Source organism: Micromonospora sp. II (assembly GCF_001709195.1).
Classification (GTDB): domain Bacteria; phylum Actinomycetota; class Actinomycetes; order Mycobacteriales; family Micromonosporaceae; genus Micromonospora; species Micromonospora chalcea.
Map to the genome: position 1 here is coordinate 1 of NZ_LYXF01000020.1, position 53,768 is coordinate 53,768.

63 protein-coding genes and 3 tRNA genes (1 of these 66 running past the window's edge) are annotated in these 53,768 nt (G+C 73.4%); 29 read left to right on the forward strand and 37 right to left on the reverse strand.

The window, feature by feature from the left end; translation table 11 throughout:
• From purM to amcA, 3 genes are all read left to right on the forward strand, one after another.
• On the forward strand, positions 1-1,093 hold a 1,093-nt coding region (purM, locus tag A8711_RS10990), incomplete at its 5' end, for a phosphoribosylformylglycinamidine cyclo-ligase (protein ID WP_255365609.1).
• Between the two features lie 127 nt (positions 1,094-1,220).
• The gene (gene amcB / locus A8711_RS10995; protein ID WP_176722793.1) at positions 1,221-2,312 is read left to right on the forward strand and encodes a cyclophane-forming radical SAM peptide maturase AmcB; all 1,092 of its coding nucleotides are present in this window, start codon (positions 1,221-1,223) and stop codon (positions 2,310-2,312) included.
• Positions 2,293-2,505, forward strand: coding sequence for a multiple cyclophane-containing RiPP AmcA (gene amcA / locus A8711_RS11000; protein ID WP_030500600.1), 213 nt, complete (start codon positions 2,293-2,295; stop codon positions 2,503-2,505). The genes amcB and amcA overlap by 20 nt, the downstream gene beginning before the upstream one ends.
• A gap of 146 nt (positions 2,506-2,651) precedes the next feature.
• On the opposite strand, the gene A8711_RS11005 is transcribed toward amcA, so the two are convergent.
• Both A8711_RS11005 and A8711_RS11010 read right to left on the reverse strand, forming a co-directional pair.
• Positions 2,652-2,867, reverse strand: coding sequence for a DUF3073 domain-containing protein (locus A8711_RS11005; protein WP_013283429.1), 216 nt, complete (start codon positions 2,865-2,867; stop codon positions 2,652-2,654).
• Between the two features lie 292 nt (positions 2,868-3,159).
• Positions 3,160-4,242 carry a Glu/Leu/Phe/Val dehydrogenase gene (locus A8711_RS11010; protein ID WP_069088136.1) on the reverse strand — a complete coding sequence of 361 codons (1,083 nt, stop codon included), beginning with the start codon at positions 4,240-4,242 and terminating at the stop codon, positions 3,160-3,162.
• Between the two features lie 174 nt (positions 4,243-4,416).
• On the opposite strand from A8711_RS11010, the gene A8711_RS11015 reads away from it, so the two are divergent.
• The gene (locus A8711_RS11015; RefSeq protein WP_030500602.1) at positions 4,417-5,256 is read left to right on the forward strand and encodes a hypothetical protein; all 840 of its coding nucleotides are present in this window, start codon (positions 4,417-4,419) and stop codon (positions 5,254-5,256) included.
• A gap of 256 nt (positions 5,257-5,512) precedes the next feature.
• A complete protein-coding gene (locus tag A8711_RS11020) occupies positions 5,513-5,722 on the forward strand; it encodes a BldC family transcriptional regulator (protein WP_007073996.1) in 210 nt (69 codons plus the stop codon).
• Positions 5,723-5,793: 71 nt separating this feature from the next.
• Here A8711_RS11020 and A8711_RS11025 read toward each other — a convergent pair whose 3' ends face one another.
• Positions 5,794-6,192 (reverse strand): PPOX class F420-dependent oxidoreductase, encoded by a 399-nt coding sequence (locus A8711_RS11025; protein WP_043327535.1) that lies wholly within the window; start codon positions 6,190-6,192, stop codon positions 5,794-5,796.
• Positions 6,193-6,247: 55 nt separating this feature from the next.
• On the opposite strand from A8711_RS11025, the gene A8711_RS11030 reads away from it, so the two are divergent.
• A complete protein-coding gene (locus tag A8711_RS11030; RefSeq protein WP_069088137.1) occupies positions 6,248-7,027 on the forward strand; it encodes a bifunctional 2-polyprenyl-6-hydroxyphenol methylase/3-demethylubiquinol 3-O-methyltransferase UbiG in 780 nt (259 codons plus the stop codon).
• Positions 7,028-7,080: 53 nt separating this feature from the next.
• Here A8711_RS11030 and A8711_RS11035 read toward each other — a convergent pair whose 3' ends face one another.
• The gene (locus A8711_RS11035) at positions 7,081-7,368 is read right to left on the reverse strand and encodes a hypothetical protein (protein WP_043327533.1); all 288 of its coding nucleotides are present in this window, start codon (positions 7,366-7,368) and stop codon (positions 7,081-7,083) included.
• A 162-nt stretch (positions 7,369-7,530) separates the two neighbouring features.
• Between A8711_RS11035 and A8711_RS11040 the strand changes: the two genes are divergently transcribed.
• Both A8711_RS11040 and A8711_RS11045 read left to right on the forward strand, forming a co-directional pair.
• A complete protein-coding gene (locus A8711_RS11040; RefSeq protein ID WP_064448340.1) occupies positions 7,531-8,388 on the forward strand; it encodes a 3-hydroxyacyl-CoA dehydrogenase family protein in 858 nt (285 codons plus the stop codon).
• A complete protein-coding gene (locus tag A8711_RS11045) occupies positions 8,385-9,128 on the forward strand; it encodes an enoyl-CoA hydratase/isomerase family protein (RefSeq protein ID WP_069088138.1) in 744 nt (247 codons plus the stop codon). Before A8711_RS11040 ends, A8711_RS11045 begins: the two co-directional genes overlap by 4 nt.
• 60 nt (positions 9,129-9,188) lie before the next feature.
• Here the strand turns inward: A8711_RS11045 and A8711_RS11050 are convergent, their stop codons facing one another.
• The gene (locus A8711_RS11050) at positions 9,189-10,526 is read right to left on the reverse strand and encodes an ABC transporter substrate-binding protein (RefSeq protein ID WP_069088143.1); all 1,338 of its coding nucleotides are present in this window, start codon (positions 10,524-10,526) and stop codon (positions 9,189-9,191) included.
• Positions 10,527-10,692: 166 nt separating this feature from the next.
• Between A8711_RS11050 and A8711_RS11055 the strand changes: the two genes are divergently transcribed.
• Both A8711_RS11055 and A8711_RS11060 read left to right on the forward strand, forming a co-directional pair.
• Positions 10,693-11,082, forward strand: coding sequence for a hypothetical protein (locus A8711_RS11055; RefSeq protein WP_043327529.1), 390 nt, complete (start codon positions 10,693-10,695; stop codon positions 11,080-11,082).
• A 44-nt stretch (positions 11,083-11,126) separates the two neighbouring features.
• Positions 11,127-11,831: a DUF2786 domain-containing protein gene (locus A8711_RS11060; protein WP_043327528.1), complete on the forward strand. Its 705-nt coding sequence runs from the start codon at positions 11,127-11,129 to the stop codon at positions 11,829-11,831.
• Between the two features lie 20 nt (positions 11,832-11,851).
• On the opposite strand, the gene A8711_RS11065 is transcribed toward A8711_RS11060, so the two are convergent.
• Positions 11,852-12,364 carry an SRPBCC family protein gene (locus tag A8711_RS11065; protein WP_043327527.1) on the reverse strand — a complete coding sequence of 171 codons (513 nt, stop codon included), beginning with the start codon at positions 12,362-12,364 and terminating at the stop codon, positions 11,852-11,854.
• A 297-nt stretch (positions 12,365-12,661) separates the two neighbouring features.
• Here A8711_RS11065 and A8711_RS11070 point away from each other — a divergent pair, with 297 nt between their 5' ends.
• On the forward strand, positions 12,662-13,099 hold the full coding sequence (locus A8711_RS11070) for an ArsI/CadI family heavy metal resistance metalloenzyme (protein ID WP_043327526.1): 438 nt from the start codon (positions 12,662-12,664) through the stop codon (positions 13,097-13,099).
• A 50-nt stretch (positions 13,100-13,149) separates the two neighbouring features.
• On the opposite strand, the gene A8711_RS11075 is transcribed toward A8711_RS11070, so the two are convergent.
• From A8711_RS11075 to A8711_RS32610, 3 genes are all read right to left on the reverse strand, one after another.
• Positions 13,150-13,734, reverse strand: a complete 585-nt coding sequence (locus A8711_RS11075) for a GNAT family N-acetyltransferase (protein WP_069088144.1) — start codon at positions 13,732-13,734, stop codon at positions 13,150-13,152.
• A 51-nt stretch (positions 13,735-13,785) separates the two neighbouring features.
• Positions 13,786-14,772 (reverse strand): hypothetical protein, encoded by a 987-nt coding sequence (locus tag A8711_RS11080; RefSeq protein WP_231915633.1) that lies wholly within the window; start codon positions 14,770-14,772, stop codon positions 13,786-13,788.
• A gap of 147 nt (positions 14,773-14,919) precedes the next feature.
• Positions 14,920-16,155 carry an NAD(P)-binding domain-containing protein gene (locus A8711_RS32610; protein ID WP_199744124.1) on the reverse strand — a complete coding sequence of 412 codons (1,236 nt, stop codon included), beginning with the start codon at positions 16,153-16,155 and terminating at the stop codon, positions 14,920-14,922.
• An 80-nt stretch (positions 16,156-16,235) separates the two neighbouring features.
• Between A8711_RS32610 and A8711_RS11090 the strand changes: the two genes are divergently transcribed.
• The gene (locus tag A8711_RS11090; RefSeq protein ID WP_069088145.1) at positions 16,236-17,132 is read left to right on the forward strand and encodes a LysR family transcriptional regulator; all 897 of its coding nucleotides are present in this window, start codon (positions 16,236-16,238) and stop codon (positions 17,130-17,132) included.
• A gap of 63 nt (positions 17,133-17,195) precedes the next feature.
• Here A8711_RS11090 and A8711_RS11095 read toward each other — a convergent pair.
• The 8 genes from A8711_RS11095 to A8711_RS11130 all read right to left on the reverse strand — a co-directional run bounded on the left by A8711_RS11095 (position 17,196) and on the right by A8711_RS11130 (position 22,722).
• Positions 17,196-17,269, reverse strand: a tRNA-Phe gene (locus A8711_RS11095).
• 76 nt (positions 17,270-17,345) lie between these two features.
• Positions 17,346-17,419 (reverse strand) — tRNA-Asp (locus A8711_RS11100).
• 33 nt (positions 17,420-17,452) lie between these two features.
• Positions 17,453-17,525, reverse strand: a tRNA-Glu gene (locus A8711_RS11105).
• Positions 17,526-17,668: 143 nt separating this feature from the next.
• A complete protein-coding gene (locus tag A8711_RS11110) occupies positions 17,669-18,454 on the reverse strand; it encodes a polysaccharide deacetylase family protein (protein ID WP_069088146.1) in 786 nt (261 codons plus the stop codon).
• Between the two features lie 75 nt (positions 18,455-18,529).
• Entirely contained in the window at positions 18,530-19,477 is a 948-nt protein-coding gene (locus A8711_RS11115) for a MerR family transcriptional regulator (RefSeq protein WP_064448346.1), read from the reverse strand.
• Positions 19,467-20,060 carry an isopentenyl-diphosphate Delta-isomerase gene (gene idi, locus A8711_RS11120; protein WP_043327521.1) on the reverse strand — a complete coding sequence of 198 codons (594 nt, stop codon included), beginning with the start codon at positions 20,058-20,060 and terminating at the stop codon, positions 19,467-19,469. Before idi ends, A8711_RS11115 begins: the two co-directional genes overlap by 11 nt.
• Positions 20,057-21,538 (reverse strand): phytoene desaturase family protein, encoded by a 1,482-nt coding sequence (gene crtI / locus A8711_RS11125; RefSeq protein ID WP_176722794.1) that lies wholly within the window; start codon positions 21,536-21,538, stop codon positions 20,057-20,059. Before crtI ends, idi begins: the two co-directional genes overlap by 4 nt.
• 29 nt (positions 21,539-21,567) lie before the next feature.
• On the reverse strand, positions 21,568-22,722 hold the full coding sequence (locus tag A8711_RS11130; RefSeq protein ID WP_069088148.1) for a polyprenyl synthetase family protein: 1,155 nt from the start codon (positions 22,720-22,722) through the stop codon (positions 21,568-21,570).
• 64 nt (positions 22,723-22,786) lie between these two features.
• Here A8711_RS11130 and A8711_RS11135 point away from each other — a divergent pair, with 64 nt between their 5' ends.
• Positions 22,787-23,713, forward strand: a complete 927-nt coding sequence (locus A8711_RS11135) for a phytoene/squalene synthase family protein (RefSeq protein ID WP_069088149.1) — start codon at positions 22,787-22,789, stop codon at positions 23,711-23,713.
• A complete protein-coding gene (locus tag A8711_RS11140) occupies positions 23,710-25,032 on the forward strand; it encodes a deoxyribodipyrimidine photo-lyase (RefSeq protein WP_069088150.1) in 1,323 nt (440 codons plus the stop codon). Before A8711_RS11135 ends, A8711_RS11140 begins: the two co-directional genes overlap by 4 nt.
• 355 nt (positions 25,033-25,387) lie before the next feature.
• On the opposite strand, the gene A8711_RS11145 is transcribed toward A8711_RS11140, so the two are convergent.
• Positions 25,388-26,488, reverse strand: coding sequence for a serine hydrolase (locus A8711_RS11145; protein ID WP_069088151.1), 1,101 nt, complete (start codon positions 26,486-26,488; stop codon positions 25,388-25,390).
• A gap of 92 nt (positions 26,489-26,580) precedes the next feature.
• Between A8711_RS11145 and A8711_RS11150 the strand changes: the two genes are divergently transcribed.
• The gene (locus A8711_RS11150; RefSeq protein ID WP_069088152.1) at positions 26,581-28,065 is read left to right on the forward strand and encodes an NAD(P)/FAD-dependent oxidoreductase; all 1,485 of its coding nucleotides are present in this window, start codon (positions 26,581-26,583) and stop codon (positions 28,063-28,065) included.
• Between the two features lie 4 nt (positions 28,066-28,069).
• Here the strand turns inward: A8711_RS11150 and A8711_RS11155 are convergent, their stop codons facing one another.
• The 3 genes from A8711_RS11155 to A8711_RS11165 are packed head-to-tail and all read right to left on the reverse strand — an operon-like array spanning position 28,070 to position 29,506.
• The gene (locus A8711_RS11155; protein ID WP_069088153.1) at positions 28,070-28,834 is read right to left on the reverse strand and encodes a crotonase/enoyl-CoA hydratase family protein; all 765 of its coding nucleotides are present in this window, start codon (positions 28,832-28,834) and stop codon (positions 28,070-28,072) included.
• A gap of 40 nt (positions 28,835-28,874) precedes the next feature.
• Positions 28,875-29,300, reverse strand: coding sequence for a PIN domain nuclease (locus A8711_RS11160; RefSeq protein WP_043327514.1), 426 nt, complete (start codon positions 29,298-29,300; stop codon positions 28,875-28,877).
• Positions 29,297-29,506, reverse strand: a complete 210-nt coding sequence (locus A8711_RS11165) for a type II toxin-antitoxin system VapB family antitoxin (protein WP_030500628.1) — start codon at positions 29,504-29,506, stop codon at positions 29,297-29,299. The genes A8711_RS11160 and A8711_RS11165 overlap by 4 nt, the downstream gene beginning before the upstream one ends.
• Before the next feature lie 110 nt (positions 29,507-29,616).
• On the opposite strand from A8711_RS11165, the gene A8711_RS11170 reads away from it, so the two are divergent.
• The gene (locus A8711_RS11170) at positions 29,617-30,468 is read left to right on the forward strand and encodes a Rieske 2Fe-2S domain-containing protein (protein ID WP_030500629.1); all 852 of its coding nucleotides are present in this window, start codon (positions 29,617-29,619) and stop codon (positions 30,466-30,468) included.
• 1 nt (position 30,469) lies between these two features.
• Here A8711_RS11170 and A8711_RS11175 read toward each other — a convergent pair whose 3' ends face one another.
• The 12 genes from A8711_RS11175 to A8711_RS11230 are packed head-to-tail and all read right to left on the reverse strand — an operon-like array spanning position 30,470 to position 39,401.
• On the reverse strand, positions 30,470-31,480 hold the full coding sequence (locus tag A8711_RS11175) for a LysM peptidoglycan-binding domain-containing protein (RefSeq protein ID WP_064448357.1): 1,011 nt from the start codon (positions 31,478-31,480) through the stop codon (positions 30,470-30,472).
• A gap of 15 nt (positions 31,481-31,495) precedes the next feature.
• Entirely contained in the window at positions 31,496-31,927 is a 432-nt protein-coding gene (locus A8711_RS11180) for a hypothetical protein (RefSeq protein ID WP_043327511.1), read from the reverse strand.
• A complete protein-coding gene (locus A8711_RS11185; RefSeq protein WP_069088154.1) occupies positions 31,924-32,397 on the reverse strand; it encodes a TadE/TadG family type IV pilus assembly protein in 474 nt (157 codons plus the stop codon). The genes A8711_RS11180 and A8711_RS11185 overlap by 4 nt, the downstream gene beginning before the upstream one ends.
• Positions 32,394-32,876 (reverse strand): TadE/TadG family type IV pilus assembly protein, encoded by a 483-nt coding sequence (locus A8711_RS11190; RefSeq protein WP_069088178.1) that lies wholly within the window; start codon positions 32,874-32,876, stop codon positions 32,394-32,396. The genes A8711_RS11185 and A8711_RS11190 overlap by 4 nt, the downstream gene beginning before the upstream one ends.
• Complete coding sequence (locus A8711_RS11195; protein WP_013283462.1) at positions 32,876-33,085, reverse strand: hypothetical protein; 210 nt, start codon at positions 33,083-33,085, stop codon at positions 32,876-32,878. The genes A8711_RS11190 and A8711_RS11195 overlap by 1 nt, the downstream gene beginning before the upstream one ends.
• Positions 33,086-33,108: 23 nt before the next feature.
• On the reverse strand, positions 33,109-33,954 hold the full coding sequence (locus A8711_RS11200; protein ID WP_124779077.1) for a type II secretion system F family protein: 846 nt from the start codon (positions 33,952-33,954) through the stop codon (positions 33,109-33,111).
• Between the two features lie 14 nt (positions 33,955-33,968).
• Positions 33,969-34,922: a type II secretion system F family protein gene (locus tag A8711_RS11205; protein ID WP_369830108.1), complete on the reverse strand. Its 954-nt coding sequence runs from the start codon at positions 34,920-34,922 to the stop codon at positions 33,969-33,971.
• Positions 34,865-36,403 carry a CpaF family protein gene (locus tag A8711_RS11210; protein WP_069088155.1) on the reverse strand — a complete coding sequence of 513 codons (1,539 nt, stop codon included), beginning with the start codon at positions 36,401-36,403 and terminating at the stop codon, positions 34,865-34,867. The genes A8711_RS11205 and A8711_RS11210 overlap by 58 nt, the downstream gene beginning before the upstream one ends.
• Positions 36,393-37,226, reverse strand: coding sequence for a hypothetical protein (locus A8711_RS11215; protein ID WP_043327507.1), 834 nt, complete (start codon positions 37,224-37,226; stop codon positions 36,393-36,395). The genes A8711_RS11210 and A8711_RS11215 overlap by 11 nt, the downstream gene beginning before the upstream one ends.
• Positions 37,226-37,891: an SAF domain-containing protein gene (locus A8711_RS11220; protein ID WP_043327506.1), complete on the reverse strand. Its 666-nt coding sequence runs from the start codon at positions 37,889-37,891 to the stop codon at positions 37,226-37,228. The genes A8711_RS11215 and A8711_RS11220 overlap by 1 nt, the downstream gene beginning before the upstream one ends.
• Positions 37,888-38,841, reverse strand: a complete 954-nt coding sequence (locus A8711_RS11225; protein WP_043327505.1) for a hypothetical protein — start codon at positions 38,839-38,841, stop codon at positions 37,888-37,890. Before A8711_RS11225 ends, A8711_RS11220 begins: the two co-directional genes overlap by 4 nt.
• A complete protein-coding gene (locus A8711_RS11230) occupies positions 38,835-39,401 on the reverse strand; it encodes a hypothetical protein (RefSeq protein WP_043327504.1) in 567 nt (188 codons plus the stop codon). Before A8711_RS11230 ends, A8711_RS11225 begins: the two co-directional genes overlap by 7 nt.
• A gap of 558 nt (positions 39,402-39,959) precedes the next feature.
• Here A8711_RS11230 and A8711_RS11235 point away from each other — a divergent pair.
• Positions 39,960-40,736, forward strand: a complete 777-nt coding sequence (locus A8711_RS11235; protein ID WP_064448362.1) for a prepilin peptidase — start codon at positions 39,960-39,962, stop codon at positions 40,734-40,736.
• Between the two features lie 108 nt (positions 40,737-40,844).
• On the forward strand, positions 40,845-43,220 hold the full coding sequence (locus A8711_RS11240; protein WP_069088156.1) for a glycoside hydrolase family 65 protein: 2,376 nt from the start codon (positions 40,845-40,847) through the stop codon (positions 43,218-43,220).
• Here the strand turns inward: A8711_RS11240 and A8711_RS11245 are convergent.
• Positions 43,193-43,675 (reverse strand): hypothetical protein, encoded by a 483-nt coding sequence (locus A8711_RS11245; protein ID WP_043330744.1) that lies wholly within the window; start codon positions 43,673-43,675, stop codon positions 43,193-43,195. The genes A8711_RS11240 and A8711_RS11245 overlap by 28 nt on opposite strands.
• Before the next feature lie 115 nt (positions 43,676-43,790).
• Here A8711_RS11245 and A8711_RS11250 point away from each other — a divergent pair, with 115 nt between their 5' ends.
• The gene (locus A8711_RS11250; protein ID WP_064448364.1) at positions 43,791-44,564 is read left to right on the forward strand and encodes an SAM-dependent methyltransferase; all 774 of its coding nucleotides are present in this window, start codon (positions 43,791-43,793) and stop codon (positions 44,562-44,564) included.
• Positions 44,565-44,572: 8 nt separating this feature from the next.
• Here A8711_RS11250 and A8711_RS11255 read toward each other — a convergent pair whose 3' ends face one another.
• Both A8711_RS11255 and A8711_RS11260 read right to left on the reverse strand, forming a co-directional pair.
• The gene (locus A8711_RS11255) at positions 44,573-44,896 is read right to left on the reverse strand and encodes a hypothetical protein (protein WP_231915634.1); all 324 of its coding nucleotides are present in this window, start codon (positions 44,894-44,896) and stop codon (positions 44,573-44,575) included.
• Positions 44,893-45,774 carry an RNA polymerase sigma-70 factor gene (locus tag A8711_RS11260; protein ID WP_043327497.1) on the reverse strand — a complete coding sequence of 294 codons (882 nt, stop codon included), beginning with the start codon at positions 45,772-45,774 and terminating at the stop codon, positions 44,893-44,895. Before A8711_RS11260 ends, A8711_RS11255 begins: the two co-directional genes overlap by 4 nt.
• Positions 45,775-45,941: 167 nt before the next feature.
• On the opposite strand from A8711_RS11260, the gene A8711_RS11265 reads away from it, so the two are divergent.
• Positions 45,942-46,427, forward strand: coding sequence for a carboxymuconolactone decarboxylase family protein (locus A8711_RS11265; protein ID WP_043327495.1), 486 nt, complete (start codon positions 45,942-45,944; stop codon positions 46,425-46,427).
• 95 nt (positions 46,428-46,522) lie between these two features.
• Entirely contained in the window at positions 46,523-46,987 is a 465-nt protein-coding gene (locus A8711_RS11270; RefSeq protein WP_064448468.1) for a DIP1984 family protein, read from the forward strand.
• A gap of 231 nt (positions 46,988-47,218) precedes the next feature.
• Here the strand turns inward: A8711_RS11270 and A8711_RS11275 are convergent, their stop codons facing one another.
• Entirely contained in the window at positions 47,219-48,310 is a 1,092-nt protein-coding gene (locus A8711_RS11275) for an epoxide hydrolase family protein (protein ID WP_069088157.1), read from the reverse strand.
• Between the two features lie 92 nt (positions 48,311-48,402).
• Here A8711_RS11275 and A8711_RS11280 point away from each other — a divergent pair, with 92 nt between their 5' ends.
• From A8711_RS11280 to A8711_RS11315, 8 genes are all read left to right on the forward strand, one after another.
• Positions 48,403-48,864, forward strand: coding sequence for a MarR family winged helix-turn-helix transcriptional regulator (locus A8711_RS11280; protein ID WP_043327491.1), 462 nt, complete (start codon positions 48,403-48,405; stop codon positions 48,862-48,864).
• A gap of 70 nt (positions 48,865-48,934) precedes the next feature.
• On the forward strand, positions 48,935-49,537 hold the full coding sequence (locus A8711_RS11285; RefSeq protein WP_233607784.1) for a helix-turn-helix domain-containing protein: 603 nt from the start codon (positions 48,935-48,937) through the stop codon (positions 49,535-49,537).
• Positions 49,537-49,908, forward strand: coding sequence for a hypothetical protein (locus A8711_RS11290; protein WP_069088158.1), 372 nt, complete (start codon positions 49,537-49,539; stop codon positions 49,906-49,908). The genes A8711_RS11285 and A8711_RS11290 overlap by 1 nt, the downstream gene beginning before the upstream one ends.
• On the forward strand, positions 49,905-50,810 hold the full coding sequence (locus A8711_RS11295) for an ABC transporter ATP-binding protein (protein ID WP_069088159.1): 906 nt from the start codon (positions 49,905-49,907) through the stop codon (positions 50,808-50,810). Before A8711_RS11290 ends, A8711_RS11295 begins: the two co-directional genes overlap by 4 nt.
• Positions 50,807-51,601: an ABC transporter permease gene (locus A8711_RS11300; protein WP_069088160.1), complete on the forward strand. Its 795-nt coding sequence runs from the start codon at positions 50,807-50,809 to the stop codon at positions 51,599-51,601. Before A8711_RS11295 ends, A8711_RS11300 begins: the two co-directional genes overlap by 4 nt.
• 110 nt (positions 51,602-51,711) lie before the next feature.
• Positions 51,712-52,701 carry an endonuclease domain-containing protein gene (locus A8711_RS11305; RefSeq protein WP_069088161.1) on the forward strand — a complete coding sequence of 330 codons (990 nt, stop codon included), beginning with the start codon at positions 51,712-51,714 and terminating at the stop codon, positions 52,699-52,701.
• Entirely contained in the window at positions 52,688-53,329 is a 642-nt protein-coding gene (locus tag A8711_RS11310; RefSeq protein ID WP_069088162.1) for a hypothetical protein, read from the forward strand. Before A8711_RS11305 ends, A8711_RS11310 begins: the two co-directional genes overlap by 14 nt.
• Positions 53,329-53,768, forward strand: partial view of an ATP-binding protein gene (locus tag A8711_RS11315; protein ID WP_069088163.1) — the 5' portion only. It continues 2,740 nt past the right edge of the window; only the first 440 of its 3,180 coding nucleotides appear in the window; its start codon is at positions 53,329-53,331; the stop codon falls past the right edge of the window. Before A8711_RS11310 ends, A8711_RS11315 begins: the two co-directional genes overlap by 1 nt.

A 53,768-nucleotide genomic window follows, 5' to 3' on the forward strand; every position in this document is an offset into this window, starting at 1 on the left:
CCAGCCCTGGTCGGCGGGGTCCGGCCGGACGCAGCGCAAACGCTCGGTCTCGTACGCCGACGCCGGGGTGTCGATCGAGGCGGGCGACCGCGCGGTCGAGCTGCTCAAGTCCAAGGTCAAGGAGACCCGGCGCCCGGAGGTCCTGGGTGACCTGGGCGGCTTCGCCGGCCTGTTCCGGCTGGACACGAAGAAGTACAAGAATCCGATCCTGGCCTCCTCGACCGACGGCGTCGGCACCAAGCTGGTGATCGCGCAGCAGCTCGACATCCACGACACGGTCGGCATCGACCTGGTCGCCATGGTCGTCGACGACCTGGTCGCCTGCGGCGCCGAGCCGCTGTTCCTGCTCGACTACATCGCCACCGGCGAGGTCGTGCCGGACAAGGTCGCCGAGATCGGCGCGGGCATCGCGGACGGCTGCCGGTACGCCGGCTGCGCGCTGCTGGGTGGCGAGACCGCCGAGCACCCGGGCGTGCTGCGCCCCGACGAGTACGACATCTCCGCCACCGGCGTCGGCGTGGTGGAGGAGAGCGAGATCCTCACCCCGGAGCGGGTGGAGGTGGGTGACGTGGTGATCGCCATGCGCTCCTCCGGCCTGCACTCCAACGGCTACTCCCTGGTCCGGCACGTGCTGCTGGGTGCCGGCCGGATGCGGCTGGACGTGGTGATCGACGACTTCGGCCGCCAGCGGACGCTCGGCGAGGAGCTGCTCACCCCGACCAAGATCTACGCGCAGGACTGCCTCAAGCTGATCGCCGAGGCCGAGGTGCGGGCGCTGGCCCACGTCACCGGCGGCGGCATCCCCGGCAACCTGGTCCGGGTGCTGCCCGAGCACGTCGACGCCGTGGTCAACCGCTCCACCTGGAAGCCGCAGCCGATCTTCGATCTGATCCAGACCAAGGGCCGGATCGAGGACCCGGAGATGGAGGCGACGTTCAACATGGGCGTCGGCATGTTCGCGATCGTCTCCGCCGAGGACGCCGACCGCGCGCTGGCCACCCTGACCGGCCGGGGCGTGGACGCCTGGCAGGCGGGCGAGATCATCGAGGGGTCCGGCAACGTGCAGATGGTCGGGCAGCACACCCGGGGCTGATCACCCTGCGCCGATCGGCCGGGCACCTGATCGGGGGTTCACCCGAGCGGTCGCCGCGGCCTAGCCTGGAGGTTCGGTTTTCAGGCAGGCGGGGGAGGTGCTGATGGCCGCACGTGCGCCCGAAGGGATGCGGGGTATCGCCGCCGTCCCGTCGTACGTGGTGATGCAGCCGACCACCCTGTGCAACCTCGACTGCGCCTACTGCTACCTGCCGCTTCGGGCGGCCGATCGGCGGATGCCGGTGGCCGTCGCCGAGGCGGTGGCGGCGTCGGTGAACCCGTGGGCGACGGGTGGTCGCTTCTCCGTGGTCTGGCACGGCGGGGAGCCGCTCGCAGCCGGCCGGGAGCATCTGGCCGCGCTGCTGGCGCCGTTCGGGCCGGACGTCGAGCACCACGTGCAGACGAACGCCACGCTGATCGACGACGCCTGGTGCGCGTTCTTCGCCGAGCACCGGGTGCGGGTCAGCGTCAGCGTGGACGGGCCACGGGCCCGCAACGCCGAGCGGGTCACCCGGGGCGGGCGGCCCGCGTACGACCGGATCGTGGCCGGGGTGGCGGCGCTGCGCCGCCACGGCGTGCCGTTCTCGGCGCTGGCTGTGGTGTCCCGGCCGGAGCCGGGCCTGGCGACCGAGCTGTACGACTACTTCCTCGACCTGGGCTGCGACGTGCTCGGCGTCAACATCGAGGAGACCGAGGGCGTCAACACCCGGACCAACGCCCGGGACGCGGGCGCGGTCACCGGGTTCTGGGCGGAGCTGGTCGCGGCCTGGCGGCGTGATCCCCGGATCCACCTGCGCGAGGTGGAGTGGTCGCTGCGGTACGCGGGCGCGGTGCTGGCCGGCACCGCCGACGACCTGCTGCCCCGCCGCCTCGACCCGATCCCGACGGTCGGGCACGACGGTTCGGTGGTGGTGCTCTCGCCGGAGCTGGCCGGCTTCACGGACCCGCACTACGGCGACTTCACCAGCGGGAACGTGCTCACCACCCCGCTGGGCGAGATCCTCGCCGACGCGGCCGGCACGCCCTGGGTGGGCGAGTTCCTCACCGGCGTGGAGGCGTGCCGGACGTCCTGCGCGTACTTCGGCTTCTGTGGGGGTGGGCACGCCGCCAACCGCTACTTCGAGCTGGGGCGTTTCGACGGTACGGAGACCGAGCACTGCCGGAACAGCAAGATCCGCCTACTGGAGGGAGTGTTGGAGCATGCCCGAGACCATCAGTGACACCGACCGGGGGGCAGTGGCCGACCGGGTGCGGGACGCCGCTGCGGGGCTTACCGCTCTGCTCCGTGAGGCGGAGGCGGCGCGGCTGCTGCGGGCGGAGGTGTCGGGCGGCGACGGCGCCAACGCGGTCTGCGCCTGGAACCACTTCGAGAACATCCCGACGTTCTACAACTGGAACAACCGGCCGCGCTGAGGGCTCGGTTCCGCGATCAGGGACCTGCCGGCGAGTCGGGGCGGCACCCCGGCACGGCAGGTCCCTGATCGTCGGTCGTACGCCGGCTCAGCAGAGCACATGCGTGAGCACGCGGGGGTTACCGCGTGCTCAGATGTGACCGGAGGTCAGCGGGTCGGACGAGCCCAGGTGTCCGGGTCGTCGTCCGCGTGGTCCTCGTCATCGTCGTCGACATACTCTTTGTAGTCGTCGTCGAAGTTGTGCTCAGACTTCCCACTACCCGCCAGTTCGCGCTGCAAGGCGGTTAGGTCGGTGTTCGGGGAGTGATACTTCAACTCCCGCGCCACCTTCGTCTGCTTGGCCTTAGCACGGCCGCGCCCCATGGCTCGACCCCCTCGCACAGAATGCGGGGCAGCCCGAAGGCGGGCCCCGATGACGTCAGGCATCTCTCGTGGCTCTTACGGTACATGGGGATGCCATCGTTCGGCACCTCGGGTCACCGTCGACCGGACCTGCGCGTCGCAGTGGTCCAGCCGTCACCAAGTGTACCGGGTAAGGGGTAAGGTCCGGGGCTGGCCGTGACAGCGGACAAATGGGTACGAACGGGCCCGAGGCTCAGCTTAACGCGCACGGCCTCCGGGGGTGGAGTCGCCGCTCCGCCCCCGGAGGTGAGCTTCACCGCAGATGGATCGCGCGCAGCCGGCCGACCTCGGCCATCCGCCGTTCGGCGAGCCGGTCCGCGGCCACCGCCGGGGGTACGCCCTCGTCGTCGGCGAGCTGGAGGATCTGCCGGGTGGTGTCGAAGATCCGGGTGGCGCGCAGCTTGGCGCGCTCGAAGTTGAAGCCCTCGATCTCGTCGGCCACCTGGATCACGCCGCCCGCGTTCACCACGTAGTCCGGGGTGTAGAGGATGCCCCGGTCGGCGAGCACCTTCTCGATGCCCGAGTGGGCGAGCTGGTTGTTCGCCGCTCCGGTGACGACCTTCGCCCGCAGCACCGGCACGGTCTCGTCGTTCAGCGCGCCGCCGAGCGCGCACGGGGCGTACACGTCGATGTCGGAGGCGACCAGCGCCGCGGTGTCGTCGACCAGGGTGACCTGCGGGTGGGTGGTGCGCGCCCACTCCAGGGCGCGCGGGTTCACGTCGGTCGCCACGACCTCGGCGCCGTCGTCGAGCAGGTGGGCGGTCAGGTACTTGCCGACCTTGCCCAGCCCGGCCACGCCGACCCGGCGGCCGGCCAGCGTCGGGCTGCCCCAGACGTGCTCGGCGGCGGCACGCATGCCCTGGAACACGCCCCACGCGGTGAGGATCGAGGAGTCGCCCGCGCCGCCGTGCTCCACGCTGCGGCCGGTGACGTACCGGGTCTCGCGCGCGATCACGTCCATGTCCGCGACGTACGTGCCGACGTCACAGGCGGTGTAGTAGCGGCCGTTGAGCGACTCGACGAAGCGGCCGTACGCGCGCAGCAGCGCCTCGCTCTTGATCTGCTCGGGGTCGCCCCAGATGACCGCCTTGCCGCCACCGAGGTCGAGGTTCGCCAGCGCGTTCTTGTAGGCCATGCCGCGGGAGAGGTCGAGCACGTCGGCGAGGGCGTCGGCCTCAGTGGCGTACGGGTAGAACCGGGTCCCGCCGAGCGCGGGGCCCAGCGCGGTGGAGTAGATCCCGATGATCGCCTTCAGGCCGGACTGCTTGTCCTGGCAGAACACGACCTGCTCATGCCCCGTGGAAACGGGGTCGTCGGTGCTGGCGAATACGCCCATGGCTGACTCCTGTGTCGGTGAGCGCCCTTGTGGGGAGCGGAACCTGGTGGCACGCCGGCGGGATGCTGCCGGTGTCTCTGAGCCTAATATCGGCCCGAACCGTACTGTCGCGCACGTCACGCCACGGGCTCACGGGCGGCGACGGGCGGTCCCGTCTCGTGGGAGGATCGCGCCGTGCCGTCGCTCTTCGCTTCATACCTGCGCGTGTACGAGCCGCTGACCGCCTTCGACCGGGACCGGCAGTCCTACTGGCGCCGGTACGTCAGCGAGGGCCGGGCGATCGCCCCGCTGGAAGGGCCGGTACGACAACGGACCGCCGTGATCGAGGCGCTGGGCGCGGGCTGGACCCGGCTGCCCGACCTGCCCGACGAGGCGTACGTCCTGGAGTCGGACGACTCGTTGCTGGTCTGCCCCTGGAACCTGCGCATCCGGGTCGCCGAGGCGGCGCTGAGCGCCCGCGACGGCGTGCCCTCGGTGCTGGCCGACGCGTTCGTGCCGCCGGTGCTCGCCGGGCAGGCCAAGGCCGTGGTGGAGGACTGGCGCAGCGGCGCCCGGGTGCTGGAGCACGGCGTGCCCCGGGTGCACGAGCAGATCGCCACCTGGGGCGTGCCGCTGCGCTGGTTCGTGCTGTTCGAGGCGGGCGAGCGGCACCTGGTCACCGAGCCGGAGCGGCGCGCGCTGCGCTACCGCACCGAGATCTCCAAGGCGCGCCGCCGCGCGTCGCGGGCGCTGTCGGTGCTGCGCAAGTCGATCGGCGAGGCGCCGATCACCGAGGCGGTCGAGGAGGCGGCCCGGTGGCTGGAGGAGTTCCACCCGCGCTCGGTGGTCGAGCTGGACTACGGCGGCCTGGTGCAACTGCTGCCGGACGAGACGCTCGAAGCCGACGACTCGACCGATCTGGTGGCCACCGGACTGTCCGGACTGGGCCGGGGCGAGGCCGAGGAGGCGTCCGCCGCGTACGACAAGCTGGTCGCCCGCTGGCGCGCGGTGCAGCTGTTGGAGCGCTGCAACTGACGCCCGGTTTACCCCGATAAGTGGTCTTGGACACGAGAGTGTCTCGTAGTTGATGCGTCACGAACCGTGATCATGAGTCCTAATAAGGTAGTTTCTGCGGCATAAAAGTCGTAAAAATCGGGCATGCTTCATCCGTCCGTCTAGGGACCTTCAGCCGTTCGGCCCATGTCGGACATCGGGGACTAGCCGGACCATGGGAGACGCGTCGGCCGGCGGGACCCCGGCCGATGTCTATACATGTGGAGGAGTGACCCCGATGGCATCGCGAACGCACGAACCTGAGCCGCTACTCACACCGGCCGAGGTGGCGTCGATGTTCCGTGTCGACCCGAAGACGGTGACCCGGTGGGCCAAGGCTGGCAAGCTCAGCGCCATCCGGACCCTTGGCGGCCACCGCCGCTACCGTGAGTCAGAGGTTCGGGCGCTACTGCAGGGGCAGATCCCCCAGCAGCGCCAGGGAGACTGACGAACCGGCGTTCTCCGGCGTTCCGATCAGGGGCGGTGCCGTCGCGGCGCCGCCCTTAATCGTGCCCGGGCTCAATCGTGTCCGGGGGCCGCGCCGTCCAGCACGATCCGCAGCCCCACCGTGCCCCCCTCGCCCCGGCGCAGCCGGCTGCCGAGCAGGCTCAGCCGCCCGATCAGCCGGTACTTCTGCTTGAGCAGGCCCCGCACCCGCCGGGTGCTCTCCGGATCGGCGATCGTCGCGTGTGCCGGCACCGCATCGCCGTGCGGTCGCCCGCGCACGTCGCACGGCGCCACAGTGACCCGGCCGTCGCGCCGGATCCGCTTCACCTTGCCGGAGTCGGACACCGTCCACACCGCCAGCGAGTCACCGTCGCGTACCGCCCACACCGGTGTCGCCACCGCCCGGCCGTCCTTGCGGAACGTGGTGAGCAGGACGTACTTCTCCGCCGCCAGGCGGTCCAGGTCGGTCACGCCGCCCAGGATACGGCGGCCACGGCGCCGCCGACCCCCGGATAGCGTTGCGGGCATGACCGGGGAACCCGAGATCGGCGACGTGTTCGGCGAGATGATCCGCGACGCGTACGCGGTCGCCACCGGGATCGGACCCCGGCCGATGGCCGGTGGGCGCCTGCCCCGGCCGGTCATCGAGATCATCGAGCGGGACGACGGGCTGATCAACGGCGCGCCCGCCGGGCACTACTTGGACCCGCCGCAGCTGTGGCAGCCGCACGACCACCGGGCGGTGGACCGGGTACGCGGGCACGTGCTCGACGTCGGCGTCGGCGCCGGACGGATCGCGCTGGAACTCCAGGAGCGCGGCGTGCCCGTCACCGGCCTGGACACCTCGCTGGGCGCGCTGCGGGTCAGCCGGCACCGGGGCGTACGCGACCTCGTCCACGGCACCGTCGACGAGCACACCGTCGACGGGCCGCGCTACGACACCTTCCTGCTGCTCGGCAACAACCTCGGGCTGTTCGAGGGGCGGGAACGGGCGCCCGCGATGCTGGCCGCGCTCGCCGCCCTGGCCCGCCCCGGCGCCCGGGTGATCGCCCACGGCACCGACCCGTACGGCACCACCGACCCGGTGCACACCGCCTATCACGAGCGCAACCGGCAGCGGGGCCGGATCGGCGGGCAACTGCGGCTGCGGCTGCGCTACCGGCTGCTCGGCACCGGGTGGTTCGACTACCTGGTCTGCTCGCCCGAGGAGTTCGCCGAGCTGGTCCACGGCTCGCCGTGGCGACTGGCCGACGTGGACGACACCGACCACCCGTACTACCTCGCCACGCTGGAGCTGCGGCGTTAGGAAGGGCCCCTTTCAAGCGCCTAGGCGTTAACAAGGGGCCCTTCCTTACATGCTCAGACCTGGACGGTGGGGGTGGTCTGCTCCGGGGGCAGTCCGCCGTCGCCGTCGACCACCTCGTCCGGCGTGCCGTCCTCGTCGATGTCCACCATGGTGATGTCCACCTTGCCGTCACCGTCGGTGTCGAACTGGAACAGGTCGGCCTTGCCGTCGCCGTCGGTGTCCACCACCCACACGTCGGTCTTGCCGTCGTTGTTGGTGTCCGCGCGGAGCAGGTCCACCCGCTCGTCGCCGCGGGTCTCGACCGTCTCGGTGTTCTCCGCGCTCTCCGGTGCCTGGCTCATCTCGTTCCTTCCTTCGACGTTGACGGCCGTCCTTACCCCGTCCGCTCCGCCCCCACTCATCCCGGCGGCCCGGCCCTGCATAGGGTCGCATGCAGGAACGAGCGAGCGGACGGGCCCGGCGGCGGAGACCCCGCGCGCCCCCGCCGCGGCGAGGGGACACCGATGAGTGGTCGTTTTGTGGTCGTCGGGGCCGGCACCATGGGCCTCGGCATCGCGTACGTGGCGGCCGGCGCCGGGTACGCGGTCGAACTGGTCGAGGTCGACCCCGGGCGGGGCGCCGAGGCCGTCCGCCGGCTCGGCGAGCTGTGGGACCGGGGCGTGCAGCGCGGCAAGCTGACCGAGGAGGCCGCCACCGCCAACCGCGGGCGCGTCACGTTGCGGGCCGGGCTCACCGAGGTGCCCGAGGGCGCCGACGTGATCGTGGAGGCGGTGCCCGAGCGGCTCGACTTGAAGCGCGCCGTGCTGCGCGAGGCGGAGAGCCGCCGCCCCGCGCTGCTGGGCAGCAACACGTCCAGCATCCCGATCGCCGAACTGGCCGCCGGGCTGGACCGCCCGGCCGACTTCGTCGGACTGCACTTCTTCAACCCGGTCTGGGCGATGGCGCTGCTGGAGGTCGTGGTCGGCCCGGCCACCGCGCCGCAGACCACCGAGGCGGCCGTCGCGCTCGCCGCCCGGCTGGGCAAGGACCCCGTCGTCGTACGCGACATGCCCGGCTTCGCCACCTCCCGCCTCGGCGTCACGCTCGGCCTGGAGGCGATCCGGATGGTGGCCGACGAGGTGGCGAGCCCGGCCGACATCGACAAGGCGATGGTGCTCGGCTACCGGCACCCGATCGGCCCGCTGGAGCTGACCGACCTGGTCGGACTGGACGTGCGGCTCGACATCGCGCGTACGCTCCAGGCCGCGTACGGGGACCGCTTCGCGCCGCCGCCGCTGCTGGTCGAGATGGTGGCCGCCGGGAAGCTGGGCAAGAAGTCCGGGCAGGGCTTCTACACCTGGAAGGACGGCCAGAAGAAATGAGTGGGCTGCGGATCGAGGAGCTGCCGGACCGGCTGGTCGTGACGCTGGACCGGCCGGAGAAACGCAACGCGATCGACGCCGACCTGGTGGCCGAGCTGCACGCGGTCTGCGCCGACCTGGAGGCACGCCCCCGGCTGCTGCTGCTCACCGGCGGGACGGCGGGCATCTTCGCCGGCGGCGCCGACATCGCCCAGCTGCGCGAGCGCGGCCGGCTGGACGCGCTGGCCGCCATCAACCAGGGCGTCTTCGCCCGCATCCGGGCGCTCCCGATGCCCACCGTGGCCGCGATCGACGGGCCGGCGCTGGGCGGCGGCGCCGAACTCGCGTACGCCTGCGATCTGCGGGTGTGCACGGACCGCGCGGTCTTCGGTCAGCCCGAGGTGCGGCTGGGCATCCTGGCCGGCGCGGGCGCGACCTACCGGCTGCCGGCGTTGATCGGTGAGGCCCGCGCCAAGGAACTGCTCTTCACCGGCCGGCGGGTGGACGCCGCGGAGGCGCTGCGGATCGGGCTGGTGAACCGGGTGGTGGCCGAACCGGACGAGCTGCTGCCCACCGCGCACGGCCTGCTCGACGAGATGGCGAAGGGCTCCGCGCTGGCCCTGCGGCTGACCAAGCTGGCGGTGGACGCCCCGGCGGCCGCGCACCCGCAACTCGACCTGCTCAGCCAGGCGGTGCTCTTCGAGGACGAGGAGAAACACCGGCGGATGACCGAGTTCCTGGACCGGCGCAAGGCGCGCTGAGCCGGAACACGACGAGGGCCGCGCCGGTGTTCCCGGCGCGGCCCTCGTCGTCGGCGCTTCTCAGCGTCTGATCTGAACTCCGGCGTCCGCCAGAGCCGGGATCGCCGGCGCGGACTCGGCGAAGCCGATGAGCAGCAGCGCCTCCGGCCCGTACGCCTTGATCTCCTGGGCGATGCCGGAGAAGTCGACGGGGGTCTTCGGGTCCTCCGGCGGCTCGTAGGTCAGCAGCTTGACCCGGTCCGCGCCGATGCCGGCCTTCTCCAGCTCCGAACGGACGTTCTCCTGGAGGCCCTCGCCGTAGGAGTCCTTACGGGCCAGGATCGCGATCTTGCGCGGTCCGTCCCGGAGCATCACGTCGGCCAGCGCGCGACCCTGGAGGCTGTCCGGCGGGGCGGTACGGAAGTAGAGGCCGTTGTCGTCCACCGCGCTCAGCCCCGCGTCGGTGTTCGACGGCGAGAACAGGATCCGCCCGGCGGCCACCACGTCCGGCAGCACCGCCCGGGAGATGCCGGAACCACCGGCGCCGATGATGACGTGGACGCCCTCCCGGACGTGCGAGGCGACAGTGGCCTTGGCGACCGCCGGGTTGGTGCCGTCGTCGCCCTCGACCCACCTCACCGGCTCACCGAGCACACCACCGGCGGCGTTGACCTCGCGGAGCGCGAGCGCGGCGCCAGCGGCCAGCGGCGGGTACGCCAGCGCCAGGTCACCGGTCTTCGGCAGGAGGCCGCCGAGGACCAGCGGCGCGTCCTTCGCCTTCCCGTCGCGCAGCTTGCGACCGCGCGGCGGCGTCTTGCTGCTCGCCCCGGACTCCTCACCGGCGCCGACGAACTCGGTCTTGCTGTCGTCGATCTTCTGGTTGTCGAAGTGCATGGTGCCGTAGCTGGCGGTGGCCGGCTCGCCGTTGTCGGTGAACCCGGCCCGGGTGAGCGACACGCCCCGGTACTGGATGTCCTGACCGGCGCGGGCGAGCTGGAGGCAGGTCGCCACCTCGTCGCAGCGCTCGCCGCCGGTGGTGACCCCGACGATCTGCTTGGCGATCTCGCCCGGCGCGGTGGTGCCGGCGAGCTGGGCGGCCAGCGCGCTGATCACGACCGCGTCGTAGGACTCGGCGGAGTAGAGGAAGTCACCCAGCTTCGCGTCTACGGCGAGTAGTCGTTCCTTGAAGCTCTCGGGCAGCGGAGTGAGGGGCGTGGTGCCCTTCATCCCGTTCACCAGATCCGCCCGATCCTTCAGCTCGGCTGGGTATGAATTGAGCATGTTGCCGTCGGTGCCGTAGAGGCGCACCTGGGTGGCGGGCGCTTCTTCCGGCTCGTCGCTCCCGCAGGCGCTCGTGGCGAGCAGGAGCGCCGCGCAGGCCATGGACAGGRCCGCGCGCGACGTGCGTGTTCTCAGCATGGTCGTCCTTCCTCCGGCGAAGGTCCGCTGCGCACCTTAGCGTGCCCACGCGGTAGGCGGGACTGTGGAGTCGGCTCCGTCGGCACCCCGACTGCGGGAATCACGCTGCGTGTTCATCGAGCGATTTCCGGGTCACGGCTTGACCCCCGGCGCTACTGTTCCGCGGGTGAACGACGAAGCACAGCAGACGCTGGACGACGCGACCGCCGTGCTCCGTTCCGCCCTCGCCGGCGACGGCGCCGGGGTGGTGGGCACGTTCGACGCGGTGGTGGACCGCTCCGGCCTGGCCGGGGCGTACGGGGTGGCCTGGTGCCTGGCCGCCACCATGCTCGGCGACGACGCGCCGGCCGGCGGGGCCGCCCTCGACTTCCCCGGCATCGACCAGGCCGACTACGACACCCGCTGGGTGGCCCGCTTCGTCAGCGCGTGCGCCAACGACGACGCCGACACCGGTGAGGCGCTGTTCGGCGCGGCCGCCGCCGACGGGCTGCTGCCCGACTGCCTGCTCACCCTCGCCGGCTCGACCATCGCCACGCTGCGCAGCCGGTCCGACTGAGCCCGCCGCGCCGCGACGCGCGCCGGCTGTGATAGCTCTGGGTCATGTCCGAGGCGATGCTCAGCAAGGTGCGCAAGCTGCTCGCCCAGGCCGAGGACCCGGCCTGCACGCCCGCCGAGTCGGCCGCGTTCATGGCCAAGGCCACCGAGCTGATCGCCCGTTACGGCGTCGACCGGGCGCTGCTCGCGGCACGCGACCCGGCCGTCGACCCGGTGGGCGACCGGACGGTCGAGGTGGTCGCGCCGTACGCCCGGGACAAGGCCGGACTTCTGGCCGCGGTCGCCGAACCGTTGCGCTGCCGCTGCGTACGCCGACGGCAGGGCAACGGTTTCGCCATGCACCTGTTCGGATTCGCCAGCGACCTGGAACGCGTCGAGTTGCTGTTCACCTCGCTGCTGGTGCAGGCCGCGCACGGACTGGCGGGAGCCGCCGTGCCGGACGGGGAGCACCCGGCCGCGTTCCGGCGTACCTGGCTGGCCGGCTTCGCGTACGTCGTCGCGCAGCGGCTGCGCGCAGCCGAGGAGAACGCGGTGGCCGAGGCGGGCGGCCCCTCGACGGCCCTGGTACTCGCCGACCGTTCCGACCGCGTCCAGCGCCGGGTCGCCGAGGCGTACCCCAGGTTGCGCACCGCGCCGCGACGGCGCCTCGCGGGCGGTGGTTTCGCGCCGGGCGCGGACGCCGGCCGCCGCGCCGACCTCGGCGGCACCGGCGTGCCCGGCGCCGCGGCGACGCCGGGCATCACCGGCTGACCGGGCCCATCGGGTACGGGTCAGGCGGTGCGGGCGACCGTCGCCAGGTAGCGGCAGAGCAACTCGTGCCAGCCGGCCGTGAGCGCCTCGCGGTAGCCCTCGGCCGCGGCGCCGTGCCGGTCGAAGTAGCGGTGCTCGACCTCGACCCGGGTCAGTTCCGGGCCCTCGGGGTGGAACAGGACCTCCACCTCGCTGGCGCCGGCCGGGTCCGGCACCGGCACCCGGTCCGGGCCGATCTGCCAGGTGAAGACCAGACGCCTAGGCGGATCCCAGGTCAGCACGCGGCCCCAGTCGTTGCGGAAGCCGTACGGGCCGATCTCGTAGAGCATGCCGCCGGCCCGGGGTTCGATGCCGAGCGCGGCGAGCGCCTGCGGGCCGGACCAGGTGTACTCGCGTACCCACCAGTCGGCGAGCGATCCGGTGAACACGGCGTACGCCCGCTCGGCCGACGCCGGGACGAACAGGTTGCTGCGGAGGGAGAAGCGGTCGGATTCCTGCCGGACCTCATCCGGATCGGCCATCTCCTGTCCCATAGGTCCGGACCATACCGGCTCATGTCTCGGTGCGCAGCTTCCGTTGCGCCCGCTTCCGGACACCGGGAACGCCGCTCCACGACAGCGCTGTGTGGTGGGACAGGCGCGCCGAGTTGGCGGAACGCCTCGGGGCGTACCCGGTACCAGGCCCAGGTGCCGCGCCGCTCGGAGTCGGACGCAGATCTCCGACGCCGAGGCACCGGCAGCGCTTGTTTCGACATTTCTCTAGGTTGACAGACTTCAAAGCAGGGGGCAGGGTGGAGTCTGCTTCGATAAACATCTAGACAGGGAGTTCGCATGTCCCGCGTCCAGCTCGCCCTGCGCGTGTCCGACCTCGAAGGCTCCGTCGCCTTCTACAGCAAGCTGTTCGGCGTCGAGCCGGCCAAGCGCCGCCCCGGCTACGCCAACTTCGCGGTGGAGAACCCGCCGCTGAAGCTCGTACTCCTCGAAGGTGAGCCCGGCCTGCCGACGGTGATGGACCACCTCGGGGTCGAGGTGGCCACCACCGGCGAGGTGAACGCCGCGACCAGCCGGCTCACCGAGTCCGGCCTGATCACGCTGGAGGAGAACGACACCGAGTGCTGCTACGCGCTCCAGGACAAGGTCTGGGTGCGCGGCCCCGGCGACGAGCCGTGGGAGGTCTACACGGTCAAGGCCGACTCACCGCAGCTGGAGAAGGTGACCGAGAGCGCCTGCTGCGCCTCGGACACCGCGGAGCAGCCCGCCGGCGTCTGAACGGCGGATCCCCACCGGCGTCTCCGCCGGTGGGGATCTCTGTCGTACGGTCAGGTGCGGCGATTCCGCATGACCCAGGTGGGCAGCGGCTCCGCGAAGGCGTGCACCACCTCCCAGCCGGCGCGCCGGTACACCTCGACGTTGTCCGGGTTGCTGGTCTCCAGAATCGCCGGCAGGCCGTCCGCGGCGGCCCGGTCCAGCCCCATCCGCATCACGGCGTGGCCCCACCTGCGGCCGGCGTGGTCCGGGTGCGTACCCAGCACCCCCAGGTACCAGAACGGCGCCGACGGCAGCGCGGCGTGCACCGCCTCGTCGTAGGCGCGTACGCGGTGCAACACGTCGGCGGGAAGCTGGGCGGCGAGATCGTCGTCCGGCGGGGCGCTCCCGGATGCCGGCGGCTCCCAGATCGCCACCGACGCGCCGTGCCCGATCGTCCAGATCGTCTCCTTGTGCACCCGCTTGTCGAACAGGTGCCCGAAGAAGACGGCCGCATAACGCGCATAGGTCGCCTGGTCGGGGAACAGGTGCCGCAGGACCGGATCCTTGGTGAAGGCCGCGACCAGCGACGTGACCACGCTGCCACGGTCTTCCGGCGTCGCAACGGTGATCTCAGGCCCTGTCACAGCGTGCAACATATCGCGCGGCCGAGGCGCGGGGCGTCCCTCGCGGCGTGAGCCGGCCGGCGACTACCGTGCCTCGGCGAACCTCAGCCGCCTGAAGGCCTCGACGTAGACGAACCGCTTGCCGTCCGGAGAGAAGCTCGGGTGGTACGCGCGCTCACCGTCGGCGATCCGCGTCTTCTTCCCGGTGTCGACGTCGACCGACCACACGCCGCCCACGTGATCCGACGCGACGGCGGCGATCACCGACCTGCCGTCCGGCGACACCGCCAGGTCGGCGAGCCCGGGAAGCTCCGCGAGGAACCTGGCCGTGGCCGATCCGACGTCCCACTCGGTCAGGTGCCAGGTGAAGTCAGACGGATACACCTCGACAGGCAGCGGCAACCTGCCGAGGGTGTCGGGTGCGGTGATGAAGAACAGCCGCTCACCCATGGTTGCCGGCGACCGCACCAGCACCATGGACTCGCAACCCGTATCACTGCCACTGAGGTTGAAGGTTGTCCCGTCGACCGTCACCGGAGAGGGGAACTCAGACGCCTTCCCGTCAGCGAGCAGCTGGATTCCCCCCGGCCCGCACTTCCGGCGCGCCTGCACATATCCCCTGCCGTCACCGTTCACGAGTGCGGCACCGGCGAGGAAGCGCGTCGACGCCAGAGGCTCGAACGTCTTGTCGGCCGGCGAGTAGGTGAGCAGCTCCGTTCCGTCCCAGCCGCATTCGAGGGCCACCCCGAGGTCGCCGTCGGGGTCGGCGAACAAGAAGCTGAACAAGCCCGCTTCGCAGGCGGGCACCGCCGGGGCGCGCGTGAGAACGGCTTCCTCGCCGCTCCCGTCGGGCCGCTGCCGCCACACCTCGGCTACTCCCGAGCCCGAGGTCGAGGTCACCTCCCGCAGGTAGTAGACCCAGCCGTCGGCGGCCCACACCGGATGGAACAGGGAGACGGAATCCAGGAGCCCCGAGATCCGGCCGCACCCGCCCACCAGGATCACGGCCAGTACGAGGACCGACGTCAGAGCCGTACGCAGCGTCCGCACATGCGACCTTCTGGTGCTCACCTGCCTCATTCCGTCCGTCACTCAGCGGGCTCACCGTAGGCGCCGCCGCCGTTGCCGGGGACCGTACACCCGTTAGGTACTCAGGGTGGCGACCTGTGCCGGCCGTGGATACGGCCCGTCGACCGGGAAGCGCAATCGTCGCGACACCTAGCGGGACCGGACCACGGCCGTGACCTCGACCTCGAGCACGGCACCGGGCAGGAAGAGCCTGCTGACCTCGACAGTCGTGCTCGCCGGCGGCGGTGTGCCAGTGAAGAGCCGTCGCCGGACGGCCGCGTACGCCGGCAGGTCAGCCAGGTCCGTCATGAACGTGCGGACGTGCAGCACGTCGTCGAAGCTCGCGCCGTGCGCCGCGAGCACGCCGCCCACGATCTCGAAGATCCGTTCGGCCTGGGCACCGGCGTCTCCGGGGGCCACCACCTCGCCGTCGTCGTCGACGGCGACCTGTCCGGCGAGCATCAGCAGCGCGCCGCCGCCGACATCGATCCGGGCGACGTGCGCGAAGCGGTCGCCGAACGGGGCCGCGACGGATTCGGGGTTGTCCAGGGTGAGGCGCATCAGCGTCCCTTCGCAGAAGTCGGGGGAGACGAGGGAGGAGAGATCGGCGTCCTGGTCCGGCGCGGCCCGCATCAGGTCGAGGGCGGCCTCCAGCACGGGGGCCGGCACCGGGCGGCGCAGCGCCAGCCGGGCATCCTTCGCCGCCATCGTGACTGCGAACGAGGCGCCCGAGGCCGTGGCCCGTCCGACCGCGCCGCCGAGGGCCCCACGGTCGAGCACGTCGAGGGCGGTCTGCCTGTCGACACCGAGCGCTGCGGCGACAGCCAGCGCGTCGTGCAGCGCGGCGACAGCCGTCACCAGGCCCGTGTTCGCGACGAGTTTGACGGCGGCACCTGCGCCGATCGGACCGCAGTGACGGACCGTCCCGAGCTGCCCCAGCACCGGAGCCGCCCTCTCCACGGCATCGGCAGTGCCGCCCGCGAAGATCACCAGCGTGCCGGCCCGGGCGGCGTTGACGCTGCCGCCGACGGGGGCGTCGAGGAGGTAGACGCCCGCCGGAAGCCGGCCGGCCACCGCTCGGACTTCGTCCGGCCCGATCGTCGACATCTGCACCACGACCGTCCCGGGTCGGAGCGCGGTGGCGGCGCCGTCCGGCCCGAACAGCACCGTCTCGACCGCGCCGGCGTCGGCGAGCATGACGACGACGACCTCGGCTCCGTCGACCGCGGCGGACGGGCTCGCGGCCACCGTCGCGCCGACCGCCGCGAGCGGCTCCGAACGCTCCGGGCTGCGGTTCCACACTCTGACCCGGTTGCCGCCGGCCAGGAGGCGGCGCGCGATCGGCGTACCCATGTGCCCGGTCCCGAGGACCGCGATGATCTTCACGCGGTAACGCTAGGCCGGTGAGGGTAATGCGACCAACGAATGTCTTGCATGCCTGCCATGCGTGATTACCATGCCTGCCCATGGAGACTCAGCTGCTGGAGGTGTTCCGCACCGTCGCGCGGCACGGCTCGATCACCACCGCCGCGCGCGCCCTCAGCTTCACCCAGTCGGCTGTCTCCCGGCAGATAGCCGCGCTCGAGGCCGACATCGGCGCCCGGCTCTTCGACCGGCTGCCCCGCGGCGTCGCCCTCACCGAGGAGGGACGAGAGCTGCTCCCGCACGCCGAGGCGGTCCTCGACCGGCTCGCCGCGGCCCGGCGTGACCTCGACGACCTGGGCGGGCTCGGCCGAGGGCGGCTGCGTGTGGGCGCCTTCCCGACCGCTGTCGCGGCCCTCGTACCCCGGGCGATGGCGTCGTTCCGCTCGGCCTACCCGGAGGTCTCGCTGTCGCTGGTCGAGGGCGTGACGCCGCGGCTGCTGGAGCGCCTGCTCGCCGAGGAGGCGGATGTGGCAGTGGTCAGCACCTCGCCCACGGGCGAGCTGGACCGCGAACGATTCGACCTGCGACACCTGCTCGACGAGCGGCTCCTGGTCGCGGTCGCGCGTGACCACCGGCTGGCGCGCCGCCGCTCGGTGCGCCTGGCGGACCTCGCCCCGGAAGCGTTCGTCGTGGGCTCGGCCACCGCGGAGAACAGCCTGCTCCGCGCAAGCCTGCCCAGCGGTTTCTCGCCGCGCATCGACATCGTCGCGGCCGAGTGGACCGGCAAGCTGGGATGCGTCGCCGCCGGGTTGGGGGTGGCCCTGGTTCCGGCCCTGGCGGTACGCGGAACCCCGCCGGACATCGCCCTGCTCCGCCTGCACCCGGACGACGAGTCGGTACGGCAGATATTCGCGGCGACCGTGCGGGGCAGGACGCCGCCGCCGGCAGTCACGCATTTCCTGGAGCACCTGCGGGCGGAGGCGGCCCGCCTGGGCTGAAAAGCAGAACGCCGACCTGCGTATCCGCTGGTCGGCGTTCCTGTAGCCCGGCGAAAGGCTATGTGGCCAGGGGCGGGGTCGAACCGCCGACCTTCCGATTTTCAGTCGGACGCTCGTACCAACTGAGCTACCTGGCCGTGGTGCTCGGCACATGCTACCGCATGAGCCGATACGCAGAACGCCGCGCATTGAGCTGCGCGGCGTCAGCGCTTGCGGTCCTGACGGGACTTGAACCCGCGACCTCCGCCTTGACAGGGCGGCGAGCACTCCAACTGCTCCACAGGACCTGGCTGGTGTTGCATCCGGCGCGAGCCGGACCGTGCCCCCAACGGGATTCGAACCCGTGCTACCGCCTTGAAAGGGCGGCGTCCTGGGCCGCTAGACGATGAGGGCGGCCCCGCCATCATTGCACACTCGCAACTTCAAGCGGACTTGCTCCCATCCGGCCCCGCCGGAGGCAGGAGAAGCATATGTCATGTCTGCACGGACGGCCAAACCGGTATGGGCATGGCCGCGACGCCGGGCAAAACCGCAGGTCAGGGTAGTCGCGCGATCCCGTACCGCCGCTTCAGGTCCGGGATCAGGTGCCGGCACGCGGCCATCGTCTGGGCCCGGTCACCGCCCGCGTCGTGCATCAGCACGATCGAGCCGTTCCGGGTGGCGCCCTTCACCCGCTTGATGATCGTCTTCGCCGGCGGGTGGTCCCAGTCCTGCGGGTCCACGCTCCAGTGCAGCGGGCGCAGGCCCATCTGCCGGGCCACCACGATCTCCTCGGCGGTCCACCGGCCGCCGGGCTGGCGGAACCAGGTGATCGGCGCCTTGGGCGCGGCGGCGCGGATGGCGTCGTTGGTCCGTTCCAGGTCGGCCCGGATCTCGGTGGCCGACCRCCGGCCGAGGTTCACGTCGTGGTGCCAGCTGTGGTTGCAGAGCTGGTGACCCTCGCGGACGATCCGGGCCACCAGCTCCGGGTAGCGCTTGGCCTGCTGGCCGACCACGCAGAACGTCGCGGTGACCCGGGCCGCCCGGAGCTGGGCCAGGATCTGCGGGGTGTAGCGGGGATCCGGTCCGTCGTCGAAGGTGAGCGCCACCCCGCTGCTCCCGCTGGCCCGGTGCAGGCCCGCCGGGAGCTTCTTGGGCACCGGGCGCAGCTTCGGCTTCCTGGGGGTGGCGGTCGGGGTCGGTGAGGGCTTCGTCACGGGCGACGGCGACGCCGAGACCGACGGCGAGGCCGCCGCCTGATCGGGTGACTTGCCGGCTTCGCCGCAGGCGGTGACGAGGAGCACCAGGCCCAGGGCGAGCGCCGGCAGGGCGCGTGGACGCATTCGTCGCTCCCGGAGGGGTCGGGGTCAGACGGACTTTCCGACCGTAGTGGACGCGCCCCGGAGCGAAAAGGGCCGTCAGCCCTTCGTCGACTGGTCCAGCGAGTCCCGTACCGCCAGGGCGAGGGAGAGCGCCTCGGCCAGATCCACTGGCCGGACCACCCCGGCCGGCAGCGAGTCGGCCCGCCAGCCGGGCCCGGCGGCGAGCACCAGCAGCGGCCGGCGGGGGACGGTCAGCAGCGCGGTGAGCTGGCACGGGTCGGCGGTCGCGCGGGTGTGCGACCAGAGGACCACGGCCGCCGGCCCGGTCCGGTTGACCGCCTCCACCAGGGCGGGCAACGGCACCCGGGCGCCGAGCATGCGACAGCTCACACCGGCCTCCGCGAGCGCGGCGGCGAGCGCCTCCAGCGGCAACGAGTGCTGTTCCTCGTCGGCGCAGGAGAGCAGGATCCGGGGCGGTCCGCCGTTCGGGTGGGCCCGGATCACCGTGGCGAACGCCACCGAGACGCACCGGGACATCAGGTGTTCCACCTCGATCAGGCCGGCGGTGGCGGCGTGCCGTTCCCCGATCCCGGTGAGCACCGGCCGGAGCAGCCCCTCCCAGGTCGCCACCACCCCGTCGGCGGCGAGCGCCTCGGCGATGGTCCGCGCGATGGTCACCGAGTCCAGGCGCATCGCGGCACGGGCCAGCCCCCGTGCGGCGGGGCCGGCCCGGCCGACCGGGATGGTCGTGCCGCCGCCGTCGCGTACCGCCGAGGTCCGTGCCTTGAGCGCGAGCCGGTCCGGCGGCGGCACGGCCGGGGCCTGCCGGGCCCAGCGGGCCGCCTCGGCGGGCGCCACCCCCTCGGTGGTCAGCCGGCGCATGATCTCCAGGCGGGCGAGGTCGGCGGGCGTGTAGCGCCGGTGGTGGCCCGGCACGTGCTCGCTGGGACCGAGGCCGTACCGCTGGTGCCAGGTGCGCAGCGTGGTGACCGCCACACCCAACCGGCGTGCCACGGCCCCCGCGCTCAGCGCCTCATCGGCCACCCGACCGCTCCGGTGCCTCGGAGGCCGCGACGCCCGGCCGGGCCGGGCCCGCCGGATGCAGCAGCCGGTTGACCACGCCGCCCAGCCACGGGGCGTACGCGCGGGGGTCGGCGTCCAGGTCGGCCACCACCGCGCCGGGGTCGGCCCAGCGCAGCTCGGCCACCTCGTCCGGATCGGGCCGCGTCACCAGGTCGGCGGGTACGTCGGCGCGCAGCACGTGGTCGTACTCGAACTCGACGCGGCCGGTCGCCGGGTCCTCGGCGTAGTAGATGTAGACGCCCACCTCGGTGAGCTCGACCGGGCCGACGCCGAGTTCCTCGCCGAGCCGCCGGTTGGCGGCCTCGGTCAGCGACTGGCCCGGCAGCGGGTGCCCGCAGCAGGAGTTCGCCCAGCGCAGCGGGAACCGCGTCTTCACCGCGGCCCGCTGCTGCAGCAGCACCCGCCCCTGCGGGTCGACCAGGAGCACCGAGAAGGCCCGGTGCAGCCGGCCGGGTGGCTGGTGGGCGGTCGCCACGGTGGTCTCGCCGAGCACCTGCCCGTCGTCGCCGACCAGCTCGACCAGGTGTTCCTCCCGCTCGCTCATGCCGTCGCCCCGGTGATCCGGGCCRCCGCGAGCTTGCCGCTGATCAGCACCATCGGTACCCCCACGCCCGGCTGCGTGCCGGAGCCGACGAAGACCACGTTGTCCAGCTTCCGGTGCAGGTTGGAGGGGCGGAACGGCCCGGTCTGGAAGAGGCTGTGCGCGGCGGCGAACGGCGTGCCGGCGGCCATGCCCTGCGCCGCCCAGTCGGCCGGGGTGACGGCCCGCATCACCTCGATGCCGTCGCCGAAGCCGACGTATCCGCGTTCCTCCAGCGTGCCTACGAGCTGGTCGGCGTACCGCTGGGTGAGGTCGCCCGTCCAGTCGAACGGCGCCCGCTCCAGGTTCGGCACCGGCGCCAGCACGTAGTAGGTGTGCTTCCCGGCCGGCGCCACCGACGGGTCGGTGCGGCTCGGGTTCGTCACCAGCAGCGACGGGTCGGTCATCAGCTCGCCTCGGCGGATCACCTCGTCGAACGTCCCCTTCCAGGAGCGCCCGAAGTGGATGTTGTGGTGGGCGATCTTGCCATAGCCCTGCGTCGAACCGATGTGCAGCACCACGCAGGACGGCGAGTAGGTGAGCTTGCGTTGCCGGCTGGGCGGCAGCAGGTCCTCGTAGGCGACCGGCAGGTCGGGGTTGAGCACCACCGTGTCGGCGGGGACGAAGTCGCCGTCGGAGGTGATCACGCCGGTGGCGCGGCCGTTGGCGGTCTCCACCCGGGTCACCGTGGTGCCGTACCGGAACTGCACGCCGTGCTTCTCGGCCGCGCCGGCCATCCCGCGGGAGACCGCGTGGATGCCGCCGCGCGGGAAGCAGACACCGGCCACCGAGTCGAGGTACGCGATGACCGCGTAGATCGCCAGCGCGTCGTGCGGCGACAGGCCCGCGTACATGGCCTGGAAGGAGAAGATCCGCTGGGTACGCGGGTCGCGGAAGAACTGGTTGATCTTCGTCTGGAGCCGCCGGAAGGCGCCGTTGGCGAACAACTTCAGCAGGTTGCCGGTGAGCAGGTCGGTCGGCGCGTCGAGGTTGCGCTCGATGAAGTCGGCCCGTTCCCACTGCCACAGGTTGCGGGCGTAGTCGACGAAACGCAGGTAGCCGTCCGCCTCCCGGGGGCCGCAGACACGCGCGATCTCGGCCGCCATCCGGGTGGTGTCGGTGATGACGTCGAGCGTCGACCCGTCCGGGTAGTAGGCGCGGTACGCCGGGTCGAGCGGGCTCAGGTCGAGCCAGTCGGCCAGCTCCTCGCCGACCGCGCCGAGCGCCTCGGCGATCAGGTCGGGCATGGTGAGGACGGTCGGACCGGTGTCGAACTCGTACCCGTCGACGCTGAGCCGCCCGGCGCGCCCGCCGGGCACCGGCTCGCGCTCCAGCACCGTCACCTGCCGGCCGCTGCCGGCCAGGTGCAGCGCGCACGCCAGTCCACCCAGCCCGGCGCCGACCACCACCACCCGGTCGGTCCGTCCCTTGACGGTACGCATTCCGGCCCCCTTGCTCGCGAAGTTGCTCATCATGCCCGCCGCGCCGTGGCGGCGGTGGCGAGACCCGTCAGCGCGGTGCGCGCGGTCTCGTCGATCGGTGCGGTGCCGAGCGCGGCGAGCGCCTCGGTGACCCGGTCGGCGATCATCCGTTCCACCCGGGCGGTGGCGCCGGTGTCGCGGACCACGTCGGCAAGCCGGTCCACGTCGCGTGCCGTGGTGACCGAGCCGGCCCGGTCCAGCGCCCGGCGCTGCGCCGGGTCGGCGAGTTGCCGGGCCAGCATCAGCAGCGCGGTCGGCTTGCCGGTACGCAGGTCGTCCCCGGCCGGCTTGCCGGTGGTCTCCGGGTCGCCGTAGACGCCGAGCAGGTCGTCGCGGAGCTGGAACGCCTCGCCGACGGCCAGCCCGTACCGGGTGTACGCGGCGATGAGCGGGTCGTCCGGGTCGGTGCCGGCCAGGCAGGCGCCGAAGAGCAGCGGCCGCTGGACGGTGTAGCTGGCGGTCTTGTACCGGGCCACCCGTAGCGCCCGGTCGACGGTCCAGTTCCCCGCGTCGTTCTCGCCGAGCACGTCCAGGAACTGCCCGGCGACCGTCTCCACCCGCATCTGGTCGTAGCAGCGGCGCACGTCGAGCAGCCGCTCGGCGGGGACCGCCGCGTGGCCCATGAGCCGGTCGGCCCACACCATGCAGAGGTCGCCGATGAGGACGGCGACCGCTTCGCCGTACCGGTCGGGGTCGCCCGCGTGCCCGGCGGCGCGGTGCCGGGCGGCGGCGGCCCGGTGCGCGGTCGGCAGCCCGCGTCGGGTGTCGGAGGCGTCCATCACGTCGTCGTGCACGAGCGCGAACGTGTGCAGCAGTTCGAGGGCGGACAGGGCCGGGAGCACCGAACACATCGGTTCCTCCCCGCCGACAGCGCCCCGCCATCCCCAGTACGCGAACGTGGGCCGGACCCGTTTCCCGCCGGCCAGCACGCAGTCGCGCGCGGTTGCGGCGAATGCACCCATCGCTGCGTCGATCTCGGTCAGCGAATCGACTTCCGCGGCCAGGAACGCCACCAGCGTCTCATCGACCCCTTTGATCAGGTCTTTCGTGAACGCGGCCAGTACGCCGCGGACCGGATCGTCCGTCGCCCCGGCCTGAGCCGGCGCGACGCGGAGCGCATTACCCGCAACTGCGTCGTTGGCCATGTGGGCGAGCGTACCCTAGGGTTACGAGTTGCGTCGATTGCTGCGTCGAAACTGAGGAGGGCCGATGGACGTGGATCTGGCCGCCGCCTATGACCGTTGCCGCGAGCTGCACCGGCGTCACGGCCGTACCTACTATCTCGCCACCCGGCTGCTCCCCGCCTGGAAACGGCGACATGTGCACGCCTTGTACGGATTCACCCGCTACGCGGACGAGATCGTCGACCGCACCGAGGACCTGCCGCCCGCCGAGCGCGCGGCCCGGCTGCGCGAGTGGTCGGATCGATTCGTGGCCGGGCTGCACGGCGCGTCGGTCGACGACCCGCTGCTCCCCGCCGTGCTGCACACCATCGCCGTGTTCGACCTGGACCGCGACGACTTCGCGTCGTTCCTGCGCAGCATGGCGATGGACCTGACGGTGATGTCGTACCCGACCTACGACGACCTGCTCGACTACATGGAGGGCTCGGCCGCCGTCATCGGCACCATGATGCTGCCGATCCTGGGCAGCTCCGACCCGGCCGCCGCCCGGGAGCCCGCCCGCCAGCTCGGCTTCGCCTTCCAGCTCACCAACTTCATCCGGGACGTCGCCGAGGACCTCGACCGGGGCCGGACCTACCTGCCCGACGAGGATCTGGCCAAGTTCGACGTCACCCGCGCCGACCTCGTCGCGGCCAAGGCCGCCGGTCGCACCACGCCGCGCATCCGCGAGCTGATCGAGTACGAGGTGACCCGCGCGCAGGCCCACTACCTCGCCGCCGCGCCGGGCATCCCGCTCCTCAACCCCGCCTCGCAGGCGTGCATGCGCACCGCGTACGCGCTCTACGGCGGCATCCTGGACGAGGTCGCCGCGCAGGACTACGACGTCTTCGTCAGCCGGGCCCTGGTGCCGCAGCGGCGCCGGATGGCGGTGGCCGCGCGGGCGCTGCTCACCCCGCCCGGCACGCCGGTTCAGGTGCCCGGCCCGGCGCTGGAACCGGCCCTGGCCGGATGACCGGCCGGACGGCGGTCGTGCTGTTCACCCGCGACCTGCGGGTGCACGACCACCCGGCGCTGGCGGCCGCCTGCTCCGCGTTCGAGCGGGTGGTGCCGCTCTACGTGCTCGACCCGGAGTTGCAGAAGCTCTCGCCGAACCGCACCCGCTTCCTGCACCAGAGCCTGGCCGACCTGCGCGAGGCGCTGCGCAAGCGCGGCGGCGACCTGGTGATCAGGCGCGGCGACCCGGTGGCCGAGACGGTGAAGCTGGCCCGGAAGGTGGGCGCCGAGGGCGTCGGGCTCTCCGCCGACGTCAGCCACTACGCCCGCCGCCGGGAACGCCGCCTGCGCGCCGAGTGCGACCGGCACCGCATGTTCCTGCGGCTGTTCCCCGGCCTGACGATCGTTGAGCCGGGCGCGCTGCGCCCGAGCGGCGGCGACCACTACCGCGTGTTCAGCCCCTACTTCCGAGCCTGGCAGGGCGTGCGCCTGCGGGACGAACTGGCCGCGCCGAAGCGGGTCCGGCTGCCCGACGGCGTCGACCCGGGCCGCCTGCCCGACCCGCCGAAGGGCGACAGCCCGGCCGCCGCCGTGGGCGGGGAGAACGCCGCCCGCCGCCGGCTCACCGCCTGGCTGCCCACCCTCCATCGGTACGACGACATCCACGACGACATGGCCGGCGACGAGACCTCCCGGCTCAGCCCGTACCTGCGCTTCGGCTGCGTCTCCCCGCTGGCGGTGGCGACCCGGGCCGGCGACCGCGACGGCCCGTTCGTCCGGCAGCTCTGCTGGCGCGACTTCTACCACCAGGTCGTCGCCGGATTCCCGGACCTGTCCACGGCCGCCTACCGGCGGGGCGCCCGGGAGGACTGGCGGTACGACGAGCACGCGCTCGACGCCTGGACCGAGGGACGGACCGGCATGCCGATCGTGGACGCCGGCATGCGTCAGATGCGCGCCGAGGGCTGGATGCACAACCGGGCCCGCCTGATCACCGCCGGCTACCTGACCAAGCACCTCGGGCTGGACTGGCGGCCCGGCCTGGAAGTCTTCTTCCGGTGGTTGCTCGACGGCGACCGGGTCAACAACTCCGGCAACTGGCAGTGGGTGGCCGGCACCGGCAACGACACCCGGCCGTACCGCGGCTTCAACCCGGTACGGCAGGCCGAGCGCTACGACCCCGACGGCGCGTACGTGCGGCGGTGGGTGCCGGAGCTGGAATCGGTGGCGGGCAAGGCGGTGCACCAGCCGTGGCGGCTGCCCGACGCTGTGCGTCGCACGCTCGACTACCCGCCGCCGCTGGAGGTGCCCGGCGCCGACCCGGTCTGGCTCCGCTGACGCCCTCCCCCTCGCCGCCCGCCGCCCGCGCACGAGCGCGAACGTCACACGAGCCCAACGTCGCTGGCGGCCCGCGCGGGCCGCAGCACGGCGCCCACGATTACTGCGGGTGACTGCACCTCTAGCCCGCGCCTATCCACCTCCGCCGACTTTGCTCTGCAGCCATATCCGCACCCGTTGCGGAACGTGACCGGTGCGGGCCTCTCGCGGATTTCGGACCTAGCGGAAATCCGCTGCTCAACTCGGTGCTGCGCCAATGGGTGCAGAGCAAAGTCGGAAAAGGGGAAGCCAGGCGCGACTGCCGGCCGAATGCGCTGCGTGACGACGCGCCGGAATCACAGAACGTGACTAACCGTCAGAGGCAGGAGTGCAGCGCCTCGACCAGCTCCTCCACCCGATCGTGGTCGGCCAGCCGGGCGGTCGCGTACGCGAAGGTGTAGCCCCGCTCCGGGTCGGCCCAGGCGCTGCTGCCGCCGATCCCGCCCATGCCCCAGCTGCCGTCCGGCTCCCACTGCATGCCGAGCGTCCAGTCCACCGGCCGGTCCAGCAGCAGGTCCGGCCCGGAATACTGCACCCGCGTCGCCTCGGCGACCAGCTCCGGGCTGAACAGACGTACCCCGTCCAGGGTGCCGCCGGCGAGCAGGCCCGCGTACAGCCGGGCGAGCCCGGCGGCGGTGGCGTGCAGGTTCACCGCCGGGATCTCGGCGGCCCGCCAGAGGTCGCTGTTCACCATCGCGACGTCGCGCCCGCCGGGCGGGTTGTCCAGCGCCCGCGCCCGCAACGAACCCGGCTCGCCGCGCATCGCGTCCGGCCAGGCCGGATCGGCGTACGACAGGTCGGCGCACCGCCGCCGGTCGGTCTCACCCAGCCCGAAGGCCAGGTCCAGGCGCCACGGACCGGCGATCTCCTCGGCCAGGAACCGGCCCACCGGCCGCCCGTCCACCCGGCGGACCAACTCGCCCACCAGGTGCCCGTACGTCCAGGCGTGCTCGCCCGCGACGGCGCCCGGGTCCCACTCCGGCTCGGCCGTCGCCAGGTCGGCGCAGAGCAGGCCCCAGTCGGCGATGGCCGCGGCGGGCCGGGGCACCGGGAAGGCGGGCAGCCCGGCAGTGTGGGCGAGGACCTGCCGGACGGTCGCCGGGGTGCGGAACTCCGGCCAGTACGCCGACACCGGCGCGTCCAGATCGACCCGGCCCCGGTCGACGAGCAGCAGTAGACAGAGCGCCACCACCGGCTTGCCGGTCGAGTAGACGTCCACGAGCGTGTCCGGACGCCACGCGCGGTCCGCCCCTGCCATCGGCACGACCGCACTGGGCGGGACCGCCGCCCCCGTGCCGCCCATCAGCTCGATCACCGGTACGCCGTCGTGCCACACCGCCAGCGACGCGCCGGTCTCCCGGCCGGTGACGAACAGGTCGTGGAAGCAGTCCCGGACCGGGTTGAAGCGCGTGTGCATGCGGCCACGGTAGGCGGTCGCGTTCGTGACGAGCGCGGGAATTCGGGGCCGGTACGGTGGCCGGTGTCCCGAAGGTACGGAATGCTTGCGGAATGGCGGAGCCGGAACAGGTTGACGTAGTAGTGGTCGGGCTCGGCGTCGGCGGCGAGGAGGTGGCCGGACGGCTCGCCGAGGCCGGCCTCACAGTGGTCGGCATCGAACGGGACCTGGTCGGCGGCGAGTGCCCCTACTGGGGGTGCGTGCCGAGCAAGATGATGATCCGGGCGGCGAACGCGCTGGCCGAGGCGCACCGGGTCAACGAGCTGGCCGGGTCCGCCCAGGTGCAGCCGGACTGGGCGCCGGTGGCGAAGCGGATCCGGGCCGAGGCCACCGACACCTGGGACGACAAGGTGGCGGTGGACCGCTTCACCGGCAAGGGCGGCCGGTTCGTCCGGGGCAGCGGACGGCTCGACGGCCCGAACCGGGTACGCGTCGGCGACCAGGTGTTCCAGGCCCGGTACGGCGTGGTCCTCGGCACCGGCACCCGGCCCTCGGTCCCGCCGATCGACGGGCTGGCCGACACGCCGTACTGGACGAATCACCAGGCCATCGAGGTGGAGGAGTTGCCCGCGTCGCTGCTGGTGCTCGGCGGCGGCGCGATCGGGCTGGAACTCGCGCAGGTCTTCGCCCGGTTCGGCGTGCGGGTGACGGTGATCGAAGCGGCCGACCGGGTGCTCGCCGTCGAGGAGCCGGAGGCGTCAGCGCTCGCCGCCGACGCGCTGCGCGCCGACGGGGTGGAGATCCACACCGGGGTCAAGGCCGGCCGGGTCGGCCACGACGGCGGCGCGTTCACCGTGTACGCCGACGGCGCCGAGTTCACCGGCGAGAAGCTGCTCGTGGTGACCGGCCGCAAGGCGCACCTGGAGGAGTTGGGCCTGGACACGGTCGGGGTGGACGCCGGGCAGCGCTACCTGCCGGTGAACGACCGGATGCACGTCACCGACGGGATCTGGGCGGTCGGTGACCTCACCGGCGAGGGCGCGTTCACCCACATCGCCATGTACCAGGCCGGCATCGTGGTGGCCGACGTCCTCGACCACATGCGGCGTACCAAGGGCGGCCCGGACGCCAGCGGCACCGCGAGCGTGGTCGGCGGCGCGGCCGGTGTGGTCAGCTCGGTCGGCGGCGCGATGAGCGCGGGCGGGTCGAGCGTCGCGCCGGGCAGCGTCCCGGTCGCCGACTACCGGGCGCTGCCCCGGGTCACGTTCACCGACCCCGAGGTCGGCGCGGTCGGCCTCACCGAGCAGCAGGCCCGCGAGCGCGGCGTCAACGTCCAGGTCGGATACGCCGATCTCACCTCGTCGGCCCGGGGCTGGATCCACAAGACCGGCAACGCCGGGTTCATCAAGCTGGTTGCCGACGCCGACCAGGGCGTGCTCATCGGGGCCACCTCGGCCGGACCGGCCGGCGGCGAGGTGCTCTCCGCGCTCGTCGTGGCGGTGCACGCGGCGGTGCCGATCAGCCAGCTCCGGCACATGATCTACGCGTACCCCACGTTCCACAGGGCCATCGAGGACGCGTTGCGCGCCCTGAAGTGACGCCTCAGCCGGCCGGCGCACCGTGCCGGCCGGCCCCGGCGGCGAACCGGCCGGCGCCGCGTACCCCGTCCACCGCCAGCGACTCCATGCCGTAGGCCAGCTCGGTGGCCATCGCCTCCGGCTCCGGCTGCCCCGCGCCGTCCAGCACCGCCGCCCGGTCGTTGCGCAGGCACGTCTGCGGATGCCCGGCGATCGCGGCGGCCAGTTCCTCGGCCGCCGCGCGGGCCCCACCCGGCGCGACCAGCCGGTTGACCAGACCCATCGCGTACGCCTCGTCGGCGCCGACCGGGCGTCCGGTGAGGATCAGGTCCATCGCCCGGCTCTCGCCGATCAGCCGGGGCAGCCGGACCGTCCCGCCGTCGATCAGCGGTACGCCCCACCGGCGGCAGAACACGCCGAGCGTCGCGTCCGACTCGGCGATACGCAGGTCGCACCAGAGCGCCAGCTCCAGCCCGCCCGCCACCGCGTACCCGGAGATCGCCGCGATCACCGGCTTGGACAGCCGCATCCGGGTGGGGCCCATCGGTCCGTCCCCCTCGGGCTCGACGCGGTTGCCGCGCGGCGTGCCGACGGCCTTCAGATCGGCGCCGGAGCAGAACGTGCCGCCCGCGCCCCAGAGCACCGCGAGCGCCGCGTCCGGGTCGGCGTCGAACGCGCGGAACGCGTCGGCCAGCGCTCGTGCGGTCGGCCCGTCCACGGCGTTACGGGCCTCGGGCCGGTCCAGGATCACAGTGGTCACGGCACCGGCGTGCTCGACGCGTACCCCCATGGGCTCAGCATGCCCGCGACGGCGCTGCCGTGGCTACGCCCTATTTGATCGAGCCGGGTCGGGTCAGCCAGCGCATCGGCTGGCCGGTGACGGCGCCGACCTGGTCGAAGTCCCGGTCGTAGTGCAGCAGCGAGAGGCCGTGGTACTCGGCGGTGGCGGCGATGAGCAGGTCGACCGCGCCCGCCGAGCGGTGCGTGCCCCGCGCGGTCAGCTCGCCCTGGATCTCGGCGGCGCGTTCGTAGATCCGGTCCGGCATGACCACCCAGCCGAAGGCGGCACGGAGCTGCTCGGTCAGGCGCGCCCGGTCGGCGACCGAGCGGGCGGTGTAGAGGAATTCCAGCTCGACCAGCGGGCACACGGCGAGCAGACCCGCTGTCACCTGCTGTTCCCAGCGAGCCAGCACGTCGGGATCACGCAGGAGCCGGACGAGGGCGCTGGTGTCGATCAGGTAGTCGGCCAGCTTCACGAGCGGTAGGCACCCTTGTCGAGCAGTTCGTCGAAATCACCGGCCTGCCCGCGCTCGGCCAGCTCCGCCAGTGCCCGGGCGCGGCGCAGTCGCGCCGCGCCCTCGCGGAGAGCGACGTTCACCGTGTCCTTCTTGGTCTTCGTGCCGAACGCCTCGGCGGCATCCGCCAGCGCCTCGTCGTCGACGTCCACCAGGATCTTGGTCATCGCGGCTCCCTATATACGACCAGCCGCCCGAGTATATCCAGCGCGGAGGTCGTGCGAGGGAATTCCGGGGCGTCCGGTTTGGGGGCTCTCCTGCCGGGAAGTCGGAACGGGTGCGCGAACTACTGACGAAGATCGAACAGGCCACCGGTCTCGACCGGGTGGGTGACCGGTTGCAGCGCGCCGTCCAGGGCACGTTGCGTTCCCAGCGGGTACGCGACGCGCTGCACGGCGTGTGGCTCGGCCATCCGCTGCACCCCGCGATGGTGCAGGTGCCGGTCGGCGCGTGGATCTCCGCCGCCGTGGTGGACCTGCTGCCCGGCCAGCGCCGGGCCGCCACCGCGCTGGTGGGTCTCGGTACGGTCAGCGCGCTGCCCGCAGCGGTCGCCGGGCTCAACGACTGGGCCACGCTCTCCCGCGACCAGCGCCGGATCGGCCTGGTGCACGCCGCCGCCAACACGGTCGGCCTGGCGCTGTACGCCGGCTCGCTGGCGGCCCGCCTCAACGGGCGGCACGGCCTCGGCCGGGCGCTGTCCTACCTCGGTCTGTCCGCCGCCAGCGGTGGCGCGTACCTGGGTGGGCACCTCGCGTACAAGCAGGGCGCCCAGGCCAGCCAGAGCGTCTCCGAGCTGCACCTGATCAGCGACGGCTGGCACCGGGTCGGCGATCTGGGCAGCCTGCCCCGGCACGAGCTGGTCACCAAGAAGATCGACGACGTCTCGGTGATCCTCTACCGGGACGGCGACGACGTCACGGTCATGCTGGAGCGCTGCCCGCACCAGAGCGGCCCGCTCGGCGAGGGCACTGTGGAGCAGATCGACGGCCACGCCTGCGTGGTCTGCCCCTGGCACGGCAGCGCGTTCCGGCTCAACGGCGGCGAGGTGGTGCACGGCCCGGCCGCGAACGACCAGATCGTGCTCCCCACCCGCGTGGTGTCCGGCCGGGTCGAGGCCCGGCTGCCCTGACTCAGTCCCGCCGGTGCCGCCCGCTGGAACCCGCGCGGGCGGGCACCGGCCGCTTGCGCAACCCCAGCAGCGCGCCGATCTGCGCGCCCACGATGCTCGCGACCGCCAGCACCGCCGAGATGGCGAGCGGACGGTTGATGCCCTCCTCGGCGGTGGGCCGGGACGCGCCCGCCGACATGGCCGGCGGCTGACCGACCGGCGCCTCCACTGTGGGCGTCGCATCCCGCGGGGTGGGCTTCGGCTTCGCCTGCGGCGCGCTCGACGACGCGCCGCCGCCACCCGGCTTGACCGGTGCGGTCTGGGCCGGCTTGGTGACCACCAGCCGTCCGGTGGCGTGCCGCCGGGCGCCGGAGTCCGTCGCGCCGTCCGGCAGCGTGATGAGCTGGCCGGGGCGGATCCGGTCCGGGTCGGCGAGCCGGTTCAGCCGGGCCAGCTCCTTGTACCTGTCGAAGTCGTCCAGGTAGCGGTCGGCCACCTCGCCCAGGTAGTCGCCCTTCGCCACCCGGTACACGGCCGGGTCGTCCGCCTTCGACGCGACCGGGGCCGGCGGCGCGACCCGGCTCGGCGCGGTGACGGCAGAAGCGGCGACCGCCGGCTGCGGGGCGGTCAGCGCGGCGGCGCTCGCCGCGGCCGGGCTCGCGGCCAGGATCAGCGCGACCGAACCGACGAGCGCGGCTGCGGCCTTCTGCTGGCGGTGCATGCCGGGCAGCTTCGGCGCCGGCCGGCGTACCGCAGCCGCGAGCAACTCCACCACGACGGAGAACGCGAACGTGGCCCAGCCGAACCAGCCCACCACCGCCAGCGCGCGCAGGAACAGTTGACCGTCGTCGCGGCTGGTCAACGTCGTACCGATCTCGGCGAACGTGGGCAGGTGATCCGGCAGCGGGTTGCCGGCGAACGCCAGCAGCGCGACCGGCCCGCCGGCCAGCACGCCGACGAGCACGACGAGGGCGCCGAGGCCGGTGAGAACCTGGCCGGCGCGGCGGACGGGGGAGCGTCGGGGTGCGCCCATGGCGGCCTTCCCTTCCTACGGTGGGCCGGTGAGCGCCCGAGCGGTGGCCTCACCGGTGACGGTGGCGGATTTCTGCACGCCGAACAGACTCAGCAGGTCCCGGCTGTAGGTGATCTGCACGCTCACCCGGATCTGGGTCTCGGCGCCGACCACGGGGAAGTCGACCTCGTGGTCCTGGACGCCGCCCGCCGCGTCGAGGTAGGCGGCGACAGCGGCGCGGGCGGCGACCTGGTCGATCTGCTTCGGGCCGCCCTCGATGGCCCGCGCGCGGTCGATCATCTGGCCGCCGGCGCGGGCTGCCTCGGCGGCCAGGTTGTCCGCGCGTTGGAGCGTGCGCAGTTGGCCGGCGCCGTCGTAGGCGAGGCTGATGATCGCCAGTACGCCGGTCATCGCCACGGCCAGGAAGAGACTCACCCGGCCGTTCTCCGCCGCGCGCCGCCCGGTCATCCGCGACTCCGGTAGGTGTCCAGCGGCGAGGTGAACCTCGCCGAGACGGTCTTGCCGCCCGGCACGCCGGGCAGGCCGGGCGCGCTCAGGTCGTCGAAGGAGACGGTGCAGGTCACAGTGACAGTCACGCTCGCCGGCACGCCTGCGGCGCTTGCGTACGCGGCGGCGAAGCTCGTCGTCGTCCCGGCCACCGAGCCCGCGAGATCGATCTGGGGCGGACCGGTGCAGTTCAGTCCCGCCCAGCCGAGCTGGTCCTGGGCCGCCTCCTCGGCGGCCTCCGCACCGTCGTCGGCGTTGCGGGCGAGCGAGGCCGCCCGGGCGGCGTCGTGAGCGGCCGACTCCACCGCCTCGTCCGCGATCGCGGTCCGCCCGGCGACCCCGGCCAGCACCATCAGTCCGATGAAGGCGGGCGCGAGCACCGCCACCTCGATCGAGACGGAACCCCGGTCCCGCCGCGGCCCGGCGCTCATCCGGTGGTCCAGCGTTCGGCCGGGCCGTGCGCGGTCTGCGTGACCGCGAACGAGACACCCGGGATGACCGACAGGGAGCGCCCCTGCACCGTGCAGGTGACGGCGGTGGCGGTCTCGACGCACGTCGGGCCGGTCTGCTCCCAGCCGACCAGCCAGTCCCCGGACTGCTGCAGGAAGCTGATCGCCCGCTCCCGGCCGGCGTCCGGCCCGGCGTCGATCGTGCGCTGGGCGTTCACACCGGTCTGCGCGGCGTTGAGCGCCGTGGACCGGGCCACGAACCAGACGGCGACCTGGATCGAGCCGAACAGCATCACCAGGATCACCGGCATCACCACGGCCAGCTCGACCGGATTGGCGCCCCGCTCACCCTCGGCCAGACGGGCGCGCAGAGCAGCGGCGATCCGCCCCGGACCGGGCGGACCGGCGGGCCGGCCGGCGGGCGCCGGCCGGCTCCGGACCGTACGGGCGGGGCGGGGCATCACGGGGCCTGCGGCGCCGTGTTGTTCGGGATGGCGTTCATCCAGTTGTTCGCCTTGGCCAGGGCCAGCCCGGTGACCGCCATGGCCACCGCGACCAGGCCGAAGATGATCACCGCGGTCGGCACCGGGCTGTCGCCGCGCTCGGAGTCCCGGCGCAGCTCGGCGAGGCGGGTGCTCACCGCCACGTACAGGTAGGCGTAGAGGTGCATGGTCGTCTCCTTCTCGATGGGGTTCACAGACGGGCGAGGAACGGATAGACGGCGAAGCCGAGCAGGACGAACACCAGCAGCGAGCCGGGGATGTCCAACTTGCTGGTGACCCCCTCGGCCCGGGCCAGGTTGTCGGTACGGATCTGGTCGCGCAGCGAGTCGGCACGGGACCGCAACGTCTCGTGCACCTGGGCGCCCTCGCTGCCGGAGGAGCGCATGATCGCGCCCACGTCGCCCAGCTCCGGGATGCCGATCCGGTCGGCCAGCTCCTGCAACTCGTCCCAGGGCGAGTGCATCTGGAGCTGGGCGAGCCGCAGCGCCTCCCGGATCCGGTCGAAGACCCAGCCGTCGCAGACCGCCGCCGCGCGTTCCAGCGACTGCACCGGGCCGTGCGCGGCGGACAGCTGCAGCGCCACCAGGTCGAGGTAGGTGCAGACCGCCTGCCGGAACTCGTCCCGGGCGGCGTCGGCCTTGGCGAGGACCGAGCGGTGCGCGAGCAGTCCGGCGCCGAGCGCCAGACCCAGGCTGGCCACCACCGGCACGGCCAGCGGCAGCGCCACCCCGCCGACGAAGAGCACCGCCGAGGCGACCGCCGGGGTGGCGAACCCGACGAGCGCGGAGAGCAGCACAGACAGCGCGTACTGCTCGGGGGTGCGGTCGAGCAGGGCGAGCTGCCGGTGCGGCGGGCGCAGCCAGCGGGCGAACCCGCCGAGCCAGTCCGGTCCGGCGCCGGCGGCCGGGGCCTGCCCGGGCGGCTGGTGCAGCCGGCGCAGCGCCGGGCCGAGCGCCGGGGTGGCCGGCAGCGCCTCGCGTACCACCAGGAACAGCCCGAGCCCGACCGCGCACCCGCCGAGGACCGCGATCGCCATCTGCCAGTTGAGGATCACGCGATTGCCTCCTCCGGATCGGGCGCCGGGAGGAAGCGCGCGGGCCGGGGCGGCTGGCTCATCGACCGCACCCAGACCAGCAGGCCGACGAACGCCGCGCCGAGCACCGCCATCACGAGCTGACCGGTGAGCGTCCCGTAGGGACGGATGTAGTCGCTGTTCACCAGCCCGTACGCCAGGGTCGCCAGCGTCATGCCGGTGAGGAAGCGGACCGCGAACCGCGGCTGGGTGCGTTTGGCCTCGACCTCGCGCCGCGTCGCCACCTCGGCCGAGGCGGCGGTGGCGATCGAGCCGAGCACGTCGCCGAGGCGCTCACCCCGGTCGGTGAGGTGCAGGATCAGCGCGGCCACCACCTGGTCGGCGACCGGGTCGGCGATCTCGTCGGCGAAGGCGAGCAGCGCGGAGCGGGCCAGCCAGCCGGCCTGCAGGCGGGCGGCGAGCGTGCGTACCTCCTCCTGGATCTCCTCCGGCGCGGTGGCGATGGTGCCGATGATCGCCTGCTGGAGCCCCTGGCCGGTGGCCGAGATGTCCTTGAGCCGGCGGGTCCACTCGCCTACGGCTTCGACCCGGGCGATGGCCCGCTGCTCGGCCCGGCCCACCGCGAACAGCCACGGCACGCCCGGCACCGCGAGCGCCACCAGCAGGCCGACCACCGGCAGCCCGGTGAGCAGGAACGCCGCCGCCCCGGCGACCACCGCGGCGCCGAGCAGGAGCTGGTAGCGGCGCTGGTCGGCGCGGCTCGCGCCGGAACCGGTCCAGAGCCGGCTCAGGCCGGGCCCGGCGCCCGGGGCCGGGCCCGGTGGGCGGCGGGTGCCGACGAGCGCGACCACCGCCAGCACCAGCCCGGCCACGCAGGCCGCGCCGGAGACCAGGGCGATCAGTTCGATCTGCGTCACGCCGGGCCTCCGGTCGGCCGTGCCCCGAGGCGGGTGTGCCGGGGCCGCCGCCACGCGCCCACGCCGGCCTCGACGAACCGGGTGAGCAGCCGGGCGTCGTAGCCGACGCGCAGCAACTGCTCGCGGATGCGTTCGGGCAGGTGGCGGGGGACCGCGCGGCCGTCCGGCCCGGGGCCGAAGACGGTCGTGGTGGTGATCCGGTTGCCTTCGCCGACGCCGATGACCTCCTCGACGTGCGAGACGAAGCGGTGCTTGCGCCCGCCGATCGCGGTCTCGTCCTCGACCGTCACGTAGACGATCAGGTCGAGCGCGTTGCCGGCCATCCGGCGGGCCTGGTCGACTGTCATCTCCCGGCCGTGCGACAGCGCCAGCTCGATGATGCGTTCGCTCACCCCCGAGGGGGTACGCGCGTGGATGGTGCACATCGACCCGCGGCTGGTGGTCATCGCCTGGAGCATCGGCACGATCTCCCGGGACCGCACCTCGCCGACGATGATCCGCAGCACGCCCATCCGCAGCGACACCGGGATCAGGTCGGCGATGCTGACCTCACCCGCCGGCCGTCCGTCCGCGCCGCGCTCGCCGTGCCCCTCCCGGGACTCGAAGCTCATCACCGCACGGTGCTTGTGCCCACGCCGGGCCGGCAGCAGTTCCCGGCTCTCCTCCAGCAGCACGTACGGCTCGTCGGCCGGGATCTCGTCCATCAGCGCCCGGATGACAGTGGTCTTCCCGGCCCCGGCGAGCCCGGCGACCATGATGTTCAGCCCGGCCCGCATGGACGCGCGCAGGAAGTCGCGCAGCAGCGGGTCGATCATCTCGTCCAGGTCGGGCCTGCCGCCCGCGATGTCCTCCAGGCTCACCGCGAGCGTGTTGTGCTTGCGGATCACCGCGTACGGGCGGTGGCTGACCAGGAACACGGCGGCGAGGCGGCTGCCGTCGGGCAGTTGCAGGTCGAGCGTGGGCTTCGAGGTGGACAGCGACCGTTCGGTGGCACCCGCCCGGCGGGCCGCCGCCTGGAGGATCTCCACCAGCTCGTCGTCGGTCTCGGCGATCGGCTCGGCCCAGTCGACGCCGCCGCCGTGCCGGGTGATGCGTACCTGGTCGCAGCCGAGGATGTGCACCTCCTCGATGCTGTCGTCGACGAGCAGCGTCTGGAGCCGGCCCAGCCCGACGAGTTCGGCTGTCACCTGGTCGAGCAGCAGCCGTTCCTCGTCCGCCGCCATCGGCGTGCCGGACCGGCGTACCGAGTCGGCGTACGCGGAGACCACGGTGACCGCCAGCCGGGCGCGCTCGACCTCCTCGGCGTCGGCGTCGAACTCGCGGCCGCGCTGCCAGTGGGTGAGCCGTTCGCTCAGTTCCCGGCGCAGCTCGCGGACCACGGCGAAGTCGATCCGGGGGCGCGGCGGTGGCGGGGGCGCGGCGGGGAGCGGGCCGGGCACGTGGTGCCGCCCGTTCGGCGGCGCCAGCGGCGGAACCGTGGAGACGACACCGGGCTGCTGCCCGCGCGGGTCGTGGGAGACCGGCTCAAACCGCACCGGACACCCCCGGCACGCTCGGGGCGGTCACCGCGCGCGGTGTGGTCGCGCCCGGCCAGGCGAGCCGGGCCCGCCGCCGGTCCAGCAGCGCCCGGACCGGCACCTCCAGGGCGCCGGCCGCGCGCATCAGCGGCCGGTTCGCGCGTACGGTGCCGCCGTGTGCGAGCACCTCGGCGGTACGCGGGTCGTGCGGCAGGCGGGCGATCACCGGCAGCCGCAGCGCCTTGCTGATCTCGCTGGTGCCGTGCCCGTCCCCGACCACGAGCAGCCGCAGCGTGCCCGGCGGTACGCGGTGCTCGGTGAGGTCCCGTTCGATCGCCCGGGCGGTGGCCCGGGTGGCGGAGAGGTCGGGCAGGGTCGCCCGGGTGACCAGCAGCACCACGGTGGCGGCCCGGAGCAGCGGCCACGGTGGACCGCCGACGGCGAGCCGGCCACAGTCGACGAGCACGTCGTACGGCGGTTCGCCGCGCTCCAGCCCGGTGAAGTAGTCGGCGAAGCGCTGCCACAGCGGGATCACGCTGCCGGCCTGGGCCGGGTCCACCACGCCGGGCAGCAGCAGCCGCTCGCGCCGGGGCGCGTCCAGGTCGACCAGCTGGGACCAGAACGTGTGCTCCAGGCTGCCGTCGCGCAGCTCGCCCACCGCCAGCTCACCGATGCCGCGCGGGCCGTCCAGGGCCCCGCCGAGGTAGCCGGCGAGGATCGAGCCGCCCGCCGGGTCGCACTCGGCCAGCACGAGCCGCCGGTGCCAGCTCAGCGCGGCGGCGAGCGCCGCGGTGGTGACGCCCGGCGATCCCTTCGCCGAGACCAGGGCGATGATCGCCATCAGGCCGCCTCGGTGAGCACGAGCGCGATCCGGTCGGCGGCGGCGAGCGCCACGACCGCCGGCACGTCCCGCACGGTCAGCGCCAGGTAGACCACCACGTCGCCGTTCTGCGGCGTGGCGGTGTCGATCACGGTGCCCTCGAACCGGGTTCCACCGGCACGGGACGCGTCGGAGCCGTTCGTGGCGTTGCTCGGGGTGCTGACCAGCAGCACCTTGTCGCCGGGGTTCAGCTTGCGGGCCGGCACCTGCTCCGGTTCCAGCCCGAGAGCGATCTGCTGCTGGCCGGCGCCGAGCAGCGGGGCCTCGGTGAGCTGCGCCTCGGTGAGCAGCGTGCCCGGGGTGAGCCGGACGGCCGCCCGCAGTCCCAGCACCTCGTCCATCCGGTCGGCCGGCACCGGCTGGAGTTCCCGCCCGCCGGAGACGCGCACCGGCACCAGGTCGTCGGCTGTGAGTTGCCGGCCCACGTCGACCGGCCGGGCCACGGCCAGGTACGTGCCGGTGGAGCGCACCGAGGTGACCGCGAACGCCGCGCCGAGCCCGCCGAGGGCGATCAGCAGGATCGCCAGGCCGAGCAGGCCGGGCCGGACACGTCGCTGCCGGACCACCTTCGGCGGCGCGACCGGCGCCTCCATCGGGGTTCCGTTGCGGGCTGCCACCACACTCATCGGGTCACCACCTGAAGCTCGTTGATCTGTACCGGGATGACGCCGCTGGACCGGCTCTGGGCGATCACGCCGCTCTCCCCGCCGCCGGACCACTCGACGGTCCAGAACGTGGTGGCGCTGACCTGGTAGGTGTCGGCCTTCGGATAGCCGGCGTCGAGACCGCAGTCGGGCGAGGTCAAGCCGGCCCGCGGCCCGTCGGCCCGGTACGGCGTGCCCGGTCCGTGGCAGGTGACGTCGATGTCGTCGGACATGTGCCAGACGATCCGGTCCACCTTCGCCGTGATCCTCACGGTCAGCCCGCGGTCGGAGGCGGAGGCGCTCAGCGGCCCGAAGTACGCCTCGCCCGGGCTGGCCCACATCCAGACCGGCAGCCCGACCAGGCCGGGTCCCTGACTGCGCCGGGGCGCGACCGAGGCCCGGGGCGGGAGCAGCGAGATCGAGGCCAGCGCGCGCCGGGCCAGCTCCTCCGGGTCCGGCGGGGCGCCGTAGCCGGGCGGCGGGGCGTCCAGGAGCTCCTGGCGCATGCTGCCCGGGCTGGTGTCGCCGCCGTTGCAGGTGAGCTGGTACCACTGCTTGCCGGGAGGTGCCTCGTCCTGCGGCTCGGCGAGCTTGTAGTAGCAGCCGTCGGCGTTGTTGAACCAGCCGAGCGTCTCGTTGTAGCAAGGGATGACGCGGCCGTTCCACTGGCACTTCGGCGCGCCGCCGCCGTTGCCGCCACCGCCGTTGTCCCCGCCGCCCGGCCCGCCCGGGCCGCCCGGGGTGCCGGGGTCGTCGTCCCACACGTCGCAGTCGGTCTGTTCCGGCGGGCACGAGCCACCGGGGTCGGCGGCACGCGCGGGCGCGCCGGTGAGCGTCAGCAGCGCGGCGAGGCCGGCGGCGAGCAGCACCCGGCGGAGCGTCCCGGCCCGGGGCGGGCGGGCCGGGACACCCCTTCCTCCCCAGGTCAGCACGGCTGGTCCTGATGTGCGGCGCCGCCGTTGATCAGCCACCGGCCGTCCGGGAAGCGGGCCGCTGTGGCGGTGGCGAGGTAGCGCCCGCCGCGGGTGCCCGGCACGGCCTTGCGGTCCTTGGCGTAGACGAGCCGGTAGCCGCTCGCGTCCAGGCAGTCCTGGATCTCGACGGTGGGTGGGCGGGCGGTCAGGTCGACCGAGACCACTGTGGGGTCGGAGACCAGTTTCCCGGTACGCATCGCGCCGTGCTCCTTCGCGTCGAGAATTGCCATTCGCACCCGGGTCAGCAGCGGATCAGCCAGAAAACGGGCCAGAGCGGGATGGGACGGATCGCTTCGGGCGCTCGCCGCCCGGGACGCGTCGAGATAGCCGGAATACGCGGCAAGCGCCGCCTTTTCGGCTTCCTTCTCCGCCTCGGCGGAATGGGTGGCGGGGGCGGCGGCGCGGCCGGTGAGCGGTCGGTTGGCCGCCTCCGGCTCGGTGCCGCAGCCGGCCGCGCCGACCGCCAGCGCGAGGCTGAGCAGGTAGATTTCCCATCGGCGGGATTGCCGTGTGCGCAACGCCGATCCCTCCTCGGTGCCGGCCCGGGGCGATCACGCCGACCCGCTCCGGGCATGCGGAAGCGCACCCGGAACTGTCGCTCCGGGTCCCCGTCGCCGCCACTCGTATTGACCTGTACTGATAGCTGCGGGTTCTGTGCCCTGACTCCTCCGACGCCAATTGATCGGGGGTTGCGTCGTACCCAAGGGGCGAGCATAAGCTCACGTCCGCCGATGCAACAGAGGCAATTCACGTGAACACGGTGAGTGAAGACGGGAGGTGGTGGCCGGTGTGTGTCGTCACGATGACGAGCGGGCTTCCGGTGGGCTCCGGGCCGGCGGGCGTGTGCTCACCCGTACCCGCCGTGGCGGTGGCGACGAGCCGCCGGTATGGGTGGGGAGCGGGCCGCTCGTCCGATCCGTCCCGCCGGTTCGATAGGGCTCACACCGCGGTCGGTCCCGGCCGGTCGCGCGTCGCGCCGCACGCCGCTGCGGGCTCCCCCGTCACATCAGCGCGAACGAGAAATCACTCTGCGTGCTCCACCATGGAACATACGGCGACCGGACGGGGGAGCCGGCGTGACCACTGAACGGGTACGGCGTACCGGACCGGTGGCCGAGGCCAGCCGTCCGGTCGTCCGGCTGCTGGCCGCCCTCGCGGTCGTACCGCTGCTCCGGCTGGCGGTGGCGCGTTACGCCGTACCCCCGGATTGTCCGGACCGGACGGCGTGCGACGGCTGCGCCGCCCCGATCGGGCTGGACCGGCCACTGCCGGCGCTCGGCCCCGCGGCCCGGTGCCCGGCCTGCCGGGCCCGGGTCGGCGCGGCCCCGGCCGTGGTCGAGGTGGCGCTGCTCGTGGCGGTCGCCGTGCCGGTGCTTGCCGGCGGCGTGCCCGCCGCGCGCCTGGCGCTCGCCTGGTGGCTGCTCTGGGCGGTGCCGATGACGATCGTGGACGCGATGGCGCACCGGCTGCCCGACCGGCTCACCTGGCCGGCCGCGGCCGGCGCGTGGGCGCTGCTCGGGGTGGCCGCGCTGACCGGCACGGGCGCGGACCCGTGGATCCGCGCCACAGCCGCCGCTCTGGCGCTCGGCGGCGGCTTCGCCGCGACCACGCTGCTGCTCGGGCGGCGCGGTTTCGGCCTCGGCGACGCCAAGCTGGCGCTCGGCGCGGGCGCGCTGCTCGGCTGGTACGGCTGGCCGGTGCTGGTGGCCGGGCTGGTGCTCGCGCTCCTCCTCGCCGGGGCGACCGGGGTGGCGCTGCTCGCCGCCCGGCGGGTCCGCTGGTCCGGGCACCTGCCGTTCGGGCCGTTCCTGGTGCTCGGCACCGCCGCCACGCTGGTGCTCGTCACCGTGTGATCGGCCACCCGCAGGTGCGGGCGGGGTCGCCACGGGTATCGGGGTCCCAGCCGCCTCCCAGCCGGGTCTGGTTCGGTGGCGGTCCAGGCTTCGGACTCGGGAGGGCACGTGTCGCACGGCGACGACGGTTGGCGGATCCGGCGTACCAGCGCGGACCTGGACCGGCTGGGCGAGACCGAGTCGGTCTTCGCGCTCGCCAACGGCTGGGTGGGCTGGCGCGGGACGCTCGACGAGGGCGAGCCGTGCGGCATGCCGGGCAGCTACCTCAACGGGTTCCACGAGCAGCACGAGCTGAGCTACCCGGAGAGCGGGTACGCGTTCCCGGAGCGCAGCGACACCGTGATCAGCGCGCCGAACGCCGCCCTGATCCGGCTCTGGGTGGGCGACGAGCCGCTGGACCTGGGCACCGGCACGATCCGGCGGCACCACCAGGAGCTGGACCTGCGCGCCGGGGTGGTCCGGCGGGAGACCGAATGGGTCTCGCCGGGTGGCCGGGGTGTCCGGATCCGCAGCACCCGCCTGGTCTCGCTGACCCGCCGTCCGGTCGCCGCCGTCGACTGGGCTGTCGAACCGCTGGACGAGCCGGTACGGCTGCGGATCGGCGCCGACCTGCTCGCCAACCAGCGGGTGCCGGAACGTGCCGACGACCCCCGGGCCGCCTCGGTGATCCACGACCCGCTCACCGGCGAGATCCGCCGCGACGACGGCCTGGACGGGGTGCTCGTGCACCGGACCGGGCGCAGCGGGCAGCGGGTCGCCGTCGCCGTCGCGCACCGGGTCGAGGCACCCGACGAGATCGCCACCGGGACCGAGCTGACCGCCGACCGGTTCCGGCTGGCGCTGTCCGGTCCGGTACGCCCCGGCGAGCGGATCCGGGTCACCCGGTTCGCCGCGTACGAGTGGGCGGAGGTCGACGGCACCCCGGCTGGTGAGCTGGCCGACCTGGTCGTCGCGGAGGCGGACGCGGCCCGGGCCGACGGGTTCGACGCCCTGCTCGCCGAGCAGCGCGCCGCGCTGGATGCCGCGTGGGCCACCGCCGACGTCGAGCTGGACGGTGACCCGGAGCTGCAGCTCGCGGTGCGGTTCTCGGTGTTCCACCTGCTCCAGTCGGGGCGCGCCGACGGGGCCCGGACCATTCCGGCGAAGGGGCTGACCGGCAACGGCTACGACGGGCACGTGCTCTGGGACACCGAGGGCTACGTGCTGCCGGTGCTGACGTACCTGGCGCCGGAGCTGGCCCGCTCGGCGCTGCGCTGGCGGCACGCCCACCTGCCCGAGGCCCGCGAGCGTGCGGCCGAGCTGCGTCTGACCGGCGCCACCTATCCGTGGCGGACGCTCAGCGGCCGGGAGTGCTCCGGCTACTGGCCGGCCGGCAGCGCGGGCCTGCACGTCAACGCGGACATCGCGGACGCGATCCTGCGGTACGTCGCGGCCACCGGCGACACCGCGTTCCTCGCCGAGTGCGGCGCCGAGGTGCTGATCGAGACCGCCCGGCTGTGGCACGGCTACGGCCATTTCGACGACGCCGGCGCGTTCCACCTGACCGGCGTCACCGGCCCGGACGAGTATTCCGCGCTGGTCGACGACAACGTCTTCACGAACCTGATGGCCCGGCGCAACCTGCGCGGCGCCGCCGACGCCGCCGAGGACTGGCCCGAGGTGGCCGCCCGGCTGGGTGTCGACGCCGCCGAGGTGGCCGGCTGGCGGGCCGCCGCCGACGCGATGTTCGTCCCGTACGACGGCAAGCGCGGCGTGCACGAGCAGTCGGCCGGGTTCACCGCGCAGCCGGAGTGGGACTTCGCCGGCACCGGCGAGGACGACTATCCGCTGCTGCTGCACTTCCCCTACCAGGAGCTGTACCGCAAGCAGGTGGTCAAGCAGGCCGATCTGGTGCTGGCCATGCTGCGCTGCCCGGGGGAGTTCACCGCCGAGGAGAAGACGCGCAACGTCGCCTACTACGAGGCGCGGACCGTCCGGGACTCGTCGCTGTCGGCGTCCGCGCAGGCGATCCTCGCCGCCGAGGTCGGGCACCTCGACCTGGCGTACGACCTGTTCGCCGAGACGGCGTTGCAGGACCTCGCCGACCTGGGCGACAAGACCGCGGACGGGCTGCACCTGGCGTCCCTGGCCGGCGCCTGGCTGGTGGTGGCGCAGGGCTTCGGCGGGCTGCGCGACGACCGGGGCGTGCTCGCGTTCGAGCCGCGGCTACCGCGGCGGATCACCCGGCTGGTGTTCCACCTGCGCCGGCACGGGCACCGGCTGCGGGTCACGCTCACGCCGCGGGAGGCCCGCTACGAGCTGCCGGACGCCGGTCCGGGCGACGCGGTCGAGCTGTGGCACCACGGCGAACAGCTCCGCGTCACCGGCGACGGGCCGGTCACCCGGCCGATGCCGCCGGTGCCCGACCCCGGCCCGGAGCCGCAGGCCCCGCCCGGCCGCCGTCCGGAACGGCGCGCTCAGGAGGCGGCGGGCGGCGACGACTGAGCCGGCAGGCCGGACATCCGGGCGACGACCTCCTCCAGCGCCTCGAACGCGTACGCCCAGTTGTGGCACTTGAAGCTGCGCAACCCGGTGATCGGGGTGCGGCAGTCGGCACAGTGGACGCCCGGGATCGCGTCCGGCACCTCGGTGTTCACGTACTTGCGTTCGCCGAGGATCACCCGGGCGATCATCGTGCGGTCGTGCACGCCGTGCAGCGCGGACGCGACGATGTCGTACCAGGTCGGCCGCCGCCCGCACTTCGGGCAGTCCGGCTCGTCGCCGCTGACCCACAGCGGGGCGCCGATGCTGCGCGCCGGCATGTTCAGCAGCTTCTCCAGCCGGCGTACGTCCGCCTCCGGGGTGGTCCAGCGGTGCCGCCCGGGCAGCGACGCGGGCGAGTCGTAGACGGCGCGGAACACCGCCGGCTCGACCTCCACTGTCTCCCGTCCACCTGTCATCGGTACCTCCTCGCGACGGCGTGTCCCACCGTCGTACCAGGTGGACGGCGGGATCGGCCGGATCATCGACACGACGGGTCAGCGGTGTGTCGCGCAGAGTGCTAGACATCGAGGCGTGACGGAGGCTGAGAACCGACCCAATGTCGCCCGGATGTACGACTACTACCTGGGCGGCTGCCACAACTTCGCCGCCGACCGGGCCGCCGCCGAGGAGGTCCTGAGGATCTTCCCGGACACCGGCGTCGCCGCGCAGAGCAACCGCGCGTTCCTGCGCCGGGTCGTGCGCTGGGCCGCCGAGCAGGGGATTCGCCAGTTCCTCGACATCGGCGCCGGCCTGCCCACGCAGGGCAACGTGCACGAGGTGGTGCGCGCGATCCGCCCCGACGCCCGGGTGGTCTACGTCGACCACGACGAGGTGGCGGTCGCGTACGCCCGGCGGTTGCTGCCCACCGACGGCCGCACCGTGGTGCTCCGGGGTGACCTGCGGCGGCCCGGCGAGTTGCTGGCCGACCCGACGCTGCGGGCCACCATCGACCTGAGCGAGCCGGTGGCGGTGCTGCTGTTGGCGGTGCTGCACTTCGTGCCGGACGCCGACGACCCGTACGCGGCGGTGGCGACGCTGCGCGACGCCACAGTGCCGGGCAGCGTGCTCGCGCTGTCCCACCTCACGCTGGACGGCCTGCCGACGCTGCCCACCGAGCAGGGCACCGCGATCTACCGCCGCAGCAGCTCCCCGCTGGTGCCCCGCACCCGCGACGAGGTGGCCCGCTTCCTCGACGGGTACGAGCTCGTCGATCCGGGCCTGGTCAAGGTGGCGGACTGGCGGCCCGACGGCGAGCCGCAGGCCGCGGTGTCGCACGGCTACGGCGGGGTGGGCGTGCGCCGCTGAGGCGGGAGTCAGTCCAGGCCGCCGTGCGCGGCCCAGAGCGCGGCGGCGCGGTCAGCCGCCGCCGCCACGAGCGCGGCCAGTTCGGGCCGGTCGGGCACCCGGAACGACACGTACGCGCCGCGGCCGCCGGCGGTGGGCCGGCCGTACGCCTTCGCGGCGAGCCGCCCGTCCGGCAGCAGCCGCACGTTGAGCGTGGTCAGGGTGAACTCCTCGCCGCGCCGGGTGTCGGTCCAGCGCAGCTCCTCCGGCACCGTCACGTTGATGGCGAGGGCGCTGACGTCGGGTGAGGCGGCGCTGCTCATCCGGCGATCGTCCCACGACCACGCGCTCACCGGCGCAGTGTGGTTTCCCGGGTCATGCGGGACAGCTTTTCCGGGTTGCGCACCGCGTAGAGGCCGCTGATCCGGCCGTCGTCGAGGCGTACCGCGACGACGGTGTCCAGCTCGCCGTCGAGGCGTACCAGCAGCGCCGGGTAGCCGTTCACCTGCGCCGGTTCCATCGACGCCACGGCGGCGATCCGGGACCAGCCGCCGGTCAGCAGCCGGGCCACCTTGTCGCCGCCGGTGACCGGGCGGGCGAGCGCCTGCTTGATCCCGCCGCCGTCGCCGACCAGCACCGCGTCCGGGGCCAGGACGCGGAGCAGCCCGTCCAGGTCGCCGGTCTCGACCGCCCGCCGGAACGCGTCGAGGGCGTCGCGGGCCTCGGCCGCCGGGACGGTACGCCGGGGGCGGCGCGCCGCGACGTGGGCGCGCGCCCGGTGCGCGATCTGCCGCACGGCGACGGGCGTCCGCTCGACCGTCTCGGCGATCTCGTCGTAGCCGACGTCGAACACCTCACGCAGCACGAACACGGCCCGCTCGGTCGGCGTCAGCGTCTCCAGCACCAGCAGCATCGCCATCGACACGCTCTCGGCCAACGCCACGTCGTCCGCCACGTCGGGCGCGGTGAGCAGCGGCTCGGGCAGCCACGACCCGACGTACGACTCCTTGCGCCGCCCGAGCGTGCGCAGCCGGGTCAGCGCCTGGCGGGTGGTGATCCGCACCAGGTAGGCGCGCCGGTCCCGCACCTCGCCGAGGTCGACGCCGGCCCAGCGCAGCCAGGTCTCCTGCACCACGTCCTCCGCGTCGGCGGCCGAGCCGAGCATCTCGTACGCGACGGTGAAGAGCAGGTTGCGGTGCGCGAGGAAGTCCTCGGTGGCCTGGTCCGCCATGACTGGCTCCTCCGCTGTCCGGCTGCGCTCCCCACCAGACGCCGCCCGCGACCGCCGTGTGACATCGGGTCGCTGTGGTGGTCCTCACCCGCCGGCGCCGTCACGCCGGAGCGGTCCCCGGCATCTCGTGTTCGTCCGACACCACCGAAGCAGAGAGGGCGCAACCCATGCAGACCCGATTCAACCTGTTCGAGAACCCGGTCTCGGCGGCGTTCATGAAGCGTTTCGCCGGCGCGGGCCTGGCGATCCACCAGTCGACGTTGCCGCGCACCGTCCAGGAGCTGGTGTCGCTGCGGGCCAGCCAGATCAACGGCTGCGGCTGGTGCATCGACATGCACACCAAGGAGGCGGTGGCCGGGGGTGAGAGCGCGGTCCGGCTGAACCTGGTCGCCGCCTGGCGCGAGTCGACAGTGTTCACCGAGGCCGAGCGCGCGGCGCTGGCGTTCGCCGAGGAGGGCACCCGGTTGGCCGACGCGCATCAGGGCGTGTCCGACGAGACGTGGGCGCGGGTACGCGAGCACTACGACGACGACCAGATCGCCGCGCTGGTGTGCCTGCTCGGGCTGATCAACGCGGCGAACCGGTTCGCGGTGCTCGTGCACCAGCGCGGCGGCTCGTACGAGCCGGGCATGTTCGCGGCGGCGATGAGCTGAACGCCGCGGCGGCGGTCCGGCCCGGTCGTCCCGGGCCGGACCGCCCCCGGAAAACGCGGCGACACCCGTGATCCCCTGTGGCCATACTGCTCGCCATGAAGATTGCGGAGGCCCTTGCGCTGCGGGCGGATGCGGCGCGACGCGCCGAACAACTCCGTGCCCGCATCACCGCGAGCGCCCGCTACCAGGAGGGCGAGACGCCCGCCGAGGACGCCTCGGCGCTGCTCGTCGAGGCGGCCGGGGTGCTCGGTGAGCTGGAGACGCTGATCCGGCGGATCAACCGGACGAACGCCGCGACTGTCGTGGACGGTGGCACCCTGACCGACGCGCTCGCGCGTCGCGACGTGCTGCGCCTGCGGCACGGCGTGGTCACAGCGGCAGCGGACGCCGCCGCGGGCGAGGGCCAGCGCGGCTACCGTCAGCTCCGGTCGGAGCTGAAGATGGTTCCGGCGTTGCCGGTGGCGGAGCTGCGCCGGCAGGCCGACGAGCTGGCCCGGCAGATCCGCGAGGTGGACACCACGATCCAGCGGACGAACTGGGAGGTCGACCTGCTGGACTGACGAGTCGCGGAGCAGGTAGCCGACGTGGAGGCGTGCACGCCCCCGAGAGCCGGCGGGCAATCCGGCTCACTCCTGGCGCGCCGAGGGCAGGCGCAGGGGTTCGACTCCCCGGCACACAACGCATGCCCAGCACAGGACACAGGTGACGGCGCACAGGGCACGGCACACCACCAGGTGCAGATCCACGACGGTGAGGGTGGGACAGGGGACTTCCGCGACTCGTCCCAGGCGTCATCGCAGGTTCCAGAAGAACGACCGGACGTCGTCGACGAACAGGTCCGGCACCTCGAGCGCGGCGAAGTGACCGCCCCGGTCGAACTCGCTCCAGTGCCGGATCGTGTACGTCAGCTCGGCGATCGGGCGTACGGACCGGGTGATGTCGTGCGCGAACACGGCGACTCCGAGCGGGGGCGGGCAGGGCGCGGGCGGGCCACCGAACGCGCTCTCCCGCACCAGCCGCGCGGACGAGGCGGCGGTGCCGGTGAACCAGTAGACCGAGACGTCGGTGAGGATGCGGTCCACGCTGACGGCCGATCCCGGGTCGGTCCACTCGGTGAACTTCTCCGCGATCCACGCGAGCTGCCCGACGGGTGAGTCGTTGAGCGCGTACGACACGGTCTGCGGGCGGCTGGCGTAGAGCACCTGGTGCGGGTGCCGCTGCGTCTTGAGTCGCATGATCCGGGCGAGCCGGTCCCGGTCCTCGCCGGACAGTCCGGCCTCGCCGGTCCAGCCGGGTGGCGGGGGCGTGGGCAGGTAGTTGAGGTGCACGCCGACGACGTGTTCCGGGTCGATGCCGCCGAGCCGGGTGGAGATCACCGAGCCCCAGTCGCCGCCCTGGGCGCCGTACCGCCGGTAGCCGAGCCGGCGCATCAGCTCGGCCCAGGCGCGGGCGACGCGGTCGACGTCCCAGCCGCGTTCCCGGGTCGGGCCGGAGAAGCCGAAACCGGGGATCGACGGTACGACCAGGTGGAACTGTTCGGACAGCGGGCCGATCACGTCGAGGAACTCCACGACCGAGCCGGGCCAGCCGTGCGTGAGGATCAGCGGCAGCGCGTCCGGGTCGGCGGCCCGTACGTGCAGGAAATGGATGTTCTGCCCGTCGATGGTGGTGGTGAACTGCGGATACCGGTTCAGCTCGGCCTCGGCCCGCCGCCAGTCGTACGCGGTGCGCCAGCGCTCGGCCAGCCAGCGTACGCGGGCCAGCGGGATGCCGTAGTCCCACCCGGTGCCTGGTAGCTCGTCGGGCCAGCGGGTGCGGGCCAGGCGGTCGGCCAGGTCGTCGAGGTCGGCCTGGGGGACGTGGATACGGAACGGCGCGATCACGGTAGCTCCGATCATTGGTGTCACTAACGTTTGTGCGACGAACGATAGCGCAGATCGTTGGGGACGCCAACGTTTTTGGATAGGCTGGGCATGTGGAGAACCCGGAGCCGGACGTCGTACCCACCCGCCTGGCCGGCCTGCCGAGCTGGCTGATCACCCAGACCGCCGTACGCGCCGGCCGGCTGGTGAGCGACGGGCTGGCGGCGGTCGACGCGCGGGGCTATCACTTCCGGCTGCTCGCCACGCTCGACGAGTTCGGCCCGGCCAGTCAGGCGGCGCTCGGCAGGCGTAGCGGCATCCACGTCAGCGACGTGGTGGCGGCCCTCAACGAGCTCGCCGAGCGGGAGTTCGTGGTCCGCGCCCCGGACCCGTCCGACCGGCGGCGCAACGTCGTCACCATCACCGCGGCGGGGCGGCGGCAGTTGCGGCGGCTGGAGAAGCGACTCGCCGAGGTGCAGGACGACCTGCTCGCGCCGCTGACGCCGGACGAGCGCGCGGACCTGACCCGGCTCCTTGCACGGGTGCTGGCCCACCACACCCGTCCGCCCGTCTGATCGTCCGGCTTTCGCGCCCGGTCGCCCCACTCCCTACCTCTATCACTATCGATAGTGATACGGTTTAGCCATGGCGATGTCGATGGAGCGGTGGGCGGAGGTGGCGCTGCACCCGGTGCGGCTCCGCGTCCTGCGTGCCGTGGCGGGCACCCGGGTGACCACTCACGACCTGGCCGAGCTGCTGCCCGACGTCCCGCACGCCACGCTCTACCGGCACCTGGCGACGCTCGTGAAGGCCGGGATGCTCGACGTGGTGCAGGAGCGCAAGGTGCGCGGCGCCGTCGAGCGGGTGTACGCGCTGCCCGCGCACGGCGCGGCGCTGGACCCGGCGGCCCTGGCCACGGCCACGCCGGAGGACCACGCGCGCTACTTCACCGCGTTCGTGTCGAGCCTGCTGTCCGAGTTCTCCCGCTACCTCGCCCGCGACCGCGTCGACTTCGTCGCCGACGGGGTCGGATACCAGCAGCTCGTACTGCACCTGACCGACGCCGAGCTGCACGAGTTCGCGGCCGGGCTCAACGCGCTGGTCGGCCCGTTGCTCGCCAGAGGGCCCGGCGACGGCCGGATCCCCCGGCTGCTGGCGACCGTCCTGATGCCCGCCGATCGCCCGGTGACCCCCGGCGACACGCACACGTCAGCGCACGACTCCGACACGACGAAGGGCGACGACTGATGGCCTCCGTAATGCTCAACGGCGATGTGATCGACATCCGGTTCACCGGATGGGAACGGATGTGGGTCGGGCGGGAGCGGTTCGCGCTGCGCCTGACCGCCGTGCGGCACGCCGCCCCGGTGGACGAGCCGATCCGGCTGGCCCGGGGCGCCCGGCGCGGGTACGCCGTGTCCGGCTTCGCCAAGATCGGCGTCTGGGGTCTGTTCGGCGGTCCCCGGCAGCTCGTGGCGGCCCGGCGCGGTCAGCCCGGCCTGCACCTGGTGCTGGACCGCGCGGCGGCCGGCGGCGAGTTCGACGAGGTGGTGGTCTCCGACCCGGCCGCGCCGGGCCTCGCCGAGACGATCGGGCGCGCGACGCGGGGCCGGCCATGACCGGCGACCACCTGGCGATCGAGGCGTCGGGCCTGACCAAACGCTACGGCGACGTCACCGCCGTACGCGACCTGACCTTCACCGTACGACCCGGCGCGGTCACCGGCTTCCTCGGCCCGAACGGCGCCGGCAAGACCACCACGATGCGCATGCTGACCGGGCTGGTCACGCCGACCAGCGGCACCGCCACCATCGGCGGTCAGCCGTACGGCCGGCTGGCCCAGCCGGCACGGACCGTCGGCGCGGTGTTCGACGGCAACGCGTTCCACCCCGGCCACACCGCCCGTGACCACCTGGGCGTCTACGCCGCGATGGCCGGCTGCCCGGACAGCCGGGTCGCGGAACTGCTGGATCTGCTCGGCCTCGCGCAGGCCGCCGACCGTCGTACCCGGGGGTTCTCCACCGGCATGCGGCAACGGCTCAGCCTCGCCACGGCGCTGCTCGGCGACCCGCGCGTCCTGCTGCTCGACGAACCGTCGAACGGCCTGGACCCGGAAGGCATGTCGTGGCTGCGCGGGCTGCTGCGCGGCCTCGCCGACGAGGGCCGCACCGTGCTGGTCTCCAGCCACGTCCTGCACGAGGTCCAGCAGGTGGTGGACGACGTGGTGGTGATCCGGCGCGGCGAACTCGTCGCCGCCGGGCCGTGGTCGCGGCTCACCGGCCCGCCGACGGTGCTCGTCACCTCGCCGGACGCGACAGCCCTGGCCGCCGCGCTGACGGCCGCCGCCGGGTCCGTCGAGGCCGCCGGGCCCGACCGCCTGCGGGTACGCGGACTGGACGCGCCGCGCGTCGCCGACCTGGCCGCCGACCACCGGCTGCGGGTCCACGAACTGGTCACCGAGACCACAAGCCTCGAACAGCTCTTCCTCGACCTGACCACCGAAAAGGCGGAGGCCCGATGAACCTGCTCAGAGCGGAACTGCGCCGGGTCCTGGCCACCCGGATGTGGGGTGCGCTGCTGCTCGCGGCCGTCGCGCTCGGCGGCGGCCTGGTCGGGCTCATGGCGCTCGTCGGGCCGGAGAACTTCGACCCGCCGATGCCCGGCCTGCACACCGAGGAGGGCCTGCGGTCCATCCTCGGCATCCTCGGCTTCACCGCCTTCGTGCCCGCCGCCGCCGGCGCCCTCGCGGCCACCTCCGAGCATCGGCACGGCACCGCCGCCGTCACGTTCATGTTCGCGCCGCGCCGAGGGCGGGTGCTGGCCGCCAAACTCGCCACCCACGCGATCGTCGGCCTCGCCTACGGCCTCGTGCTCGCCGTCGCCGCCGCGGCGGCCCTGTTCACAGTCGCCGCCGCGCGTGGCGTGTCGCTGGGCCTGCCCGCTCCCACGGTGCTGGCGTTGCTCGCCCGCATCGGCGTCGCGATGGCGGTGTACCTGCTCGTCGGCACCGGCGTGGGCGCGCTGCTCCGCAACCAGGTCGCGGCCGTGTGCGTCGTGGTCGGCTACCTGTACCTGGCCGAGCCCGTCCTGATGATGATCCCCGGCGTCAACGCGCTCTACCCGCTCCTGCCCGGCGGCGCCACCGCCGCACTCACCGACTTCACGTACGTCGCCGACGCGATGTCCGCGCAGCTCGGCAGCGACGCCGTCGCGCTCCTGCCGCCGGCGGCCGGCGCACTGCTGCTGACCGGGTACGCGCTCGCCGCAGCCGCGATCGCCGTGGTCGTCCCGATGCGCCGCGACATCACCTGAGCGTCGCCGCGCGGTCGCCGTCCGGCGTAACAGGGGTGGCGTCGGCCGAAGACGATTCGTACTCTGGTCCTCCGACGTCCGGGGTCGACGGTGGGGGAGGTCGACGCTGCATGGACCCGGTCCTCGCCGATCTGCCGACCGACCGTGTCCTCGCCCTGTCCGGGGCGGACACCGGCGCGGTGGCCATGGCGATCGCCCGCGACCACGCGGAGCTGGCCGTCGTCGTGCACCGCCCGGCCTCGGCGTACGCCATGCCGGCGGATTTCGCGCGCGCCGCGCTGGACCGGCTCGAACAGGTGGCCGTCGAGCTGCTGCCGGCCTGGCTCCCGGAAGCCGCGCACGGCGTCCGCCCGGATACCTCCGGGCTCGCGGCCGTGCGGGCCGCGGCCGCCGCTCTCGCCCGCCGGGACCGCTACCCGGGTTCCTTCCTGACCGACCTGGCCGTCTTCGCGGTGACCGGGCGACGCCCCGCCACCAGGGCGCTCCCGCTACGCGCCACGGCGTCCGCGCTGGCGCGTCTCGTCGCCGCCGCGTTCGGCCGGCGGAAGGTGGTGCTGCTCGTCGGGCCGGTCGACGACGCCGCCGTGATCGCGGCCGGTGCCGCGTGGCTCGTGCAGCACGGCGGCCCGGCGGTCTGGCTGGCCGGAGCGGGTACGGCCGGACTGGACGGGCTGCCGGTGTTCCGCGTCGCACCCGCGACGGTGCCCGCCGGGCACGCTCCGGTGGCGGGCCGGCCGCATCCGGGCAGCGACGCGGAGAAGCTGCTGGAGGCGGCGCTCGCGGCTCAGAGCTGGGCAGCCGGACGGAGATGGAACCAGAGCTACCAGTCGCACCGCCTTTCCGCGCCGGTGCGACTGGATCTAGTGTGGCCGGACGAGCGGTGCGTGGTGGAGATCGACGGCCCGGAGCACTGCCGCCCGGTCCGCTTCGAGGCCGACCGGCAACGCGACGTCCAGCTGCAACTGGACGGCTATGCCGTCCTGCGCTTCACCAACGCCCGAGTAGTTCACGACGTCGGCACCGTGGTCACGCAGATCGGCACCTATCTGCGGGCACGTCGCCGAGACCTGGCGGAAGGACGGCACCATGGCCGGCGATGACCTGACCGCATCCGAGAGCGCGATCCTCGTCGTGCTCATGGCCGAGGCGCGGGAGGTGCTGAGCACCGAGCTGCGGGACCGCTACGGCCTGGTCGTACGCAAGCCGCAGCGCGACAAGCTCACCCGCCTGCACTACGTGGCCAGCCGCAAGAGCGGGCCGACATACGCCCTGCAACTGGACGACAAGGGCTGGGTCCGGATGCAGAGCGACCTCGACTTCACGCTGCGGGGCGCGAGCGCGCTCGGCGCCGCCCTCACCGCGTTGCAGGCGCACCTGCGCGACCGGGTCCTGGGGCGCAGCGGCTGCGCGACGCTCGCCGAACTCTTCGCGCTCACCGACGTGCGCGCGCCGGCCGCCGAGCCGTCCGGATCGCTGACCGCGCGTGTGGTCAGCGCGTACCGGGCGCTCGCCGACGAGCCCGGCGCCTGGGTGAGCCTGCGCCGGCTGCGGCCGTTCCTCGCCGACGTGCCCCGCGACGACGTGGACGAGGCGCTGCGCCGGCTCAGCCGGTCCGAGGGCGTCACCATCGCGCCGGAGTCGAACCAGAAGACGCTCACCGAGGCGGACGTCGCGGCCGCGCTGCGCCTCGGCGGGCAGGAGAACCACCTGCTGGCGATCGGCGTGTGATGAACGAGGCGGAACGGAACGCGCTGGCCACCCTGCGGTTCGACTGGGCGCCGGTGCCCGACGACGTGTGGCGGCCACTGCCCTTCCACGTCGAAGGTCTGCACGTGCCGGTCGTCCGGGACGTGCTCGCCGGAGTGGACGAGGCCGCGTCGAACCCGCACGGCAGCCCGCTCGGCCTGGTCGTCCAGGGCCAGCGCGGCTCCGGCAAGACCCACCTGCTGGGCGTGATCCGCCAGCAGGTGCAGGAGCGGAACGGCTACTTCTTCCTGGTCGGCCTGCTCGACGCCGGTGGCTTCTGGGACGGCGTGCTCGCCGCGATGCTCGACGGCCTGTCGCGGCCGGTGCCCGGCAGCCGCGAGACACAACTCAAACTGCTGCTGCGGCGCCTGTCCGCGCTCGTGGGGGCGCCCCGGACGGCGCGCCGGGCGGTCATGGGCGA

Excerpts from the sequence above, each read along its gene's own strand:
- amcB (WP_176722793.1), top strand. The coding sequence starts at position 1,221 with ATGCGGGGTATCGCCGCCGTCCCGTCGTACGTGGTGATGCAGCCGACC.
- amcA (WP_030500600.1), top strand. The coding sequence starts at position 2,293 with ATGCCCGAGACCATCAGTGACACCGACCGGGGGGCAGTGGCCGACCGG.
- A8711_RS11005 (WP_013283429.1), bottom strand. The coding sequence starts at position 2,867 with ATGGGGCGCGGCCGTGCTAAGGCCAAGCAGACGAAGGTGGCGCGGGAG.
- A8711_RS11010 (WP_069088136.1), bottom strand. The coding sequence starts at position 4,242 with ATGGGCGTATTCGCCAGCACCGACGACCCCGTTTCCACGGGGCATGAG.
- A8711_RS11020 (WP_007073996.1), top strand. The coding sequence starts at position 5,513 with ATGGCATCGCGAACGCACGAACCTGAGCCGCTACTCACACCGGCCGAG.
- A8711_RS11030 (WP_069088137.1), top strand. The coding sequence starts at position 6,248 with ATGACCGGGGAACCCGAGATCGGCGACGTGTTCGGCGAGATGATCCGC.
- A8711_RS11035 (WP_043327533.1), bottom strand. The coding sequence starts at position 7,368 with ATGAGCCAGGCACCGGAGAGCGCGGAGAACACCGAGACGGTCGAGACC.
- A8711_RS11040 (WP_064448340.1), top strand. The coding sequence starts at position 7,531 with ATGAGTGGTCGTTTTGTGGTCGTCGGGGCCGGCACCATGGGCCTCGGC.
- A8711_RS11045 (WP_069088138.1), top strand. The coding sequence starts at position 8,385 with ATGAGTGGGCTGCGGATCGAGGAGCTGCCGGACCGGCTGGTCGTGACG.
- A8711_RS11060 (WP_043327528.1), top strand. The coding sequence starts at position 11,127 with ATGTCCGAGGCGATGCTCAGCAAGGTGCGCAAGCTGCTCGCCCAGGCC.
- A8711_RS11065 (WP_043327527.1), bottom strand. The coding sequence starts at position 12,364 with ATGGGACAGGAGATGGCCGATCCGGATGAGGTCCGGCAGGAATCCGAC.
- A8711_RS11070 (WP_043327526.1), top strand. The coding sequence starts at position 12,662 with ATGTCCCGCGTCCAGCTCGCCCTGCGCGTGTCCGACCTCGAAGGCTCC.
- A8711_RS11075 (WP_069088144.1), bottom strand. The coding sequence starts at position 13,734 with ATGTTGCACGCTGTGACAGGGCCTGAGATCACCGTTGCGACGCCGGAA.
- A8711_RS11090 (WP_069088145.1), top strand. The coding sequence starts at position 16,236 with ATGGAGACTCAGCTGCTGGAGGTGTTCCGCACCGTCGCGCGGCACGGC.
- idi (WP_043327521.1), bottom strand. The coding sequence starts at position 20,060 with ATGAGCGAGCGGGAGGAACACCTGGTCGAGCTGGTCGGCGACGACGGG.
- A8711_RS11130 (WP_069088148.1), bottom strand. The coding sequence starts at position 22,722 with ATGGCCAACGACGCAGTTGCGGGTAATGCGCTCCGCGTCGCGCCGGCT.
- A8711_RS11135 (WP_069088149.1), top strand. The coding sequence starts at position 22,787 with ATGGACGTGGATCTGGCCGCCGCCTATGACCGTTGCCGCGAGCTGCAC.
- A8711_RS11140 (WP_069088150.1), top strand. The coding sequence starts at position 23,710 with ATGACCGGCCGGACGGCGGTCGTGCTGTTCACCCGCGACCTGCGGGTG.
- A8711_RS11145 (WP_069088151.1), bottom strand. The coding sequence starts at position 26,488 with ATGCACACGCGCTTCAACCCGGTCCGGGACTGCTTCCACGACCTGTTC.
- A8711_RS11150 (WP_069088152.1), top strand. The coding sequence starts at position 26,581 with ATGGCGGAGCCGGAACAGGTTGACGTAGTAGTGGTCGGGCTCGGCGTC.
- A8711_RS11155 (WP_069088153.1), bottom strand. The coding sequence starts at position 28,834 with ATGGGGGTACGCGTCGAGCACGCCGGTGCCGTGACCACTGTGATCCTG.
- A8711_RS11165 (WP_030500628.1), bottom strand. The coding sequence starts at position 29,506 with ATGACCAAGATCCTGGTGGACGTCGACGACGAGGCGCTGGCGGATGCC.
- A8711_RS11175 (WP_064448357.1), bottom strand. The coding sequence starts at position 31,480 with ATGGGCGCACCCCGACGCTCCCCCGTCCGCCGCGCCGGCCAGGTTCTC.
- A8711_RS11180 (WP_043327511.1), bottom strand. The coding sequence starts at position 31,927 with ATGACCGGGCGGCGCGCGGCGGAGAACGGCCGGGTGAGTCTCTTCCTG.
- A8711_RS11185 (WP_069088154.1), bottom strand. The coding sequence starts at position 32,397 with ATGAGCGCCGGGCCGCGGCGGGACCGGGGTTCCGTCTCGATCGAGGTG.
- A8711_RS11190 (WP_069088178.1), bottom strand. The coding sequence starts at position 32,876 with ATGCCCCGCCCCGCCCGTACGGTCCGGAGCCGGCCGGCGCCCGCCGGC.
- A8711_RS11195 (WP_013283462.1), bottom strand. The coding sequence starts at position 33,085 with ATGCACCTCTACGCCTACCTGTACGTGGCGGTGAGCACCCGCCTCGCC.
- A8711_RS11200 (WP_124779077.1), bottom strand. The coding sequence starts at position 33,954 with ATGGCGATCGCGGTCCTCGGCGGGTGCGCGGTCGGGCTCGGGCTGTTC.
- A8711_RS11215 (WP_043327507.1), bottom strand. The coding sequence starts at position 37,226 with ATGGCGATCATCGCCCTGGTCTCGGCGAAGGGATCGCCGGGCGTCACC.
- A8711_RS11220 (WP_043327506.1), bottom strand. The coding sequence starts at position 37,891 with ATGAGTGTGGTGGCAGCCCGCAACGGAACCCCGATGGAGGCGCCGGTC.
- A8711_RS11245 (WP_043330744.1), bottom strand. The coding sequence starts at position 43,675 with ATGACAGGTGGACGGGAGACAGTGGAGGTCGAGCCGGCGGTGTTCCGC.
- A8711_RS11260 (WP_043327497.1), bottom strand. The coding sequence starts at position 45,774 with ATGGCGGACCAGGCCACCGAGGACTTCCTCGCGCACCGCAACCTGCTC.
- A8711_RS11265 (WP_043327495.1), top strand. The coding sequence starts at position 45,942 with ATGCAGACCCGATTCAACCTGTTCGAGAACCCGGTCTCGGCGGCGTTC.
- A8711_RS11270 (WP_064448468.1), top strand. The coding sequence starts at position 46,523 with ATGAAGATTGCGGAGGCCCTTGCGCTGCGGGCGGATGCGGCGCGACGC.
- A8711_RS11285 (WP_233607784.1), top strand. The coding sequence starts at position 48,935 with ATGGCGATGTCGATGGAGCGGTGGGCGGAGGTGGCGCTGCACCCGGTG.
- A8711_RS11290 (WP_069088158.1), top strand. The coding sequence starts at position 49,537 with ATGGCCTCCGTAATGCTCAACGGCGATGTGATCGACATCCGGTTCACC.
- A8711_RS11295 (WP_069088159.1), top strand. The coding sequence starts at position 49,905 with ATGACCGGCGACCACCTGGCGATCGAGGCGTCGGGCCTGACCAAACGC.
- A8711_RS11300 (WP_069088160.1), top strand. The coding sequence starts at position 50,807 with ATGAACCTGCTCAGAGCGGAACTGCGCCGGGTCCTGGCCACCCGGATG.
- A8711_RS11305 (WP_069088161.1), top strand. The coding sequence starts at position 51,712 with ATGGACCCGGTCCTCGCCGATCTGCCGACCGACCGTGTCCTCGCCCTG.
- A8711_RS11310 (WP_069088162.1), top strand. The coding sequence starts at position 52,688 with ATGGCCGGCGATGACCTGACCGCATCCGAGAGCGCGATCCTCGTCGTG.